The sequence below is a fragment of the Mesorhizobium sp. M0208 genome, from assembly GCF_040322015.1.
Taxonomy (GTDB): Bacteria; Pseudomonadota; Alphaproteobacteria; order Rhizobiales; family Rhizobiaceae; genus Mesorhizobium.
The window spans coordinates 1-55,396 of record NZ_JAMYSP010000025.1 but is presented as its reverse complement, the minus strand read 5'-3'; the positions used below and the strand labels follow the sequence as shown (position 1 = coordinate 55,396).

General features: G+C 62.8%; 57 protein-coding genes and 1 tRNA gene (1 of these 58 cut by a window edge). 28 read left to right on the top strand and 30 right to left on the bottom strand.

Annotation, left to right across the window (positions count from 1 at the left end):
• Both NKJ17_RS22855 and NKJ17_RS22850 read left to right on the top strand, forming a co-directional pair.
• Positions 1–846, top strand: the 3' portion of a protein-coding gene (locus NKJ17_RS22855; RefSeq protein ID WP_352690061.1) for an ATP-binding protein. It extends 900 nt beyond the left edge of the window; only the last 846 of its 1,746 coding nucleotides appear in the window; its start codon lies off the left edge, out of view; the stop codon is at positions 844–846.
• The gene (locus NKJ17_RS22850) at positions 821–1,594 is read left to right on the top strand and encodes a peptidoglycan-binding domain-containing protein (RefSeq protein ID WP_254819938.1); all 774 of its coding nucleotides are present in this window, start codon (positions 821–823) and stop codon (positions 1,592–1,594) included. The genes NKJ17_RS22855 and NKJ17_RS22850 overlap by 26 nt, the downstream gene beginning before the upstream one ends.
• A gap of 23 nt (positions 1,595–1,617) precedes the next feature.
• On the opposite strand, the gene NKJ17_RS22845 is transcribed toward NKJ17_RS22850, so the two are convergent.
• Both NKJ17_RS22845 and NKJ17_RS22840 read right to left on the bottom strand, forming a co-directional pair.
• Positions 1,618–1,908 (bottom strand): type II toxin-antitoxin system RelE/ParE family toxin, encoded by a 291-nt coding sequence (locus NKJ17_RS22845; RefSeq protein ID WP_254819939.1) that lies wholly within the window; start codon positions 1,906–1,908, stop codon positions 1,618–1,620.
• A complete protein-coding gene (locus tag NKJ17_RS22840) occupies positions 1,901–2,161 on the bottom strand; it encodes a type II toxin-antitoxin system ParD family antitoxin (protein WP_254819940.1) in 261 nt (86 codons plus the stop codon). Before NKJ17_RS22840 ends, NKJ17_RS22845 begins: the two co-directional genes overlap by 8 nt.
• A 171-nt stretch (positions 2,162–2,332) precedes the next feature.
• Between NKJ17_RS22840 and NKJ17_RS22835 the strand changes: the two genes are divergently transcribed.
• Entirely contained in the window at positions 2,333–2,680 is a 348-nt protein-coding gene (locus NKJ17_RS22835; protein WP_254819941.1) for a DUF1491 family protein, read from the top strand.
• Positions 2,681–2,690: 10 nt separating this feature from the next.
• On the opposite strand, the gene NKJ17_RS22830 is transcribed toward NKJ17_RS22835, so the two are convergent.
• Positions 2,691–3,701: a hypothetical protein gene (locus NKJ17_RS22830; RefSeq protein ID WP_352690033.1), complete on the bottom strand. Its 1,011-nt coding sequence runs from the start codon at positions 3,699–3,701 to the stop codon at positions 2,691–2,693.
• A 187-nt stretch (positions 3,702–3,888) separates the two neighbouring features.
• Here NKJ17_RS22830 and NKJ17_RS22825 point away from each other — a divergent pair, with 187 nt between their 5' ends.
• Positions 3,889–4,074 (top strand): hypothetical protein, encoded by a 186-nt coding sequence (locus tag NKJ17_RS22825; protein ID WP_254819943.1) that lies wholly within the window; start codon positions 3,889–3,891, stop codon positions 4,072–4,074.
• 14 nt (positions 4,075–4,088) lie between these two features.
• Here NKJ17_RS22825 and NKJ17_RS22820 read toward each other — a convergent pair whose 3' ends face one another.
• The 6 genes from NKJ17_RS22820 to NKJ17_RS22795 all read right to left on the bottom strand — a co-directional run bounded on the left by NKJ17_RS22820 (position 4,089) and on the right by NKJ17_RS22795 (position 9,923).
• A complete protein-coding gene (locus NKJ17_RS22820) occupies positions 4,089–4,637 on the bottom strand; it encodes a DUF1254 domain-containing protein (protein ID WP_254819944.1) in 549 nt (182 codons plus the stop codon).
• Entirely contained in the window at positions 4,630–5,214 is a 585-nt protein-coding gene (locus NKJ17_RS22815; protein ID WP_352690059.1) for a DUF1214 domain-containing protein, read from the bottom strand. Before NKJ17_RS22815 ends, NKJ17_RS22820 begins: the two co-directional genes overlap by 8 nt.
• Positions 5,215–5,312: 98 nt before the next feature.
• On the bottom strand, positions 5,313–7,472 hold the full coding sequence (locus NKJ17_RS22810) for a transglycosylase domain-containing protein (RefSeq protein ID WP_352690030.1): 2,160 nt from the start codon (positions 7,470–7,472) through the stop codon (positions 5,313–5,315).
• Between the two features lie 153 nt (positions 7,473–7,625).
• On the bottom strand, positions 7,626–7,787 hold the full coding sequence (locus NKJ17_RS22805; RefSeq protein WP_352479526.1) for a hypothetical protein: 162 nt from the start codon (positions 7,785–7,787) through the stop codon (positions 7,626–7,628).
• Between the two features lie 78 nt (positions 7,788–7,865).
• Positions 7,866–9,485, bottom strand: coding sequence for a chaperonin GroEL (gene groL, locus NKJ17_RS22800; protein WP_352690028.1), 1,620 nt, complete (start codon positions 9,483–9,485; stop codon positions 7,866–7,868).
• A gap of 99 nt (positions 9,486–9,584) precedes the next feature.
• Positions 9,585–9,923 carry a co-chaperone GroES gene (locus tag NKJ17_RS22795; RefSeq protein ID WP_254819949.1) on the bottom strand — a complete coding sequence of 113 codons (339 nt, stop codon included), beginning with the start codon at positions 9,921–9,923 and terminating at the stop codon, positions 9,585–9,587.
• Positions 9,924–10,167: 244 nt separating this feature from the next.
• Here NKJ17_RS22795 and NKJ17_RS22790 point away from each other — a divergent pair, with 244 nt between their 5' ends.
• From NKJ17_RS22790 to NKJ17_RS22715, 16 genes are all read left to right on the top strand, one after another.
• On the top strand, positions 10,168–10,440 hold the full coding sequence (locus NKJ17_RS22790; RefSeq protein ID WP_352690026.1) for a hypothetical protein: 273 nt from the start codon (positions 10,168–10,170) through the stop codon (positions 10,438–10,440).
• On the top strand, positions 10,437–10,703 hold the full coding sequence (locus NKJ17_RS22785) for a DUF1488 family protein (RefSeq protein ID WP_254819951.1): 267 nt from the start codon (positions 10,437–10,439) through the stop codon (positions 10,701–10,703). The genes NKJ17_RS22790 and NKJ17_RS22785 overlap by 4 nt, the downstream gene beginning before the upstream one ends.
• Before the next feature lie 266 nt (positions 10,704–10,969).
• Positions 10,970–11,380 carry a DUF3168 domain-containing protein gene (locus tag NKJ17_RS22780; protein WP_352690024.1) on the top strand — a complete coding sequence of 137 codons (411 nt, stop codon included), beginning with the start codon at positions 10,970–10,972 and terminating at the stop codon, positions 11,378–11,380.
• Between the two features lie 383 nt (positions 11,381–11,763).
• Positions 11,764–12,063, top strand: a complete 300-nt coding sequence (locus NKJ17_RS22775; RefSeq protein ID WP_352690022.1) for a hypothetical protein — start codon at positions 11,764–11,766, stop codon at positions 12,061–12,063.
• Between the two features lie 64 nt (positions 12,064–12,127).
• Entirely contained in the window at positions 12,128–12,793 is a 666-nt protein-coding gene (locus NKJ17_RS22770; RefSeq protein WP_352588745.1) for a response regulator transcription factor, read from the top strand.
• A gap of 82 nt (positions 12,794–12,875) precedes the next feature.
• The gene (locus NKJ17_RS22765) at positions 12,876–14,231 is read left to right on the top strand and encodes an ATP-binding protein (RefSeq protein ID WP_502899853.1); all 1,356 of its coding nucleotides are present in this window, start codon (positions 12,876–12,878) and stop codon (positions 14,229–14,231) included.
• A 109-nt stretch (positions 14,232–14,340) separates the two neighbouring features.
• Positions 14,341–14,775 (top strand): RT0821/Lpp0805 family surface protein, encoded by a 435-nt coding sequence (locus NKJ17_RS22760; protein ID WP_352690020.1) that lies wholly within the window; start codon positions 14,341–14,343, stop codon positions 14,773–14,775.
• 78 nt (positions 14,776–14,853) lie between these two features.
• Complete coding sequence (gene ccmI, locus NKJ17_RS22755) at positions 14,854–15,990, top strand: c-type cytochrome biogenesis protein CcmI (protein WP_352690018.1); 1,137 nt, start codon at positions 14,854–14,856, stop codon at positions 15,988–15,990.
• 3 nt (positions 15,991–15,993) lie between these two features.
• Positions 15,994–16,437: a cytochrome c maturation protein CcmE gene (gene ccmE / locus NKJ17_RS22750; RefSeq protein WP_023677821.1), complete on the top strand. Its 444-nt coding sequence runs from the start codon at positions 15,994–15,996 to the stop codon at positions 16,435–16,437.
• A gap of 71 nt (positions 16,438–16,508) precedes the next feature.
• Positions 16,509–18,497 (top strand): heme lyase CcmF/NrfE family subunit, encoded by a 1,989-nt coding sequence (locus tag NKJ17_RS22745; protein WP_352690016.1) that lies wholly within the window; start codon positions 16,509–16,511, stop codon positions 18,495–18,497.
• A complete protein-coding gene (locus NKJ17_RS22740) occupies positions 18,494–18,958 on the top strand; it encodes a cytochrome c-type biogenesis protein (protein ID WP_254819960.1) in 465 nt (154 codons plus the stop codon). The genes NKJ17_RS22745 and NKJ17_RS22740 overlap by 4 nt, the downstream gene beginning before the upstream one ends.
• A gap of 116 nt (positions 18,959–19,074) precedes the next feature.
• Positions 19,075–20,619, top strand: a complete 1,545-nt coding sequence (locus NKJ17_RS22735; RefSeq protein WP_352690015.1) for a Do family serine endopeptidase — start codon at positions 19,075–19,077, stop codon at positions 20,617–20,619.
• 399 nt (positions 20,620–21,018) lie between these two features.
• Positions 21,019–21,693 carry a response regulator transcription factor gene (locus tag NKJ17_RS22730; RefSeq protein ID WP_254819962.1) on the top strand — a complete coding sequence of 225 codons (675 nt, stop codon included), beginning with the start codon at positions 21,019–21,021 and terminating at the stop codon, positions 21,691–21,693.
• Positions 21,694–21,699: 6 nt separating this feature from the next.
• Positions 21,700–23,169 carry a sensor histidine kinase gene (locus NKJ17_RS22725; RefSeq protein ID WP_352690014.1) on the top strand — a complete coding sequence of 490 codons (1,470 nt, stop codon included), beginning with the start codon at positions 21,700–21,702 and terminating at the stop codon, positions 23,167–23,169.
• Positions 23,169–26,135 (top strand): bifunctional [glutamine synthetase] adenylyltransferase/[glutamine synthetase]-adenylyl-L-tyrosine phosphorylase, encoded by a 2,967-nt coding sequence (locus NKJ17_RS22720; protein WP_352690013.1) that lies wholly within the window; start codon positions 23,169–23,171, stop codon positions 26,133–26,135. The genes NKJ17_RS22725 and NKJ17_RS22720 overlap by 1 nt, the downstream gene beginning before the upstream one ends.
• A gap of 144 nt (positions 26,136–26,279) precedes the next feature.
• The gene (locus tag NKJ17_RS22715) at positions 26,280–26,759 is read left to right on the top strand and encodes an EF-hand domain-containing protein (RefSeq protein WP_352507496.1); all 480 of its coding nucleotides are present in this window, start codon (positions 26,280–26,282) and stop codon (positions 26,757–26,759) included.
• Between the two features lie 51 nt (positions 26,760–26,810).
• Here NKJ17_RS22715 and NKJ17_RS22710 read toward each other — a convergent pair whose 3' ends face one another.
• Positions 26,811–29,135 (bottom strand): PAS domain-containing sensor histidine kinase, encoded by a 2,325-nt coding sequence (locus tag NKJ17_RS22710; RefSeq protein ID WP_352507497.1) that lies wholly within the window; start codon positions 29,133–29,135, stop codon positions 26,811–26,813.
• A gap of 190 nt (positions 29,136–29,325) precedes the next feature.
• The gene (gene pepN, locus NKJ17_RS22705) at positions 29,326–31,971 is read right to left on the bottom strand and encodes an aminopeptidase N (protein ID WP_352690012.1); all 2,646 of its coding nucleotides are present in this window, start codon (positions 31,969–31,971) and stop codon (positions 29,326–29,328) included.
• 154 nt (positions 31,972–32,125) lie between these two features.
• On the opposite strand from pepN, the gene NKJ17_RS22700 reads away from it, so the two are divergent.
• Complete coding sequence (locus tag NKJ17_RS22700) at positions 32,126–32,344, top strand: hypothetical protein (RefSeq protein WP_352690063.1); 219 nt, start codon at positions 32,126–32,128, stop codon at positions 32,342–32,344.
• Entirely contained in the window at positions 32,341–33,318 is a 978-nt protein-coding gene (locus NKJ17_RS22695) for a DMT family transporter (protein ID WP_502896117.1), read from the top strand. Before NKJ17_RS22700 ends, NKJ17_RS22695 begins: the two co-directional genes overlap by 4 nt.
• On the opposite strand, the gene NKJ17_RS22690 is transcribed toward NKJ17_RS22695, so the two are convergent.
• The 3 genes from NKJ17_RS22690 to NKJ17_RS22680 form a co-directional block, all read right to left on the bottom strand.
• A complete protein-coding gene (locus NKJ17_RS22690; RefSeq protein WP_352507499.1) occupies positions 33,319–34,137 on the bottom strand; it encodes a helix-turn-helix domain-containing protein in 819 nt (272 codons plus the stop codon). It lies immediately after the preceding gene.
• Positions 34,138–34,242: 105 nt separating this feature from the next.
• Entirely contained in the window at positions 34,243–35,124 is an 882-nt protein-coding gene (locus tag NKJ17_RS22685) for a uracil-DNA glycosylase (protein WP_352507500.1), read from the bottom strand.
• Positions 35,125–35,161: 37 nt separating this feature from the next.
• Complete coding sequence (locus NKJ17_RS22680) at positions 35,162–35,806, bottom strand: hypothetical protein (RefSeq protein ID WP_023677808.1); 645 nt, start codon at positions 35,804–35,806, stop codon at positions 35,162–35,164.
• On the opposite strand from NKJ17_RS22680, the gene NKJ17_RS22675 reads away from it, so the two are divergent.
• The 3 genes from NKJ17_RS22675 (at position 35,757) to NKJ17_RS22665 (ending at position 38,433) form a co-directional block, all read left to right on the top strand.
• Positions 35,757–35,939: a hypothetical protein gene (locus NKJ17_RS22675; protein WP_352507528.1), complete on the top strand. Its 183-nt coding sequence runs from the start codon at positions 35,757–35,759 to the stop codon at positions 35,937–35,939. The genes NKJ17_RS22680 and NKJ17_RS22675 overlap by 50 nt on opposite strands.
• Positions 35,940–36,045: 106 nt before the next feature.
• Positions 36,046–37,725, top strand: a complete 1,680-nt coding sequence (locus tag NKJ17_RS22670; RefSeq protein ID WP_352690011.1) for an electron transfer flavoprotein-ubiquinone oxidoreductase — start codon at positions 36,046–36,048, stop codon at positions 37,723–37,725.
• Between the two features lie 111 nt (positions 37,726–37,836).
• Entirely contained in the window at positions 37,837–38,433 is a 597-nt protein-coding gene (locus NKJ17_RS22665; RefSeq protein WP_352480300.1) for a DUF922 domain-containing protein, read from the top strand.
• A 30-nt stretch (positions 38,434–38,463) separates the two neighbouring features.
• Here the strand turns inward: NKJ17_RS22665 and NKJ17_RS22660 are convergent, their stop codons facing one another.
• From NKJ17_RS22660 to NKJ17_RS22640, 5 genes are all read right to left on the bottom strand, one after another.
• The gene (locus tag NKJ17_RS22660; RefSeq protein WP_352507502.1) at positions 38,464–39,486 is read right to left on the bottom strand and encodes an endonuclease/exonuclease/phosphatase family protein; all 1,023 of its coding nucleotides are present in this window, start codon (positions 39,484–39,486) and stop codon (positions 38,464–38,466) included.
• 80 nt (positions 39,487–39,566) lie between these two features.
• A complete protein-coding gene (locus tag NKJ17_RS22655; RefSeq protein ID WP_352480302.1) occupies positions 39,567–41,069 on the bottom strand; it encodes an AMP nucleosidase in 1,503 nt (500 codons plus the stop codon).
• 85 nt (positions 41,070–41,154) lie between these two features.
• Entirely contained in the window at positions 41,155–41,349 is a 195-nt protein-coding gene (locus NKJ17_RS22650; RefSeq protein ID WP_352507504.1) for a hypothetical protein, read from the bottom strand.
• Positions 41,350–41,379: 30 nt separating this feature from the next.
• The gene (locus NKJ17_RS22645; protein ID WP_023718367.1) at positions 41,380–41,532 is read right to left on the bottom strand and encodes a hypothetical protein; all 153 of its coding nucleotides are present in this window, start codon (positions 41,530–41,532) and stop codon (positions 41,380–41,382) included.
• 206 nt (positions 41,533–41,738) lie between these two features.
• Positions 41,739–42,083, bottom strand: a complete 345-nt coding sequence (locus NKJ17_RS22640; RefSeq protein ID WP_352690010.1) for a DUF2147 domain-containing protein — start codon at positions 42,081–42,083, stop codon at positions 41,739–41,741.
• Between the two features lie 458 nt (positions 42,084–42,541).
• Here NKJ17_RS22640 and NKJ17_RS22635 point away from each other — a divergent pair, with 458 nt between their 5' ends.
• Complete coding sequence (locus NKJ17_RS22635; RefSeq protein ID WP_115145099.1) at positions 42,542–42,808, top strand: SEL1-like repeat protein; 267 nt, start codon at positions 42,542–42,544, stop codon at positions 42,806–42,808.
• Positions 42,809–43,183: 375 nt separating this feature from the next.
• Positions 43,184–44,305 (top strand): branched-chain amino acid ABC transporter substrate-binding protein, encoded by a 1,122-nt coding sequence (locus NKJ17_RS22630; RefSeq protein ID WP_254819977.1) that lies wholly within the window; start codon positions 43,184–43,186, stop codon positions 44,303–44,305.
• Positions 44,306–44,387: 82 nt separating this feature from the next.
• Here NKJ17_RS22630 and NKJ17_RS22625 read toward each other — a convergent pair whose 3' ends face one another.
• The 11 genes from NKJ17_RS22625 to NKJ17_RS22575 form a co-directional block, all read right to left on the bottom strand.
• Positions 44,388–46,373, bottom strand: a complete 1,986-nt coding sequence (locus NKJ17_RS22625; protein ID WP_352690009.1) for an acetyl/propionyl/methylcrotonyl-CoA carboxylase subunit alpha — start codon at positions 46,371–46,373, stop codon at positions 44,388–44,390.
• A gap of 49 nt (positions 46,374–46,422) precedes the next feature.
• Positions 46,423–46,797 carry a hypothetical protein gene (locus tag NKJ17_RS22620; protein WP_352690008.1) on the bottom strand — a complete coding sequence of 125 codons (375 nt, stop codon included), beginning with the start codon at positions 46,795–46,797 and terminating at the stop codon, positions 46,423–46,425.
• A gap of 106 nt (positions 46,798–46,903) precedes the next feature.
• On the bottom strand, positions 46,904–47,434 hold the full coding sequence (locus tag NKJ17_RS22615; RefSeq protein WP_352690007.1) for an O-acetyl-ADP-ribose deacetylase: 531 nt from the start codon (positions 47,432–47,434) through the stop codon (positions 46,904–46,906).
• A gap of 1 nt (position 47,435) precedes the next feature.
• A complete protein-coding gene (locus NKJ17_RS22610) occupies positions 47,436–49,043 on the bottom strand; it encodes a carboxyl transferase domain-containing protein (protein ID WP_352690006.1) in 1,608 nt (535 codons plus the stop codon).
• Positions 49,044–49,047: 4 nt separating this feature from the next.
• The gene (locus NKJ17_RS22605; RefSeq protein WP_352480311.1) at positions 49,048–49,431 is read right to left on the bottom strand and encodes a type II toxin-antitoxin system VapC family toxin; all 384 of its coding nucleotides are present in this window, start codon (positions 49,429–49,431) and stop codon (positions 49,048–49,050) included.
• Positions 49,428–49,820 (bottom strand): AbrB/MazE/SpoVT family DNA-binding domain-containing protein, encoded by a 393-nt coding sequence (locus NKJ17_RS22600; RefSeq protein ID WP_352690005.1) that lies wholly within the window; start codon positions 49,818–49,820, stop codon positions 49,428–49,430. The genes NKJ17_RS22605 and NKJ17_RS22600 overlap by 4 nt, the downstream gene beginning before the upstream one ends.
• 81 nt (positions 49,821–49,901) lie before the next feature.
• Complete coding sequence (locus NKJ17_RS22595; protein ID WP_352690004.1) at positions 49,902–51,065, bottom strand: isovaleryl-CoA dehydrogenase; 1,164 nt, start codon at positions 51,063–51,065, stop codon at positions 49,902–49,904.
• A 48-nt stretch (positions 51,066–51,113) separates the two neighbouring features.
• Positions 51,114–51,776 carry a TetR/AcrR family transcriptional regulator gene (locus NKJ17_RS22590; RefSeq protein WP_352690003.1) on the bottom strand — a complete coding sequence of 221 codons (663 nt, stop codon included), beginning with the start codon at positions 51,774–51,776 and terminating at the stop codon, positions 51,114–51,116.
• A gap of 146 nt (positions 51,777–51,922) precedes the next feature.
• Complete coding sequence (locus NKJ17_RS22585; protein WP_352690002.1) at positions 51,923–52,201, bottom strand: acylphosphatase; 279 nt, start codon at positions 52,199–52,201, stop codon at positions 51,923–51,925.
• 90 nt (positions 52,202–52,291) lie between these two features.
• The gene (locus NKJ17_RS22580) at positions 52,292–53,398 is read right to left on the bottom strand and encodes a pyridoxal phosphate-dependent aminotransferase (RefSeq protein ID WP_352690001.1); all 1,107 of its coding nucleotides are present in this window, start codon (positions 53,396–53,398) and stop codon (positions 52,292–52,294) included.
• Positions 53,399–53,552: 154 nt separating this feature from the next.
• Positions 53,553–54,761 carry a porin gene (locus NKJ17_RS22575; protein WP_352507518.1) on the bottom strand — a complete coding sequence of 403 codons (1,209 nt, stop codon included), beginning with the start codon at positions 54,759–54,761 and terminating at the stop codon, positions 53,553–53,555.
• 449 nt (positions 54,762–55,210) lie between these two features.
• On the opposite strand from NKJ17_RS22575, the gene NKJ17_RS22570 reads away from it, so the two are divergent.
• Positions 55,211–55,301, top strand: a tRNA-Ser gene (locus tag NKJ17_RS22570).
• Positions 55,302–55,396 lie beyond the last annotated feature (95 nt).

The following is a 55,396-nucleotide window of genomic DNA, read 5'->3' as shown; positions in this document are numbered from 1 at the left end:
CTGCGCCAGGAGCTTGCCGCTGCCAACGAGGCGGCTGCTTCGGCCGAGGTGGCGAAAGGTCGCTTCCTTGCCGTCGTCAGCCATGAGTTGCGCACCCCGCTCAATGCCATCATTGGCTTTTCCGACATGCTGCTGCACGAGATGTTCGGCAGCTTCAAGGATCCGCGCCAGAAGGAATATGTCGGCTTGGTCAGGGATTCGGGCCAGCACTTGCTTGCCGTCGTCACCTCGATACTCGACGTATCGCGGATCGAATCGGGCGCCTACGCGACCGAACCGGAACCGTTCCGCTTCCGCGAAGCGGTCGAGATGTGCCAGTCGATGATGCGCCTGCAAGCCGAGGCAAAGGCCATCGATCTGCAGGCCCAGATCGCGCCGGATGCAGGCGAAATAAATGCCGACCGTCGCGCCGTGCAGCAGATCCTGATCAATCTCGTCTCTAACGCGATCAAGTTCACGCCCGAAGGCGGCAATGTCGTCATCGGCGCCAAGCGGATCGGCTCGCGGCTGCATTTCTGGGTCCGGGACACCGGTATCGGCATCGCCGAGGAAGATTTCGCCAATCTCGGCAAGCCGTTCATGCAGATCCAGAACGACTATACCCGTCGTTTCGAAGGCACAGGGCTCGGGCTTTCGCTGGTGAAGGGGCTGGTGGCGCTGCACGAGGGCACAATGTCGATCGAAAGCATGCCGGGCGAGGGCACCACGGTGACGATCAGCCTTCCCGTGAGCGGCCCGACGGGCCGCTCGGCGGAGAAGACCGGCGTGGTGCCGATGTCCGCGGTCAAAGCCAAGGCGGACGGTGGCAAAGGGGAGAGCAATGGGTCGCTCCGCAAAACAGCCTAAGGCGGTCAAACGCCGCGGCAATGCCTTCGAGCACGGAGCGATGGCGCTGGGCAGCCTGATCTCGCGCAATCCTGTTGTGGTCGGCGGCTCCACCGCGTTCCTGGTGACGCTGTTCTACGTCTCGGCGAACGCGCTTTGGTACCAGCCCTTTCCGCATGCCGGAGCGTTTTTCGCTACCAGAAGCATCGAACGCTTTCCGCGGGCGGATAGCGATGAGCCCGAAACCACCATCAATATCGTGCGTCCGGCCGCTACGCCGATCAAGAGCGACCCGGTCGTCGAGCAGGTCCAGGGCATCTTGAAGGATCTCGATTTCTATTCCGGCACCATCGACGGTATTCCCGGACCGAATACGCGCAAGGCCATCCAGGCCTATCAGCAGAAAGTCGGATTGAATGCCTCCGGCGAGATCGACGGCGTCCTGCTGGATCAACTGGGCGCCACGCCAAAGACCGCGGCCGTGGTTCCGCATCCCGTGCCGCGGCCGGTCGAAACGGCCGCTGCTCCGGCCGCCATTCCGGTATCCGCACCAGCAAACGCAGCGGCGCAAACGCCGGATCCCCGCATCGTCAAGATCCAGGCCGGACTGAAAGCGTTCGGCAATGAGGACATGCAATTGGATGGCGTCGTAGGCGCGCGCACCAAGGCCGCGATCAAGGAATTCCAGGCGCTGTTCGGCTTGCCGGAGACCGGCGAGCCAGACGAGATCGTCTACGTCAAGATGCGCGAGATCGGCCTGACCAACTGAGGGCCGAAACCTAGTCTCCCGGCCTATTTAAGCCATTGCTCCGGGTCACGCATTCCATGGACTATCGCCACGGCTAACACGCCGTAGGGCATGGGCTCGTAAATCACGATGTAGCGCCCCTCGACCAGAATGCGGGCGGTGGCGCTCAATTCCGGTCGAGCTGCGCCCATTTTGGCGTGCTCGCAAGCCAATTCCAGCCTGTCGAAAATGCGTCCGATCAGCTTGTCAGCCGCCTTCTCGTTATCGACGGCAATGTGATGCCAAATATCTCGCAAATCCTGAGAAGCTCGCGGGGTGAGCCGGTATTCAGCCACGGACTGCGCGTTCGGCCTTCAGAGCGCGTAAGAAAGCCGTACGATTTACGTGTTGACCTTCGCCACTTGCCATCCCTTCGTCATAGGCCCTTTTGAGGCGTTCCAGTTCAAGAGTGCGGAATTCCTCGCGCTGCTCCCATAGACGTAGTGCTTCCCTGACGATTTCACTGTTGGAAGCATAGTCTCCGCTGTTCACGGCGTCTTGTAGACGGGCGGCCTGCTTGGGGGTAAGCGACACAGTAAGAGTGCGCATGGGCTGGGCTTTCATACCGGGCACTATAGCATTTTTCACAGAGGCCAACAAGTTTTGTTAGACTTTGTTGGTAAATCGTCGCATTCCGGGACTTGCTTTGATGGCCAACCGTTGCTCGCGAATAAGTGAGAATCTCGACACCACAAACCCGAAATCGTACAGGGTCCCGCCATGCGGGTAACCACCGATCTGTGGGTGTCGGCCCTGTTGCGCCGGGTTTTTAGCGCCGGCGGCTTTGCCGCCGTGGTCAAGCGCGGCGCCACGGAAGCCGGCGCAGTTTTCGTGTTGGCGCGTGGCCGGCTAGGAGAGATGGCGCTGTTCGGGCCGGCGCCGCAAACGAGCTACGATTCGGCCAGGCCGGACGACCGTTTTTTCAGTCTGCTTGGCGAAGGCGACGATGCCGCCATTTTCGACGCGCAGCTGGAGCGCGAGAAGAAATTCGATCCGGATATCTGGGTGATCGAGATCGAGGCGGGCGTCGTTCCCGTCGAGGAGCTTATCTCGGTCAAGGCGTCGTAACGGCAAGCCTTCAGATGCGAAGCGCCTTTGGGGTGGCGGTTACATCGGCGCTGTTCGGCTTGCGCAGGTCGGCATTTGCCGCGACGCGCCCGGGCTTGCGAACGATTTTCGACACGGTGTCGGCCTTCCAGCCGCGGAGCCTGTCCAACGCAGCGTCGCGGTGCAGCAGGCGGTAGCGGTCGAGGAAGATGCGGATCGCCTGCGGGTGCGGAAACTCGGTCGGATAGATGGCAGCCGTGATCAGGAACGCCTTGTCTTCGCTGAGGTCGAGCGCGCGCAAGGCGAAAAGTAGCGGTGTGTAATTTTGGCTCGCGGTGAGCGTCCGCGCCGTTGAAAAATCGACTTCGAGCGCATCGGCGAGCGCTGTCTGAAAGAATGCCGCATTGCCGGTCAGCGCGGTTTCGCGCAGCTTGACGTAGGTTTGTGGCTCGACGAACGGTCTGATGGCGGTGCCGCGCTCGGAGCGCATCATGGATCGCAACCGGCGGCGTACGGTTTCGGCGGCGTCGGCCGCCTCTTGTCTGTTTGCGTCGCTCGCGACCATTTCCGCGTTTTCGGACGGGGCAATGGCAGTTGCTTCCGGCTGCTGCTGCGACCGCACCAGCGTCGGCCTTTCAAGCACTTTGATGAGATCGGCGATGGTTTGGTTGAGATCCTTGCGGCGGGCAATGGCACGGGCATGCGGCAGGCCGTGACGCCCGATCAGCGCGATCAGGTCGATGTCGCTGAGGGCACGCGAGCGGATGAGTAGCGGAGCGGCGATGTCGACCCGCTCCTGGCAAAGCCGCCGCACCAGCGCGGCGGGTGCATATTCGCATTCGGAAAGGGCCGCTGCGACGTAGCGGCGCGATTCGACCGAGACATTCTCGAAAAGCGGCAGCGTCAGGTCTTCGAGCTGCGCGATCTCCCGGCGCGAAGGGCGGGTGAGCGAACAGAATGCCGATACCGCGGCGCGAAACAGCCTTTCGGCCTTTCCCGATTCAGCTCCTGCTGCGATTTGCCCGAAATCCGAAGCTGACACGAAGGATACGCCTGACACTCGACACGATCTGGAGGGCGCTCTGCCGGGCTGTACCGGTTTCGCGTTTCCCAAGAACAAAGATCAATTTAGCGGCGATCCGTTAGCGCTCCGTTAACCTACTGCCTTCTTAATCGACTATGGAGGCGTTGCGTTGTGCTCCGGGGCAACCGAGAGGAATACGCGAACCATGGGCATGGTACTGTCTTTCGTGCCGCGAACGGCGGCAACCAATCGAGCACAACAAGCCGCGCCGGCGGCAGTGATCATATTTCCCGGGGTGCGCTACGAGCAGCGGCCGCTGACGGCCGAAACGCGGCCGACCGGCCCCGACAAGCCGGGACCGTCGGGAACATTGCCGGTACCGCACCACTGAGCATCGGAACCGGCCTAAAAATCCTGCAGTTCGCAGGAACTCTGTTCGAGAAAGCGCGAGACAATCGGCTTCCAGCTGTCGTCGGGCACGAACGAACGGATGACGAACACGCCTTCCTCTATCGGCGCCTCGACGAAGATGGCCCCTTGCAGTTCCTCGGGAAGATCCTTGCGGACCTCGATCATCTGGGCCGGCGTCAGCACAACGGTGTCGAGCACGCCTGCGGTCGCGCTGTGGTCGTTGAACGAGTAGATGTTGTGGCCGCCGCGGTCATAGACCGATATCGACCAGAATGGCACCTTGCCCGGCGCCTTGACCCGCACCATCCCCTCGGCAAGGTCGAAGCGGCAAGCCGCCGCATAAAACAGCGGATCGACCGATTTCACCACCGGCGCGCCGCCGGCTTCCGCGTCGAGCCTGGTCATCTTGTAGAGATCCGAAGCCATGGCCAATCGCGACCAGGCGTCGCGTTCGGAGAACTCGGGGACGAGCAGCAGCACGACGATGTGCACGATGCCGGCGCCGAGCAGGCCGAGCAGCACGGCATGCAGCAGGCTACGCATTGCAGCCGACCTTCTGGATCTGCGGCAGCGTGACGTCCGACAGACCGGTGCTGCTGGCGATCGGTGTGTCGTAGAACGTGAGCACCAAGTACATCTTGCCGGCGCCGCTGGTCAGTAGCCAGTTGCCAGGTGCAGGGCGGCTGCCGACGGAAATGACCACCGAATTGTCGGCCTGGCGCAGCACTTGATAGGACTGCAGCGCAGCCGGCCTCGGCGTGCCGGTCTCGACCACGCCAAGCGACTGGTCGGCGGCATAAAGCGTCCAGAACCGACCGGTGGGAAAACCGCCCGCAATCTTGTAGGCGCATTGCCGCTTGAGCTGTTCGCCGCCGGAATCGCGTTCGGCTATGAAGGACAGCCCTTCCGCCTGTCCAAGCGCCAGCACGCCTTCGCGAGCCACCCGGGCTTTGGAATAAGGATCCGCCGTCGGCGTGCCGATATCCGGGAAGGCGGTCCATTGCCCGATCCTGATGGCGCCGACGCCATCCTGCAGCTTCAGCGCGTACCAGACGCTGGCGCCACCGCCACCGATGGCGATGGCAAGCGAAAGCAGCGTCAGGAAGGCGTTCTTGAGCATGACGAGCCGGGAGAACCGAAGGCCGGGGACAGAGAGATTGCCGCCCGGGGATATCTCGGCGCAGGGGCTTATGGCAAGCGGCCCCGCGGAATTGGCCGTCACAGCGCCGACAGGGTCTCCGGTGCAGCGGGCGCGTCGAGCACGGGTGCCGCCTGGAAAAGCCTGGTGAGTTCTTTCAGGGTCCGGGTGGTCCGGCTGGACAGCACCGGCGGACGCTCGGCGGCGGCGTCGGCTGCTGCCTGTTCGGCGTTCTTCTTTTCCGCTTCCTCGGCCTTGGCGGCGATTTCGGCGTCGACGAAAGGATGATCGATACCGGGGATCGGTTTCAGGTCGATATTCTGGTGCGCATAGAGCATCAGCCGCTGCCACACCATTGCCGGCAGCGTGCCGCCGGTCATCTTGTTGGTCGCGGTGAAGTCGTCGTTGCCGAGCCAGACGGCGGCTGTGTAGTTGCCGGTAAAGCCGACGAACCAGGCATCGCGGTAGGACTGCGTCGTGCCGGTCTTGCCGGCGACAACGATGTTTGGAAGGGCCGCGCGCCGGGCCGTGCCGATCACCGGCACCGCCGCCAGCATGGTGTTCATGTATTTGAGCGCCTGCTCCGACAGCACCCGGTGCGGCGGCGGCGCGTCCTTGGCGAAGTCGTAGACCACCTCGCCGGTACGGTTGAAGAGTTGGCTTATGCCGTGCCGGGTTCCGGCAAAGCCGTTCTGGGCGAACACGCTGTAGCCCGTCGCCTGGTCCATCACAGTCATGCCCGATGTACCGAGCACCATGGTCTTGTGCGATTCCAGCGGCGACTCGACGCCCATGGCTTCGGCCATCGCCTTGATCGGCTTGATGCCGAGATAATCCTTGGCCAGCCGCACCGGCACGGTGTTGATCGATTTGGCCATCGCCGTGATCAGCGTCACCTTGCCGGCCGACCCGCCATTGTAATTGTGGGGCGACCAGCTGCCCCAGGAGATGGGTCCGCCGGACACCACCGAATCCGGCGTGAAGCCATGCTCCATCGCCGTCGCATAGACATAGGGCTTGAACGAGGAGCCGGTCTGGCGAAGTGCCTTGGTGGCGCGGTTGAACTGGCTGGCGCCGTAGTCGCGGCCGCCGACGATCGCCCGGACGGCGCCGTTGGTCTCGATGACGACGATGGCGCCCTCGGTGACGTTGTATTCCTTGCCGAACTGGCGGAGGTGGAACTCCATCGATTCTTCGGCCGCCTTCTGGATGTTGGCGTCGAAAGTGGTGTGGGCGACAAGCGAGTGCGGGCCGCCTTTGGCGGCGATCTTCTTGACCTCGTCGAAGGCCCAGTCGAGGTAATAATCGGGGCTCTTCTGCTCGCCGCGGTCGACGATTTCGGCCGGGTGTAATCTTGCCTGCAGCACCTGGCCTTCGGTCATGAAGCCGGAATCGACCAGATTGGACAGTACCACATTGGCCCGCGCACGGGCGGCGGGCAGGTTTATGTGCGGCGCGTATTTGGTCGGCGCCTTGAACAGGCCGGCCAGCATCGCCGCCTCGGCAAGGTTCAGGTCCTTGACGCTCTTGCCGAAATAGAAATCGGCTGCTGCCTCGATGCCGAAAGTGCCGCCGCCCATGTAGGCGCGGTCGAGGTAAAGCTGCAGGATTTCCTTCTTCGACAGATTGGCTTCGAGCCACAGCGACAGGAAGGCTTCCTTGATCTTGCGCTCGAAGGTCCGTTCGTTGGTCAGGAACAGGTTCTTGGCCAGCTGCTGGGTGATGCTCGAGCCGCCCTGGACGACGGAATTGGCCCGCACATTCTCGAATATCGCCCGCGACAGGCCGAGCACATCGATGCCGTAATGGTCGAAGAAACGGCGGTCCTCGGTGGCCAGCACCGCCTTGATGACATGGTCGGGCATCTCGTCGACCGGCACCGAATCGCGCTGGATGATGCCCCGCTGGCCGATCTCGTTGCCGTAGCGGTCTAGGAAGGTGACGGCGAAGTCGCCTTGCGTGCGCCAGTCGCCGGCGGTTATCTGGAAGGCCGGCAAGGCCAGCGCCAAAAGGACGACGATGCCGCCGGCACCGAGCGTAAAGCCTTCACTCAACAGTTCGATCAGGCCGCGGCGCCAGCCGCCGACGCGGAAACGCCGCGAGAAGATGGTGGCCGCCTCCCAGAACTGGCGCGCCCTGAAGCCGATTTCGTAGGCAGAGGAATCGATCCACGCATCCACCGCCAGCAGCCTTGCGGCGATCGGACCTCTTCTCTTGCGTGGTTCCAAAGGACTGGCCATTCCAGGATCCGGCTGCGGGGACGCCGCCAACTGAGAAACCGCATGCCGGCAATTTCACGGCGGCGCGCCTTTCAAGACTATTCGTCCATTTTGGTGCTGCCTACAAGGGCGATGAAGGTTCCGCGCTTGCGTGGGTGCTGAGGATCGGCAGCGTCACATGGGACGCTTGTCCGCGATCTTTTTCGGGTCGCGGCCTATCATACCGGCGTTGGCTTTCCTGTGCTTGTCGGCAAGCCTGCGAATGCGATCGAAGCGGCTTTCCTCGGCCACTTCGATTTTCGCCGCTGCATTTGGCTTCGGGACGAATGCGATCATTGATCGATCTCCTTGCCGATGGTGCGCGCCGGGGATACCCGGCGGCTGTCTTTCAGGCTTGTTTCCGGCAGTGGCTGGTCAATAGCCCATGCCGCCGGGCGAAGCAGCGGCTTCCTTCGCCGGAACGTCGGTGATCATGGCTTCCGCCGTGATCAGAAGCGCCGCAATGGAGCCCGCGTCCTGCAGCGCCGTCCGTACCACCTTCGCCGGGTCGACGATGCCGGCCTTGATCATGTCGACATAGACCTCGTTCTGGGCATCGAAGCCCTGATTGTGATCCTTGCCGTCGGCGAGCTTGCCGACGACGATCGAACCTTCGACGCCGGAATTCTCGGCGATCTGCCGGATCGGCGCTTCGAGCGCTCTCGACACGATCGAAATGCCCGCCGTCACATCGGCATTGGCTCCGGTCATCCCGTTCAGCACAGCCTTGGCGCGCAGCAACGCGACACCGCCGCCCGGAACGATGCCTTCTTCAACGGCCGCGCGCGTGGCGTTCAGCGCATCGTCGATGCGGTCCTTCTTTTCCTTGACCTCGGATTCGGTGGCGCCGCCGACGCGGATGACGGCAACGCCGCCCGCCAGCTTGGCGAGACGTTCCTGCAGCTTCTCCTTGTCATAGTCGGACGTGGTTTCCTCGATCTGCGCCTTGATCTGCTGGACGCGCGCCTGGATGGTGGTCTTCTCGCCGGCGCCGTCGATGATCGTGGTGGTGTCCTTCTCGATCAGCACGCGCTTGGCGCGGCCGAGCATGTCTATGGTAATGTTCTCCAGCTTGATGCCGAGATCCTCGGAAATCATCTGTCCGGCGGTGAGCACGGCGATGTCTTCCAGCATCGCCTTGCGGCGGTCACCGAAGCCAGGCGCCTTGACGGCCGCTACCTTGAGGCCGCCGCGCAGCTTGTTGACGACCAGCGTTGCCAGCGCTTCGCCCTCGACGTCCTCGGAGATGATCAACAGCGGCCTCCCGCTTTGCACCACGGCTTCGAGGATGGGCAGCAGGGCCTGCAGATTTCCGAGCTTCTTTTCGTGGATGAGGACGTAAGGGTCTTCCAGCTCGGCGCGCATCTTCTCGGCATTGGTGACGAAATAGGGCGAGAGATAGCCGCGGTCGAACTGCATGCCTTCGACGACGTCTAGCTCGGTTTCGGCGGTCTTGGCCTCCTCGACGGTAATGACGCCGTCATTGCCGACCTTGTCCATCGCCTTGGCGATCATGGCGCCGACACTGGTGTCGCCATTGGCGGCAATGGTGCCGACCTGCGCGATCTCGCCTGAGGACTTGACCTTCTTGGCTCGGGCCTGGATTTCCTTTACGACGGCGCTGATGGCAAGGTCGATGCCGCGCTTGAGGTCCATCGGGTTCATGCCGGCGGCAACGAATTTGGCGCCCTCGCGCAGGATGGAAGCGGCAAGCACCGTGGCGGTGGTGGTGCCGTCGCCGGCGAGGTCGTTGGTTTTCGAGGCCACTTCGCGCACCATCTGTGCGCCCATGTTTTCGAACTTGTCGGAAAGCTCGATTTCCTTTGCCACGGCCACCCCGTCCTTGGTGATGCGCGGCGCGCCGTAGGCCTTGTCGATGATGACGTTGCGGCCTTTGGGGCCGAGCGTCACCTTGACGGCGTTGTTGAGGATTTCGACGCCGCGCAGCATGCGGTCACGCGCGTCGGTGGAGAATCTGATTTCCTTGGCAGACATGATCTTTTCCAGTTCGGTTGTCGTGGCAAGGCGCTTGCAGCGCCTGAATCAAAGCTCGGAGCGTCCTTTGCGCGCGCGGGAGGGCGCGCGGCCTTCCAATCAGGCGGCCTTCTTGGCAGCCACGGTCTTGTCGATGATGCCCGTCTCGCTTTTTTCGATGATGCCCATGACGTCGGCCTCCTTCATGATCAGAAGGTCCTCGCCGTCTATCTTGACCTCGGTGCCGGACCATTTGCCGAACAGAATGAGATCGCCGGCCTCGACGTCGAGCGGGATCAGCGCGCCGCTTTCGTCCCGCGCGCCCGGCCCGACAGCGATCACTTCGCCTTCCTGCGGTTTTTCTTTGGCATTGTCGGGGATGATGATGCCGCCCTTGGATTTGGTGTCGCTTTCGGCGCGCCGAATGACGACGCGATCGTGGAGTGGCCGGAATTTCATGGGGACTCTTTCTGGGGCCGGCTTAGGCGGCCGCCCCCTCTCTATAGGCGCCTTGGCACTCGATTGATAGGAGTGCCAAAAAATATTCATAGGGCATATAAAATATTGAACGTATTATCTTGCCTGGTCATCCCGTGGTGTTCGGGTCCTGCCGAATATTAATGAAATTGAATTTCTGTCTTTGAACACCTATTTTACGATGAAGTTCACAGTCATGACTTTCGCTGCAAGGGAGATTTTACCGATGGCCGAAGGCAATCAGAACATCATGGAAAAAGCTCAGGCTCGCTTCATGGAAAACCAGAAGAAGACGGCGGAACGGAACAAAGCAACTGCCGAATATCTCTCGGAGGCCAAGGCCAGGAGCATCAAAACGGCAAGGCTGAGGGAATTGCGACTGGCCAAGGAAGAGGCGGACCGCGCGGCGGAAGCTCTGAATCCGGTCGCCGCAAAGAAGAAGCGGGCGTCACGGGCAGTCAAGAAGGCCGTATCCGCATCGATGGAGGCGAAACCATGAGCCTGACATTTCCCAATCCCAGCCGCAGCTACGACGAGGCAAGCAAACGCATCCGCTTCGTCGGCCATGACGGCATGTTCCAGATTTCCTTCTCTGTCGCTACCGATGCCATCTCCAAGATGCAGCCGGGAACGGCGGCCTCAGAAGCTACCTACCTGGCAGCCTTCGACACGGCTTCCAACTCGATCCACGATGTCGCCAGGAATGCCTATGCCCGCACCCGCAGGAGCATATATGTGCTGACTGCGGCCGATTTTCGCTAGATCCGTCGCAATCCGTCCACAAGACGCTTTCTCAGGGCTTCCGGTCCGCCTTCGCTCGCCGCTTGACGTCGCGACCGTTCAGCCGGTCAAGGGGTCCGTGACGCAGAGGGCTGCGGCGTCGCGCATTCCAGGAGCAGGGCTTATTCCCGAGGTCATGAAGGTTCATAATCCGTATGAGACGCGCTGATTCGCGCTTTTGCCGGGATGCCGTCATGCAACGCAGCTACGCAGCCGGGAGGTCGACGCGACGGGCGAGGGCAAAGACAATGACCGCGCCGGCCGTCGAATTGCAGAGGGCAATATTCGAGGCAGTGAACGGCGATCCCGACCTGTCGGCGGCACTGGGCGATGCAAGACTGTTCGACCATGCCCCGGAAAATGTTGCGTTCCCCCACATGACCTTCGGCCGCACCAGCGTCTACGACTGGGCAACGGGGACGGAGAACAACGCCGAGCAGTTGCTGACGCTGCATGTCTGGTCGAAGTCCGAGGCCAGCAAGGAAACCACCGACATCATGGACCTGGTCAGCGCCCGCCTGCGAGATGCGGCGCTCTCGCTTGGTGAACATCGTCGCGCCCATCTCAAGCTCGAATTCGCCGAAGCCCGCTACGACGAGGACCTTTCGGCCCATCACGGGCTGCTGCGCTTCCGCGCCGTGATCGAGGAAGACGGCTGAGCGTCGGGCACTTTCCGTAAAATCGGGCAATTTTGTTCTTGCTTTGTGCCGGCAGCTATGCTACTAATTTGGCTATGGTGCTGATTGGCGCCAATGACCCGTCGCAGAGCGGGTTTTTTTATTTCCGGTCGGTTCGGCTGAATCTGCCTTCGGTTGCCGGATCGATTGTCGAAGTCGGGGCAAACCTGAAGCGATTGCCTTTCACCGCCAAACGATGCCCGGTTGTCGGCGAAGGATCGGAGGGCTAGGTTAACTTGGCAATTTCGCGGGATGGGCAGCGAAAGGGCAATCCGGTAATCTCGCGCTTCAGGGGTGTGGCGGGCATGCATTCGAGCGTTCACCGTTCATATCACGTTCAGCACCGGCGCGTTAGAACGCTGGCCATGAAAACCCTTCGCTCCCACTTCCGGACCGCGGCACTGGCGCTCTCAGCCGCCGGCCTGCTTGCGTCGCAAGCGATGGCGATCCCCGCTGTCACGCCCGAGCGGCCCCAGCCGGTCGTCCTCGCCGCGTCCGACTGCTACGCGATCGGCCAGCAGGTGGCGGAGCAGAATGGCGGCACCTTGGCCAAGGCCTCGCAGTCGACACGCGCCGGCAAGCCGGTCTGCGTCATCGTCGTGCTCGTTCCGGGCAAGGACGGGCAGCGTCCCCGTCGCTCGGAGATCGTCGTTCCGCTGAACTGAACCGTGCCGTTTCCCAGTCTGCCGGAATCGGCCTATATCTGAACAGCTTCAACAGGCCTTCCGCATGCGCGTACTCGTCGTCGAAGATGACAAGGATCTCAACCGGCAGATCGGCGACGCGCTGGTCGATGCCGGCTATGTCGTCGACCGCGCTTTCGACGGCGAGGAAGGGCATTTTCTCGGCGACACCGAGCCCTATGATGCCGTGGTGCTCGACATCGGCCTGCCGCAGATGGACGGCATCAGCGTGGTCGAGCGCTGGCGGCGCGGCGGCCGCAAGATGCCGGTGCTGATCCTGACGGCACGCGACCGCTGGAGCGACAAGGTTGCCGGCATCGACGCCGGCGCCGACGACTACGTCACCAAACCCTTCCACATCGAGGAAATTCTGGCCAGGGTGCGCGCTCTGATCCGGCGCGCTGCCGGGCATGCCTCGTCCGAGCTGACCTGCGGGCCGCTGCGTCTCGACACCAAGGCCTCCAAGGCCGACGTCGACGGCGTACCGCTGAAGCTGACCTCGCACGAATTCCGCTTGCTTGCTTACCTCATGCACCATATGGGCGACGTCGTATCCCGGACCGAACTGGTCGAGCATCTCTACGACCAGGATTTCGATCGCGATTCCAACACGATCGAGGTCTTTGTCGGACGGCTTCGCAAGAAGATGGGCATCGACATGATCGAAACCGTTCGCGGCATGGGCTACCGCATGCGTAAGCCGGAGGCGTAACGCGGAACCGCTTCCTACAAGACCCGCCGTCTCGAACACGCCGTCGCTGCGGTCATGGCCGCGTTCGCTGGCGTTTCGCGTCATCGCCTTTTCCACGGTCTGGGCGATCCTCACTCTGGTGGTCATCTTCACCTTGATCACCACGCTCTATCGCCAGGCCAGCGAGCGCGGTTTCGACAGCCTGCTTTCGGCGCATCTGTTCAACCTGATCGGCTCGGTGGGCGTTTCCGAAGGCGGCCAGTTGACCGGCGCTCCCGACCTTGGCGATTTGAGATTCTCGGAGCCGAATTCCGGCTGGTACTGGTCGGTCGAGCCCGCCTCGGAAGGCGTGCACGGCGATCTCCATTCGTCGTCAATGACCAAGGCGATCCCGTCGCCAAGCGTTGCCGAGGTGCCCTTCAATGCCAGCTTCCAGCGCAGCTATTCAGCGGACGGCATCGAAGGCGAGCAGTTGGAGGTGTTCGAGAGCGAGTTCGTCCTCGATGCGAAAAATCGCGCCGCGCGCTTCCGTGTCATGGGCAACCAGACCGAGCTCGAGCAGGAAATCGCTACCTTCCAGCGGCGTCTGTTGACCTATCTGTCGCTGTTCGGCGTCGGCATGATCGCCATCAACGCGATTGCGATCCTGCTCGGCCTGCAGCCGCTGCGCCGGGTCAGGAATGCGCTTGCGATGGTGCGCGAAGGAACCGCGCAACGCCTCGACGGCCGTTTCCCGGCCGAGATCGAGCCGCTCGCCAACGAGACCAATGCGCTGATCGAGAACAACAGGCGTATCGTCGAGCGGTCGCGCACGCAGGTCGGCAACCTGGCGCACTCGCTGAAGACACCGCTTGCCGTGCTGCTCAACGAGGCGCGGGCGCTGGGTGGCGCCAAGGGGCAGCTGATCGCTGAGCAGGCTGCTTCCATGCAGAAGCAAGTGGACCATTATCTGCAACGTGCCCGTGTCGCCGCGCAGCGCGACAGCGTCGTCTACCGAACGCCGGTGACACCGCTGGTCCAGCGCATGGTTCGGGTGCTGCAGAAGCTCAACCCGCAGACGGCGCTGTCGCTCTCACTGCCGGCCACCGACATCGTCTTTGCCGGCGAACGCGAGGACCTGGAGGAGTTGCTCGGCAATCTGCTCGACAATGCGATGAAATGGGCAAGGAGCGCGGTTGCCGTTTCCGTGAAGCCAATCTCCAGCAAGGGTGGCGCCAGCAAGGAAGGCGCGGCCAATCTATTCGAGATAGCCATCGAGGATGACGGCCCCGGCATTCCCGACGACAAGGCGCGCGAGGTATTGCAGCGCGGCCGGCGTCTCGACGAGACAAAACCGGGCAGCGGGCTCGGACTTGCCATTGTCGCCGACCTTGTCAACGAGTATGGAGGCTCTCTGGCGCTGGAACGATCCGTGATGGGTGGATTGAAGGCGATGGTTCGATTGCGGAGCCTTCAGTAATGCTTTTCCAGGTGGCCGGCTGCGGCCAAATTTCCGACAAACATCGACATTATCGCCGCGCCAGCCTGCTGACAGCGCGGCGGTCCAGCTCAAGAAAGCCGGTATTGGCATGAAGATTCGCGTCGCGCTCGTTTCCGCCCTGCTCGCCGTCTCCGGCTGCACAACGCTCAGCAAGGGCCCGGCCGTTACGGTAACGCCGGCCGCCACGCCCCCCAGCGGCGCCAAGGTGGCGACGACGATCATCTCCGCCATGGGCGGCGGCCTCGTCGGCGGCTCTATCGGCGCCGGCCTGAGCGAGACCGAGAAACGCAGCGCGCTCGAGGCGGAATACAAGGCGCTTGAATACACGGCGAGCGGCCAGAAAGTGGCTTGGAAGAGCGACAGTTCGGCCCATCGCGGCGAAGTGGTTGCCGCCCAGCCCTATCGCGTCGGATCGCAGGACTGCCGGCAATACACCCATACGGTGTTTACCGGCACCGCCGGCGCCACCGCGCGCGGAACCGCCTGCCGCAATGCCGACGGCAGCTGGACGCCGCTGACGTAGCTGGTCCGGCCGTTTCCGCCAAAGCGTCGCAGCACGCTTGTGTTGGCAGGGCAGGGGTCTCGTTCTATTGGAAGAGCCATGCTGTTCTGGGTCATAGCCGCAATCCTGACGCTGGGCGCAAGCCTGGCGGTGCTGCTGCCGTTGGCCGGTGGATCGAAGAACGCGTCCGCTGCCGGCGATCACGACCTTGAAGTCTATCGCGACCAGCTGGCCGAGCTTGACCGCGATATGGCGCGTGGCCTGATCCAGCCGATGGAGGCCGAAGAGGCTCGCGCCGAAATCGCCCGCCGCATCCTTCGCCTGAGCAATGCCGGCCAGGCCGGCGAGACGGCGACGCAGCCGTCGCGGTCGACAAGACTGGTGGCGACGGCTGCCGTGCTGGTGGTTCCGCTGCTCAGCTGGGGCCTCTATGGCCAGCTCGGCTCACCCGACCTGCCATCGCAGCCACTCAGCGAACGCCTGGCCAAGAACCCCGCCGACAGCTCGGTCGACGAGCTGATAGCCCGCGCCGAGGCGCACCTGGCGGCCAACCCATCCGATGGCCGTGGCTGGGACGTTCTGGCGCCGGTCTATCTGCGCATGCAGCGATACGCCGATGCGGTGACCGCCTATCGCAACGCCATCCGCCTCGACGGCGACAGCGCCGCCCGTCAGGCGGGTCTTGGCGAGGCGATCGCCAATGCGGCCGGCGGCATTGTCTCAGCCGAAGCGCAGGCGGCGTTCGAGGCGGCGTTGAAGCTCGATCCGGCCAATCCGAAGGCCGCGTTCTATCTCGCGATGGGCATGGCACAGGAGGGCCGCATAGCTGAAGCCACGGCGGCCTGGCAAAAGATGCTGGCCGCCTTGCCGCAGGGCTCGCCGTGGCGCGGCGCCATCGAGCAGGCGCTGGCCGAATCCGCCGCCCGCAACGTCGCTTCCGGAGCGCCCGCGAAAGGACCGAGCGCCGAGGATATCGATGCTGCCTCCTCGATGTCGCCGCAGGACCGACAAGCCATGATCAGCACTATGGTTGCCGGCCTCGACGAAAAGCTTCGGCAAAATCCGCGCGACGAGGAAGGGTGGATGCAGCTCGTTCGTTCCTATGCCGTACTGGGCAAGACAGATCAGGCGCGTGACGCGCTCAATCGCGGTATCGCCGTCTTTGGCGCGGACAGTGACCAGGCCAGGAAATTCACCGCCTTTGCTGCCTCGCTCGGCGTGACGGCGACGGAGTAGACGATGACGCGCAAGCAGAAACGACTGTCGGTGATCGCAGCAGGGCTGGGGTTTCTCGGTGTTGCCACCGGGCTGACCTTCTATGCGCTTGGCCAGAAGGCCTCCTATTTCTACATGCCGGCCGATCTGGCCACCGCTAGCCTTCAGCCCGGCCAGCGCATCAGACTCGGCGGCCTCGTCGAAAAAGGCACGGTCGAGCGTAGCCAAGGCGCCACCGTCGCCTTTTCGGTGACCGACAATCAGAAGGACGTCAAGGTTACCTATACCGGCATTCTTCCCGATCTTTTCCGCGAAGGGCAGGGCGTGATCACCGAAGGCTCGTTTGGCCCTGACGGCATTTTTGTCGCCGACAGCGTGCTCGCCAAGCATGACGAGACCTATATGCCCAAGGAAGTGGCCGACGGCCTCAAGGCCAAGGGCGTGTGGCAGGAGAGCAAGAGTGACTGAGCAGGTTCCGCAAAAGTGTTCCACGGTTTTGCGGCAAGAACCTGCGGCAAGATCTAGCGGGTGCGGCGACAATGGTTGAAACCGGACATTTCGCCCTGGTCCTGGCGTTTGCGCTGGCCCTGGTGCAGACGGTGGTGCCGGTGTTCGGCGCGCGCACCGGCAACCACAAGATGATGGCCGTCGGCGCACCCGCCGCGCTGACCGGCTTTGCCTTGACGGCGCTGTCCTTCGTAGCGCTGGCGACCGCCTATGCAGGGTCCGATTTTTCGGTTGAGAGCGTCTGGGAGAACTCGCATTCGCTGCAGCCGCTGATCTACAAGATCACCGGAACCTGGGGCAATCACGAAGGTTCGATGCTGCTCTGGGTGCTGATCCTGACCTTCTTCGGCGCGCTTGTCGCCGTTTTCGGCGGCAATCTTCCGGCGACGCTCCGGGCCAATGTGCTTGCCGTGCAGGGAGCGATCGGCGCCACGTTCTTGCTGTTCATCCTGACGACGTCGAACCCGTTCGTCAGGCTCAATCCGGCGCCTATCGAAGGACGCGATCTCAACCCGATCCTGCAGGATCTCGGCCTCGCCATCCATCCGCCGCTGCTCTATCTCGGCTATGTCGGTTTCTCGATCTGCTTTTCCTTCTCGGTCGCCGCCCTCATCGAGGGCCGCATTGATGCATCCTGGGCGCGCTGGGTGCGGCCATGGACGCTGGTCGCCTGGATGTTCCTCACCGGCGGCATCGCCATGGGCTCCTACTGGGCCTATTACGAGCTCGGCTGGGGCGGCTTCTGGTTCTGGGATCCGGTCGAGAACGCATCCTTCATGCCGTGGCTGGCGGGCACGGCGCTGCTGCATTCGGCGATCGTCATGGAAAAGCGCTCGGCGCTGAAGATCTGGACGCTGCTTCTGGCGATCCTGACCTTCTCACTGTCGCTGCTCGGCACCTTCCTGGTGCGTTCCGGCGTGCTGACCTCGGTGCACGCATTCGCCACCGATCCGACGCGTGGCGTTTTCATCCTCTGCATCCTGACGCTGTTCATCGGCGGCTCGCTGGCGCTGTTTGCCTTGCGCGCCTCCCGGCTGACGGCCGGCGGCCTGTTTCACCCGATCTCGCGCGAAGGCGCGCTGGTCCTCAACAATCTGTTCCTGACCACCGCCACCGCCACCGTGCTGGTCGGCACGCTCTACCCGCTCGCCGTCGAAGCCCTGTCTGCCGACAAGATTTCGGTTGGCGCGCCGTTCTTCAACCTGACATTCGGCCCGCTGATGGTGCCGCTCTTGGTCGTCGTGCCGTTCGGGCCGCTGCTCGCCTGGAAGCGCGGCGACATTTTCGCGGTCGCCCAGCGCCTGATGGCGGCTTTCGCCGCGGCGCTGCTCGCCGTACTGGTGACGGCCTTGTTCATCGATGGCGCATCGGTATTCGCAGCGCTCGGTGTCGGCCTTGCCTTCTGGCTGATCTGCGGCGCGCTCACCGATCTCGCTGTCAAATCCGGCTTCGGCACCGTCGCGCCCGCCACGATGCTCAGGCGTTTCGCCGGCCTGCCGCGCTCGGTCTTCGGCACAGCGCTTGCGCATCTCGGCCTCGGCCTGACGACGCTCGGCATTGTCGGCACGCTTTGCTTCGGCACCGAAAAAATCCTGTCGATGCATGCCGGCGAGACCGTCGAACTGTCCGGCCACAAGCTGCGCTTCGAGGGACTCTACCCGGCCCAGGGGCCTAACTACAGTGAGGATCGCGGCCGCTTCGCCCTGCTTGGCGCCGACGGCAGCGTCGCAGGCGAGATCACCTCGGCCAAGCGCTCATATCCGGTGCGCCAGATGACCACGACCGAATCCGGCATCAGGACGATCGGCTTCAGCCAGCTCTATCTTTCGCTTGGCGACGAGGGCAGCGATGGCTCGGTGGTCGTTCGTCTGTGGTGGAAGCCGCTGGTGACGCTGATCTGGGGCGGCGGATTGGTGATGATGGCGGGCGCGGCGATGTCGCTGCTTGACCGCCGCCTGCGCGTCGGCGCACCGTCGCGCCGCAAGCCTGCAGGCGCCATGCCATCGGCGAGCCCGCAATGAGAAGGAGCACGCTGGCCTCGCTGGTCCTGCTGCTGGCGCTGTTGTTCGCCGGCGCCGCGCAGGCGGTCAAGCCCGACGAGGTGCTCGCCGACCCGGCACTCGAGGCGAGGGCGCGCGCTTTGTCGGAAGGCCTGCGCTGCATGGTCTGCCAGAACCAGTCGATCGACGAGTCCGATGCCGATCTTGCCCGTGACCTGCGCATCCTTGTGCGCCAGCGTCTGGTCGCCGGCGATACCGATCAGCAGGTGATGGACTATGTCGTTTCGCGCTACGGCGAGTTCGTGCTGCTGAAGCCACGCTTCAATCTGCGCAATGTCTTGCTCTGGGGGACGCCAGTTCTTCTGCTGCTCGTTGGCGGGACGTGCATCCTGCTGGCCGCCCGCTCGCGCCGCTCGACGGCGACCAGTGCCCTGACCGCGGACGAGCAGGCGGCGTTGGACGCGATACTTCGCCGCGATTGATCGATACATTACGAAAGTTTCATGTACCGGAAATGGCGCCGTAATGTGCGGCTCTCTATTTCCTTTGTCGAGGATGCCAACCAAGGGGCGTCCCTTGAAAAGAGGATACGAGAACCATGAATGTTGCCCCCAATTCATCTCTTCGCACTCGCAAACGCCTGCTGGCCGCAGCCGCATCCCTGGCCATTGCCGGCGCGATCGGCTTCGGCGCCGTTGCCACCGGGACAGCCCCGGTGCTGGCCGACGCCGTGCGTGTCGAGGCACCGCAGGTCCCAAGCTTCGCCGATGTGGTCGAGCGCGTTTCGCCGGCGGTTGTCAGCGTGCGCGTCAAGGCCAAGATCCAGCCGACGGCCGATGACGGTTCCGACCAGATGGACGACGAGGACGGCTTAGGCAATCTTCCCGATAACCCGCAGCTGCGGCGTTTCTTCCGCGAATTCCGCGGCTTTGGCGACCAAGGCCCGAACGGAATGCGCCGTTTTGGACATCGTGACCGCAACAACGACCAGCCGCGGCCGGTGGCGCAAGGGTCGGGTTTCTTCATCTCCGATGACGGCTATCTCGTCACCAACAACCATGTCGTCGAGGAGGGTACCGCCTTCACCGTGGTGACCAATGACGGCAAGGAACTCGACGCCAAGCTGATCGGCACCGATCCGCGCACCGATCTTGCCGTGCTCAAGGTCGATGACGGTAACAGGTTCACCTATGTCGACTTCGCTGATGATTCCAAGGTTCGCGTCGGCGACTGGGTGGTGGCTGTCGGCAATCCGTTCGGCCTCGGCGGCACGGTTACCGCCGGCATCGTTTCGGCCCGCGGCCGCGATATCGGCGCCGGTCCTTATGACGACTTCATCCAGATCGACGCCTCGGTGAACCGCGGCAATTCGGGCGGCCCGACCTTCAACCTCAACGGCCAGGTTGTCGGCATCAACACCGCGATCTTCTCGCCGTCGGGCGGCAGCGTCGGCATTGCCTTCGACATTCCCGCTTCGACCGCCAAGCAGGTCGTGCAGGACCTGATGAGGAACGGTACCGTCCAGCGCGGCTGGCTCGGCGTCGAAATCCAGCCGGTCACGCCTGAAATCGCCGAGTCGCTTGGCCTTGGGTCCGGCAAGGGCGCGCTCGTTGCCAGCGCGCAGGACAACGGTCCCGGCAAGAAGGCCGGCATCACCGCCGGTGACGTGATCACCCAGGTGGACGGCAAGGACGTTGCTTCGCCGAAGGAACTCGCCCGACTGATTGGCGCTTACCCGCCCGGCAAATCGGTCGACGTCACGGTGTGGCGCAACGGCAAGAGCGAGGCGGTTAAGGTCGACCTTGGCAAGCTGCCGTCGAGCGACAAGCAGGCCTCGGCCGACCAGCAGCCTGCTCCGGCACCGAAGACCGACACGCTCGCCGATCTCGGCCTGACCGTTACCAAGTCCGAAAATGGCAAGGGACTTGTGGTGACCGACGTCGACCCCGACAGCGATGCCGCCGATCGCGGCATCCAGCCCGGCGACGTCATCACCTCCGTCAATTCGACGGAAGTGAGCGGCACCGCCGACGTCGACAAGGCGATGGCCGACGCGGTGAAGTCCGGCCGCAAGGCGGTGTTGATGCAGATCACCCGCGACGACAGCAACCGCTTCGTCGCACTGCCTGTCGCCAAGGGCTGAGCGCATGACCCCGAACACGTATTCCGTTTTCGGAAAGGCTCATGCGCCGATTCAAGGTGCTAGAGCGTCCTTCGCGCGTCCAAGAGGACGCGCGGCGCTCTAGTGGTCGACTTTTCCGGTGCGGCGGTTTTCAACACCCCCGAGCCGCCGCACGGGAAAGCACGGGGCCTGAATACGTTAGTCAGTCATCGTGTTCCGCCCCAGCGGCAGCGGGCTTCCCATCGCCCGCTGCCGCTCGAACATGTCGCTCAAAGCGTGAAGCGGTTTTAGGCTACGACATGCTAAAACAAAGACTTACCGCGTATCCTTGAATCACTTTGTTCGCGATACGCCATGGAGAAGGCCACGATGCGTATGCCGGCCACTCAATCTTCCAGCGAAATCGCGTATAACGGTTCTATGAAGATTCTCGTCATAGAAGACGATCGCGAGGCAGCCGACTACCTGCAGAAGGCGTTCGCCGAGGCCGGCCATACCGCCCATGTCGCCGGCGACGGCGAAACCGGCTTCGCGCTCGCTGATTCCGGCGACTATGACGTCATGGTCGTTGACCGCATGATGCCGCGCCGCGACGGCCTGTCCGTCATTGCCGGGCTCAGGTCCAGAGGCAACACGACGCCCGTGCTCATCCTGTCGGCGCTCGGCGAAGTCGACGACCGGGTCACCGGTCTGCGCGCCGGCGGCGACGACTATCTGACCAAACCCTACGCCTTTTCCGAACTGCTCGCCCGCGTCGAGGTGCTGAACCGCCGCGCCAGCGCCAGGGAAGCCGAAACCGTTTACCGGGTCGGTGATCTCGAACTCGACCGGCTGTCGCACTCGGTGCGCCGCGCCGGGCGCGAGATAACGCTGCAGCCGCGCGAGTTCCGCCTGCTCGAATATCTGATGCGCCATGCCGGCCAGGTGGTGACGCGCACCATGCTGCTCGAGAACGTCTGGGACTACCATTTCGATCCGCAGACCAACGTCATCGACGTTCATATCTCGCGGCTGCGGGGCAAGATCGAGAAGGGCTTCGACAAGCCGATCCTCCACACGGTTCGCGGCGCCGGCTACATGCTGAAAAGCGGCTAGAACCCCATGGCTCTTTCCGTGCCGGCCATCATGAAGACGACGGCAGCGCGGCTTTCAGCGCTTTATCTTCTGCTTTTTGCGCTGTGTGCGGTGTTGCTGGTCTTGTACATGACCTCGCTCTCGGTGCGCATGCTGACCGCCCAGACGCAGGAGACGATCAACGACGAGGTGCTCGGCCTTGCCCGCGCCTATCAGCGCGGCGGCCTTCCGCTGCTGGTCCGCGTCGTCGAGCAGCGCTCCCGCCAGCCCGGCGCCAATCTCTATCTGATCGCCGATGCCAACGGCCAGATCCTGACCGGCAACGTGCAGAGCCTGGAGCCGGGCGTGATCGAGGCCGAGGGCTGGACCACCGAACCGTTCTCCTACCGCCGCTTCGGTGAGGGCGAACTCGAGCGGCAGCGCAACCCGGTCTCCGACCCGAACGAGCCCGCCCAGAGCGAAGTCCAGGCCGAAGGCGAGAAAGGCCACAACGCCGTTGCTCTGGTGCTGCGCCTGCCCAACCAGATGATCATGCTGGTCGGCCGCGACCTCGGCGAGCCGGAGCGCTTCCGCGCCGTCATTCGCCGCGCCTTGATGCTGGCGCTCGGCATGATGGGTGTCGGCGGGCTGCTGATCTGGTTTTTCGTCGGGCGCGCGGCGCTGAAACGCATCGACAGCGTGTCGGAGGCGAGCCGCCGCATCATGGGCGGCGATCTTTCCGGCCGGCTGCCGGTCACCGGCGCCGGTGACGAGTTCGACCGGCTGTCGGAAAACCTCAATTCCATGCTGGCCCGGATCGCCACGCTGAACGAGGGCCTGAAGCAGGTCTCCGACAACATCGCCCACGACCTGAAGACGCCGCTGACCAGGCTGCGCAATCGTGCCGAGGCGACGCTTTCCGGCAAGCACAACACCAGCGACTACCGGCAGGCGCTGGAAGGAACGATCGCCGAATCCGATCAGCTGATAAAGACCTTCAACGCTATCCTGATGATTTCGCGGCTGGAGGCCGGCTATTCCTCGGAAAGCACCACCAGGGTCAATCTGGCCGCTGCCGTGCACGACGTCGTCGAACTCTACGAGCCGGTAGCGGAGGAGGCGGGCGTGACGCTCGAAACTTCGGTGCAAGGTTCTTTCGTCGTCGACGGCAATCGCGAGCTGATCGGCCAAGCGCTGTCCAACATCGTCGACAATGCGATCAAATATTCGACCGACTCGACCTCCAGGCCTACGGTTCGCGTGACGCTGGAGCGTGTCGGTAGCGAGATCAGACTCGCCGTCTCCGACAACGGCCAGGGCATTCCCGACGATGTCGACCGCGCCAGGGTGACCGAGCGTTTCGTGCGGCTGGAAAAGAGCCGCTCGCAGCCGGGTTCCGGCCTTGGCTTGAGTCTCGCCAAGGCGATCATGACATTCCACAATGGACGGCTTGAGCTGCTGCCCGGCAATCCCGGATTGTCGGTCGTCATGAGTTTTCCCGGGCGGGAGGATCGCTGATGGTTGCGAGGATGGCAGTGCGACGCCTGGAAACGGACTGGCTGTTGAAGCCGGCGGTAGAGCTCGTTCCGCTGGATGCAAGCCGCGCCAGGCAGGAACTGTCGGAGATCGCCGACGCCGCGCGGCAAAAGGAACTGCCGCGACTGGCGAAATTTCTCGCCGGCAAGGGGGTCGTCCAGGATTTCCTCGCCGCTGTGTTCGACCTGTCGCCGTTCCTGCGCGATACCGCGCGCCGCCGGCCGCGGATACTCGATGCGCTTTTCGACGGGAGGGTCGAGGCGCGGCTGTCATCGATCGGCGCCGCGATCGACAAGGCAGCACGCGCAGAGGCCGTCTCCGAAACCAGCCTGATGATGGAGCTGCGCCAATGCAAGGCGGAGGCACATTTCCTGATCGCCTTGGCCGATCTGGCCGGCGAGGCCGAGACCTCGTTGACAGTGCGGCGACTGAGCGACCTTGCCGACGCCTGCACGCGTGCGGCCGTCGATTTCCTGCTCCGCGACGCGCATGAGCAGGGCAAGCTCCGATTGCCGGATCCCAAAAATCCGGCACGACGCTCGGGCTGGATTCTGCTCGGCATGGGCAAGCTCGGCGCGCATGAGCTGAACTTCTCCTCCGACATCGACCTCGTCGTCTTCTTCGACCCCGATGCGCCTGCCGTCGTCGATCCGCTCGATGCCACAGAGCTGTTTTCGCGCCTGACCCGCCGGCTGGTCCGTATCCTCCAGGACCGCACCGAGCACGGTTACGTCTTCCGCACCGATCTCAGGCTTCGTCCCGACCCCGGCTCGACGCCGCTGGCGATCCCGGTCGAGGCAGCGCTGCGCTACTATGAGGCGCGCGGCCAGAACTGGGAGCGCGCCGCCATGATCAAGGCTCGCCCGGTGGCCGGCGATGTTGCCGCCGGCGCCGCGTTCCTGAAGGAACTGCAGCCCTATATCTGGCGCAAATACATGGACTATGCGGCGATTGCCGACGTCCATTCGATCAAGCGCCAGATCCACGCCCACAAGGGCCATGGCGAGGTCGCGGTCAAGGGCCACAACGTCAAGCTCGGCCGCGGCGGCATCCGCGAGATCGAGTTCTTCGTCCAGACCCAGCAGCTTATCGCCGGCGGCCGCTTTCCCGAACTGCGCGGCCGCGAGACCGTGCCGATGCTCGGCGAACTCGCCGCACGCGGCTGGATCACCGCCGACGCGCGCGATGCACTCACCAGGCAATACTGGTTCCTGCGCCGCGTCGAACATGCCATCCAGATGGTTGCCGACCAGCAGACGCATATTCTGCCGGAGGACGAAGAGGGGCTGGAACGCGTCGCCCGCATGCTGGGCTTTGCCGATGCGGCAGGCTTTGCCGAAACGTTCCGCGCGGCGCTGCATCAGGTCGAGCGCCACTATGCAGCGCTGTTCGAGACCGCGCCGGAGCTTTCGGCCGGCATCGGCAATCTGGTCTTTACCGGCGACGTCGACGATCCCGATACCTTGCAGACCCTGCGGCGGCTCGGCTTCCAGCGGCCGAGCGACATCTGCCGGGTTATCCGCGGCTGGCACTTCGGCCGCTACCGCGTCACCCGGTCGGCGGAGGCGCGCGAGCGGCTGACCGAACTGACGCCGGCGCTGCTGCAAGCCTTCGGCCAGACGCGGCGAGCGGACGAGGCGGTGATCCGCTTCGACGAATTCCTTGCCGGCCTGCCTGCCGGCATCCAGCTGTTTTCGCTGCTGCAGTCGAATCCGGCGTTGCTGAAGCTGATGGCGACGATCATGGGCGCAGCACCGCGGCTAGCCGCCATCATCACGCGCCGGCCGCATGTCTTCGATGGCCTGCTCGATCCGGCGCTGCTGAGCGAACTGCCCAACCGCGCCTATCTGTCGGCGCGCCTCGCTGCCTTCCTCGAAGGCGACAGGGCTTACGAGGACGTGCTCGACCGGCTGCGCATCTTTGCTTCGGAGCAAAAATTCCTGATCGGCGTCAGGCTGCTTGCCGGGTCGATCGATCCGCCGCGCGCCGGCCGCGCTTTTTCCGATCTCGCCGACCTGACCATCGAGGCGGCGTTGCAGGCGGTGACAGCGGAATTCGCGTTGCGTCATGGCTATATTGCCGGCGGCAGGGTCGCACTGCTCGGCATGGGTAAGCTCGGCAGCCGCGAACTGACGGCGGGTTCCGACGTCGACCTCATCCTGCTCTACGATCACGACGCCGATGCCGAGGAGTCCGACGGCCACAAGCCGCTTGCCCCGTCGCATTACTACAGCCGGCTGACGCAGCGGCTGATCGCCGCCGTTTCCGCGCCGACCGCCGAGGGCGTGCTCTACGAGCTCGACCTTCGCCTGCGACCGTCCGGCAACAAGGGGCCGGTGGCCACGCACGTCGATGCCTTCAAGAAGTACCAGCGCCACGACGCCTGGACATGGGAGCATATGGCGCTGGCGCGGGCCCGCACGATCGGTGGCGATGCCGAGCTCTGCCGCGAGGTTGAGGAGGAAGTTGCCACAGTGCTCGCTCTGCCGCGCGATCCAGCCAAGGTGATGGCCGAGGCATCCGAGATGCGCGCCATGGTCGACAAGGAGAAGCCGCCGCGCGATCCCTGGGACATCAAGCTGATCCCGGGCGGCCTCATAGATCTCGAATTCATTGCCCAGGTTGCGCTGATCACGGGAAAGATCGAAGCCGGCCGCAGGGCCACCGGCACGGCTGAGGTCCTGTCGCGCCTGGCGCCGGATTTCGCCGACGCCCCGGTCAGGCAGGAACTGGTGGATGCCTATTCGCTCTATCTGGCGCTGACTCAGATGATACGGCTTTGCCTCACCGGCGCGTTCGAACGCGACGACGTTCCGCCAGGGCTTTCCGATCTGCTTCTTGCGGTCACCGACCTGCCTGATTTCGGTGTGCTTGAAGCGCATCTCAAGGAGACGTCGCAGAAGGTCAGAAAGGATTTCGACCTTCTGCTTCGTGCGAAACAATCGTGACGGCAACCAGCCGTACGGGCGAGAGCATCGGACCCAAAACTGTGACCTTTTTTGGGAGGTTCCGAGGTTCAATCAAAGAGATAGAGCGGGGGATGAAGGTCCGCCGCTCTAGCATCGGGGGTGACGATGCAACAGGAGAAGACTATGAGAAAGACAACCAGACTTGCACTCGTTTTCGCAGCCCTGGCCGGCGCCGTCGGCACCGCAGCCTATGCAGACGAGCACTCCGGCGCCGGGCCGCGCGGCGGCATGATGATGCGCCTGGGCAAAGTCATGAAGGACAATGACGGCACCATCACCTTCGACCAGTTCTCCGACGCCATGAACGCTCGACTGAAGAAGATGGTCGCTGACAATGGCGGCAAGCTGACCGTGGCACAGCTCGCCGACGCGCTGGAGAAGGCACGCTTCGAGCAGATGGCCAGGCGCATCATCGCCCGCTACGACACCAAGGGCGACGGCACGCTGACCGCCGACGATATCACCAGCCGCCAGAAGAAGGTGTTCGCCATGCTCGACCGTGACAATGACGGCAAGATCGAGAAGAACGAACTGCCGAAGGGTCCCGGCCGTCACCGCCAATGGGACGGCGAGGGCAATGATGGCGCTGACGGCATGCAGTGAGAATTGACAACCGCTCCGGCGGCGCGAGCCGCCGGAGACTTATCTGGTCATTCACGCAGCCGCCCTGATCGCCTGCGCGACTTTCTTCATCGGGATGCGTACCGAGACGATCGTGCCGATGCTTTCGGTCGAACGGATCTTCAAGGCGCCACCCTGAAGCTCGGCCAGCGAGCGCGAGATGGCGAGGCCGAGGCCGGAGCCGGTATGGCTCTTGGAGAACTGGTTTTGCACCTGTTCGAATGGCCGTCCGAGCTTGCTCAGCGCCGCTTTCGGGATGCCACAGCCATTGTCCTCGATCGTCAGGATCAGCGCGCTGGAAATGCTGCGGGCTCTGACCGAAATGTGGCCGCCTTGCCCGGTGAACTTCACCGCATTGGACAGAAGGTTGATGAGGATCTGCTTGATCGCCCTGCGGTCGGCGAACAGCGTCAGCGAATCGGCGATGCGGGTTTCGACGGTGATCGACTTTTCCGCCGCCTGCAGCGAGACGACGCGAACTGTCTCCCTGATGAGCGGGCAGAGATCGATTTCTTCCTGATCCAGGGCGAACTGGCCGGCCTCGATCTTCGACATGTCGAGGATGTCGTTGATCACGCCGAGAAGATATTTGCCGCTGCCATTGATGTCGGTGGCATACTCTTCGTAGCGCGACGACCCCAGCGGCCCGAACAGCCGCCGTTCCATCAGTTCCGAGAAGCCGATGATCGCGTTGAGCGGCGTCCGCAACTCGTGCGACATGTTGGCCAGGAATTCGGATTTGGCCCGGTTTGCCGCTTCAGCCCGCTCGGTTTCCTTCATGTATTTGCGATTGAGCTCGACGAGCTCACGAGCCCGTTCTTCTTCCGCGCGGCGGGCAAGGCTGAGGTCGTGGATTGTCGCCATCAGCCGGCGCTCGCTGTCGACCAGCTTCTCCTGGTGCAGCTTGATCTGGGTGATGTCGGAGCCGACGGAGACGGTGCCGCCGTCCCTTGTCCGCAACTCGTTCACTTGCAGCCAGCGGCCGTCGGCAAGCTGGCGCTCGAAGGTCACGCCCCCCTGCGGTCCATTGGTATTGGCAAGCCGCCGCTCCGAGGCAAAGGCCAGCATGCGTTCCTCCAGAACGGCGCGCGGAGCGCCCGGCATCACGTCGCGATCCGACAGGCCGTTGTCCTGCTGGTATTTGGAATTGCACATGATCAGGCGCTCGGACGAATCCCACAGCACGAAGGATTCGTTGATGTTTTCGATGGCCGTCCTCAGGCGCAGGTCCGCCGCTTCGGAGCGCAGCGCCAGGTGCCGCTGCTCGGTGACGTCGACGGCGATGCCGATCAGCTGGATCTCCGGCGCTTCCGGGTCGATAACCTGCGCTCTTGCGCGCATCCAAACCCATTGCCCGTCGGCATGGCGCATCCGGAACACCTGGTCGATATAGTCGATCTCGCGTGCGACGATCCTGTTGGCGAGTTCGAACAAATCGCCGTCCTCGGGATGAATGATTTCGTCGACTTCGCCGAACGACAGCATCGTGTCGCAAGGCTCGTAGCCCAGCATGTCGTACATCGAGCGCGACCAGTACATCTTGCCGCGCACCATGTCCCAATCCCACAGGCCGCAGCGGCCGCGTACCAACGCCATGTCGATGCGTTGGTGGGCTTCGAGATAGATGCGGTCGGCGGCCTGGGCACGCGCCGCCTGGCCGAAATAGGCATAAAGGATGACGATCAGCACGCCGGCCGTCAGCACGAACAGCGTGACATTGAGTGAGACCGTCTTGCGCCAGGCGTCAAAAACTGCCTCCTGCGGCACGAACGCTGCCGCGGCACCCTTTCGGCCATTCGCCAGGCTCACTGCTGCGTACCAGTCCTGTCCGCCGATGCTGACCTCCATCACTCCGGCGCGATCGCCGAACATGAACAGCGGCTGCCCGCCCTGCACGACGCCATCGAGCGATCGGCCCTCCCAGTGCATCGACTGCGGCGATACGGCAATGATCTTGAAGGCGCTGTCGGTGATCGCCAGTACGTGGCTTCGGCCCATCGCGCCCTGACGACCGGTGCTCTCCAGCAGGTCCTGGATCGCACCTGGCGTGGAAACCATGGTCGCGTCGGCGATCGAACTGGCCAGTTGGCCGGCGGCCAGCGCAAGGATCGCCTTGGCGCCGCGCTCGATCTCGTCGCGCTCGTTCATCAGTGACAGAAAGCGCAGTACTGCGATGATCAACAGAAACATGATAATGAGGGCCGGTATCGATCGCCGCAACAGCGGTTCGGCTGCCAGCAGCCGTCGGTAGGCAGGTTCGGCGATGAGCCGCGTATTGCCCGCGAGACCGTCGTTTCGCGCCTCGCGACGCTCAAACGCCGTCCCACCGGGCGCGCCCCACGCGTCCGCCTTCGCCATAAATGGCACTCCCCGATCTTCTGTCCCGCTTGACGATCCGGCAACGCCGCACTTCCGAATCGTCACTAAAGAATCAAAGGGGATTCGCCTTGTCCAGAGGTGCGGCGAAAAAAGATTAAAAATCGACTAAAATAATGGGTTTTCGGATGGTCTTCCCTTCTCCCACGACAAGGGGAGAAGGGGAGGTCGCTTACGCCAGGGTGCGCTCGACGATGTCTCGCAAATCGGCCGACAGCTTCTCGGTATTGGCGATTGAAAGCAACGCCTCCCTTGCCTTGGCCTGCCGCACGGGTTCGAGCGAGCGCCACGATCTGAGCGCCGTCGCCAGCCTGGCGGCCACCTGCGGGTTGCGTTTTTCGACCTGCAGCACCGTTTCGACGAAAAGCCGGTAGCCCTCGCCGTCGGCGCGATGAAAGCCGGTCTGGTTGGCGCTGGAAAACGTACCGATGAGCGAGCGTACCCGGTTCGGGTTGACCATCGAGAACGCTGGGTGGCTGGTCAAGGCGCGCACCGCGTCGACGGTTTGCGGACCGGGCACGCTGGCCTGGATCTGGAACCATTTGTCCATGACCAGCGGATCGGTTGCATATTTCGCCTCGAAATCGGCCAGTGCCTTGGTTGCCTCAGGTGAGCCGTGGTGACGGTGCGCAAGCACGGTCAACGCCGCGGCACGATCCGTCATGTTGGTCGCCGATTGGAAGTGCCGGGCAGCGAGTTCCGCACCTGCCGGCAGCAAGGAGAGATAGTCCAGCAGGACATTGCGCAGCGCCCGCCGCCCGGCACTGGCCGCGTCCGGGCTGAACGGACCATTGTCGGCGAGCCGATCATAGAAGTTGGGGAATATCTCGCGGTTGGCCTCGGCGATCGCAACTGCCAGCGCCCCGCGCGCCGCGAAAATGGCATCGGGGTCGATGTTCTTGCCGATGTCGCGGGCGATATCGGCCTCGCCGGGCAGCGCCAGCGTCAGTGCCCGATAGGCGGGTTCGAGCGCGTCGTCGCCGGCTATTTTGCCGGCAAGCCCGGTCAGCCGGGAGCTGAACTCGGGTTGCCTGTGGTCCAGGATCTGGCGGAAAGCTGCAATCAGCGCATCGGTCAAAAGCGTGTTGAATGCCTGCCAGCGCGAGAAGGCGTCGCTGTCGTGGCCAGCCAGAAAAAACTGGTCGTCGGGCCGCTGCTCGACCGAAAGCGTCACTGGCGCCGAAAAGCCGCGGTTGAGCGACATGGCCGGCCGCTCGGCAATCCCGGAAAACCTGACGACATGGCGGCGTTTGCGGATATGGATGACGCCGTCCTCGACATTCGCCCCCTCCACGCCGCTATAGGCTGTCGCCTCTCCGGCGGCGCCGACCAGGCCGAAGGCAAGCGGAATGTGCATCAGCCGTTTGCGGCTTTCCGACGGCGTTGGCGGCACCGACTGCTCGATTTCGAGCGTGAATTCCTGCGCCGCAGGATTATACGCTGAACTGACGGTCAGGTTCGGCGTACCGGCCTGATGATACCAGAGCGAAAACTGCGACAGGTCGCGACCGGAAACGTCTTCGAACACCTTGATGAAGTCTTCGATCGTCGCCGCCTGGCCGTCGTGACGTTCGAAGTAGAGGTCCATGCCGGCGCGGAACGTCTCTGCGCCGAGGATAGTGTGGATCATGCGCACGACTTCCGAGCCCTTTTCATAGACCGTCGCCGTATAGAAATTGTTGATCTCGCGATAGCGGCGCGGCCGCACCGGATGCGCCAGCGGCCCCTGGTCCTCGGGAAACTGATGGGCGCGCAGTGTACGCACCTCGGCGATGCGCTTGACGGCGCGCGAGCGCTGATCTGCCGAGAATTCGTGGTCGCGGAAAACGGTCAGGCCTTCCTTCAGGCAAAGCTGGAACCAGTCACGGCAAGTGATTCTGTTACCTGTCCAATTGTGGAAATACTCATGCGCAATGATGGCTTCGATATTGGCGAAATCGGCGTCGGTCGCGGTTTCCTGGTCGGCCAGCACATATTTGTCGTTGAAGATGTTGAGGCCCTTGTTCTCCATCGCGCCCATATTGAAGTCGGACACGGCGACGATGTTGAAGACATCGAGGTCGTATTCGCGGCCGAATGCCTCCTCGTCCCATTTCATCGACCGTTTCAAAGCGTCCATGGCGTAGCCGGCGAGCCTCTCTTTACCCGGTTCGACATAGATTCCGAGCTCGACCTTGCGGCCAGACAGGGTGACGAAACTGTCCGAGATCTTGCCGAGGTCGCCGGCCACCAGCGCAAACAAATAGGACGGCTTGGGGAAGGGGTCGTGCCAGACCGCATAGTGCCAGCCGCCGGCAAGCTCGCCGCTGCCGGCCGGGTTGCCGTTGGACAAAAGCAGCGGCGCCTCCTTGCGCTCAGCTTCGATACGCACCGTATAGACCGACAGGATGTCGGGACGGTCGAGGAAATAAGTGATGCGGCGAAAGCCTTCGGCCTCGCATTGCGTGCAATAGACGTCGCTGGAGCGATAGAGGCCCATCAGCGCTTCGTTCTGCGCCGGCGCCAACACGGTTTCAATTCTCAGCTGGAAGCGCCTTGTGGCAGGGGGGCTGATGATTGTCAGTTGATCGGGCGTGACGAGAAAATCCGCAGGCCTCGGTTCCTGGCCGTCGATGGCGATACTGCGGAGCGTCAGCCCGTCGCCATCCAGCACCAGTGGCACCGACACGGCAATCTCGTCGCGACGTTCGACCGTCAGCACGGCGGTGACATGCGTTGCTTCAGGCGAAAGGCGGAAAGTCAGGCTGGTTTCCGGAATCAGATAATCACTAGGGCGATAGTCTTCGAGTTTGAAGACCTGGCCGGTATCCGTGCGCATTCCTTGATTTTTCCTGTCGATCCGGGAGCGGCGGGCGGGTCCGCTGGTCCAAATAATTTGAAGTCTGCGCTCTTTACACGAAACACTCCCTCGACAAAACTGCAGCGACGTCTATTTCCGGCGATCATTTCCCGAGCATCATCGCGAGGCTTCCATGACCATCGTCACGCCGAAATTCGGGATGAGCGCCTCTGTGTTGCGTCGCGACGATCGGGCCTTCATCAAAGGCGCCGGGGCGGATACGATCGTATCGACGCCTGCCGCGCTCAATGCGGTGACCGACGCGTTCTACCGCGCCTACGGCATCAGGCATATCGACATGCCGGCAACGCCGGCGCGCATCTGGGCGATCGAGGAAGCAAAAAGGGCGTGACAGCCAGACCGGATTTGCCAGTGCTTGCAGCCGGCGATCTTGCCGGCGAGCACAGCACACTGACCGGGATCTTGCTCAAGATCGTATCGGTGGCGGTCTTCGTCGGCATGTCGTCCTGCATCAAGGCGGCGGGCACCGTGCCGGCGGGCCAGATCGTCTTCTTCCGCTCCTTCTTTGCCATTTTTCCGATCATCGCCTTCCTCGCCTTCCAGGGAAAACTCGGAACCGCCTTTTCGACAAAGCGCCCGCTCAACCATATTGCGCGTGGCGTCGTCGGTGTCTGTGCCATGGGGCTCGGCTTCTTCGCGCTGACGCGGCTGCCGCTGCCGGAGGCGATCACGCTGAACTACGCGCAGCCGCTGCTGGTCGTGGTGTTCAGTTCGATCTTCCTCGGCGAAGCCATCCGCATCTATCGCTGGAGTGCGGTTGCCGTCGGCCTGGTCGGGGTGCTGATCATCTCGTGGCCGGAACTGACGCTGCTCAGTTCGGGCGCTGCCCTCGGCGATCAGGAGGTGCTCGGCGTCATTGCCGCCCTCATAGCCGCGGCGATCTCCGCCATCGCCATGCTCCTGGTTCGCAACCTCGTCCAGAGCGAGCGGACGGCGACCATCGTGCTGTGGTTTTCGGTTACCGCGAGCCTCATGGCGCTGCTTTCGCTGCCATTCGGCTGGCAGGCGCTGACGCCAGCGCAGGCGGGGCTTCTGATTGCCGCGGGTTTTTGCGGCGGGCTTGGCCAGATCCTGATGACCTCGGCCTATCGCCATGCCGAGGCTTCCGTCGTGGCACCCTTCGAATACACTTCGATGATCCTCGGCGTCGTCGTCGGCTATCTGGTCTTTGGCGACGTCGCCACGATCAATATGCTGGTCGGCGGCATGATCGTGGTTGCGGCGGGGATTTTCATCATCTGGCGCGAGCGCCAGCTTGGTCTCGAACGCACCCGCACCCGCAAGGCCGTCGCGCCGGAAGGGTGATCACGGCTTCGCAGCGTCAGTCCGCTCTGTCGCCAGCCGCACCAGCACCGCCCGCGTCTGTTCGTCGGCGGGGAAAAAAGATTCGATCGCCAGCTCCGACAGCGTCACGTCGAGCGGCGTGCCGAACACGGTGATGGTGCTGATGAACGACAGCACCGCGTCGCCATGGGCAAGCTTGAGCGGATGGGCAATCGCGTTCGGTTCGACCGGCGCCGGCCGGCTGCCTCTAAGGCCGGACGGATAGGCCCGAAGCTCGCGCTCGAGCTCGACAAGAGCCGGATCGGCGGTAGCGTCGTTCTGCCGCTTCAGCCGCTCCAGAAGATGTGTCCGCCATTCCGCTAGGTTGACGATACATGGCGCGATGCCGCCGGGATGCAGGCTGAGGCGCAAAACGTTGACCGGTGGCTTCAGCAGGGAGGCATCGGCGACATTGGCGAGGAACGGGCCGATGGCGGCGTTCGCCGACACCAGGTTCCAATGCCGGTCGACGGCAAGCGCCGGGAACGGCTCGTGCGCCTTGAGCACGGTCTCGACCGCCGCCATCGCCGGTGCCATCGAGGCATCGTCAAGTGGTCGTTCGCCGAAGCTCGGGGCAAAGCCGGCAGCCAGCAGCAGCTGGTTGCGCTGCCTGAGCGGGATCGAAAGCTGCTCCGCCAGATGCAGCACCATGTCACGCGAGGGTGCGGCGCGGCCGCTTTCAACGAAACTCAGATGCCGCTGCGAGATCTCGGCCTCCATAGCGAGGTCGAGCTGGCTCATGCGCCGGCGTGTACGCCATTCGCGAATGAGACTGCCGGCGGAAATCTGGGCTGCTGTCATAACGAGATGACTAGGCCGGCAGTGGGCGCATTTCAATTACCTGCGAAGTCATGATGCCGCCCTTCCTTTCTCGCAAGGGGAGAACTGAAGACGCGCTCTGCACCATTACCCGAGCGCCCGCAACTTCGCCTTCACTTCGAGGAAATCCCGCCACGCCAGCTTCTTGTGCGCCGGCGTTCTCAGCAAATAGGCCGGATGCAGGGTCGGCATGGCAGGAATGGCGACGCCGGACGGGGTCGTGTGGACGCGCCAGTTGCCGCGCAGCCGCAATATGCCTTCGGAGGTGTTGAGCAGGGTCTTTGCCGACGGGCCGCCGAGATTGACCAGCACCTTCGGATTGACCAACTCGATCTGCCGCTCGATGAACGGCCGGCAGATCTCGGTCTCGTGCGGGGTCGGCGTGCGGTTGCCCGGCGGCCGCCAGGGAATGACATTGGCGATGTAGACGGACGTCCGGTCAAGACCGATCGCGGCCAGCATGCGGTCGAGCAGCCGGCCGGAGCGGCCAACGAACGGCAAGCCCTCTATGTCTTCATCGCGACCCGGCGCTTCGCCGACCAGCATCACCTCGGCAGTTGGATTGCCGTCGGCGAACACAAGGTTCTTGGCGGTGAATTTGAGATTGCAGCCGTCGAATGCCGCCATGTGCTGGCGAAGCTCGTCGAGGCTTGCCGCCGATCTCGCCAGTTGCCGCGCCAATGCCGCTTGCGCCTCGTCGGGCACCGTTGACATGGCCGGGGACGCTCGCACTGCCGGTGCTGTACTCGGTCTCTCGCCCATTTCGGCGCGCGATACGCTCGTCGAGCGTTGTGGCGTCGCATTTTCACTGAGCGGCACAGCGGCCGCCGCGGGCACCCGCTCCGGTGGCCTGGCTTCTGCAAACCTGTTTACCGGCTGTTCTTCAAGTGCCTCGTCGACGCCGGCGCTGGCGTAGAAGGCCAGCAGCTCGGCGAGATCGGCTCGGCTATTGTGGGGGGCGGCAGTCATGGTTTCACATTCGGCCGCGAAGCTTGAATTTGCAAGTTCAGCTCGACGGTATGCGCGGATCCTGCACCAGATAGAACGTCCAGCGCGGCGTGTAGTCGGTGATCAGGAAATAGAAGCTGGCGGTCTTCAGCGGGTCGATCTTGCCGTTCTTGAACAGCAGGCGGTCATACGGTTCGAAATTGCGGTCGAAATCGGCGTAGCTGCTCGACCAGATATTTTCGGGCGTTTTGTTGCGCTGGTCGAACGACAGGCCGTCGCCGAACACGCTCGGCTGGTCGAGGATCTCCTGGAGTTCGAACTGGAACTCGACCCAGGCTTGGCCGCTATTGTTGAGCACGTCGATGCGCATATACATCAGACCATTGGCGAAGTCTCCCGCCTTGCCGAACGGCTGGATCGGCCTTGTTGTGCGAATGGCCAGCGTTACCGGCGTCGCTGAATTCAGCTCTTCGGTGATGACCAGCGGATCCTCCTTCGTGCCGATGCCGGAAGCCCCGGTGATGCGGAAACCGCCGCGCTCGTCGGAAAAGGAATAGGCGCCGGTCGCCCAGACCAGTTGCTGCTCGGCACGGGCATCGAGGGCCGTCAGTGGCAGAAGCGCCAAGAGCGCCGCACGGCAAAACCGGCCGGGCGTGAAAAAAAAGCGCGTCGATGAAAAGCCAGCCGGCCCGAATATGCGCATGGCGGGAAGTATGGCCGATAAGCAAGCCGTCGAACAATTAAAAACATCAGTGCGACATATCTGTGCAAACCGAATAGGATTGAAGATTGATGCTCGTCACCGCGAATTTGTGCGGCAGGACGCGACTTTTTGACGAAATCGGTATTGTCACGTCCGCGCCGGTTTCCCGTCGCTATTTGATGCGCTATGCAGCGCGTGAGCCAGCAAGATGCCGGGAATAGCGAGCCAGTGAGGGATCGATGAGCGATATCGAACGCGAAAGCATGGAATTCGACGTGGTCATCGTCGGCGCCGGCCCGGCCGGCCTCGCCGCCGCGATCCGTCTCAAGCAGGTCAATCCCGAGCTTTCCGTCGTCGTGCTGGAAAAGGGCGGCGAAGTCGGCGCGCACATCCTGTCCGGCGCCGTCGTCGATCCGATCGGCATCGACCGGCTGCTGCCCGGCTGGCGCGAAGAGGAGGGTCATCCCTTCAGGACACCGGTCACCGACGACCATTTCCTGGTTCTCGGCCCCGCCGGTTCGTTCCGTCTGCCCAATATCCTGATGCCGCCGCTGATGAACAATCACGGCAACTATATCGTCTCGCTCGGCAATGTCTGCCGCTGGCTGGCGACCAAGGCCGAGGCGCTGGGCGTCGAGATCTATCCGGGCTTTGCCGCGGTCGGCCTGCTCTACAACGAGGCCGGTGCGGTCACCGGCGTCGTCACCGGCGACATGGGCGTCGAGAAGGACGGCACGCACGGTCCGGGCTTTGCGCCGGGCATGGCGCTGATGGGCAAATATGTCTTGATCGGCGAGGGCGCGCGCGGCTCGCTGGCCAAGCAACTGATCGCCAAACACCACCTTTCCGACGGTCGTGAGCCCGGAAAATACGGCATCGGCCTCAAGGAACTCTGGCAGATCAAACCGGAAAACCACCGGCCGGGCCTTGTCCAGCATTCCTTCGGCTGGCCGCTCGATATGAAGACCGGCGGCGGCTCCTTCCTCTACCATCTCGAGGACAACCAGGTGGCAGTCGGCTTCGTCGTTCACCTGAACTACAAGAACCCCTATCTGTCGCCCTTTGACGAGTTTCAGCGCTTCAAGACCCATCCGGCGATCCGCGGCACCTTCGAGGGTGCCAAGCGGCTGGGCTATGGTGCCCGCGCCATCACCGAAGGCGGCTGGCAGTCGGTGCCGAAACTGTCCTTCCCCGGCGGTGCGCTGATCGGCTGCGCGGCCGGCTTCGTCAACGTGCCGCGCATCAAGGGCTCGCACAATGCCGTGCTCTCCGGAATGCTGGCGGCCGAGCATGTCTGTGATGCGATAGCCGCCGGCCGCGCCAATGACGAGCTGGCCTCCTATGAGGCCACCTGGCGCGCCACCGATATCGGCAAGGACTTGAAGAAAGTGCGCAACGTCAAGCCGCTATGGTCGCGCTTCGGCACCATTGTCGGTGTTGGCCTTGGCGGGCTCGACCTGTGGCTGAACACGCTGTTCGGCTTCTCGCCCTTCGGCACGATGAAGCACGGCAAGGCCGACTACGCCACGCTGGAACCGGCCGCCGCGCACCAGAAGATCGCCTACCCGAAGCCGGACGGGGTGCTGACCTTCGACCGGCTGTCGTCGGTGTTCCTGTCCAACACCAACCACGAGGAGAACGAGCCGGTCCATCTGCTCGTCGCCGACATGGACCTGCAAAAGCGCTCCGAGCATGACGTCTATGCCGGGCCCTCGACGCGTTACTGCCCGGCCAGCGTCTACGAATGGGTCGACAAGGACGGCAATGCCGCCGCCGATCCTGCGGCAAAGGATGTGCGCTTCGTCATCAACGCGCAGAACTGCGTGCACTGCAAGACTTGCGATATCAAGGACCCGAACCAGAATATAAATTGGGTGCCGCCACAGGGCGGCGAGGGCCCGGTCTACCAGAACATGTAAGTCACAAGGTTTGTTCCGGACTAAACAAGATGAGGAGCAGCGCAACCGTAGGATTGTTGAATAAACCGCCTGCCTGTGTTTCCTTTCTGCCGCGACAGGGAGGAAGGAAAAATGCGCCTGGCAGTTCTGACGAGCGTTGTGGCGATCGGGGCATTGTGCGCCCCTGCAGCCTTGGCCGGCACTAAGGTGCTGGTCAAGACACGAACTTACAACATTGCCGGAACCACCGGCGCGGCCCTGATCGAGGCCATGGATCGCAGTGGGCCGAAGCACGGCTTCATGACCCACGCCATCGCGCAAACCGGCTACAGCGTCGGTGATTGGACCTTCGACGCCCATCAGGAAAACGGCGTCTGCCGCCTGCGCCAGGCCAACGGGACGCTCAATCTCTTCTATACCTATCCCAAACTGGTCTCAGCCCCATCGCCTGCGCTGCAGAAGCGCTGGAAGCGGTTCTTCGCTGGCGTCCGCGCCCATGAAGAGACCCATGGCCGCATCGCCAGACAGATGATGCGGGCCACCGAAAAGTCGGTTCGAGGGCTGACAGTCGCTGATGACCCGCACTGTTTCGAGGCACGTCGCGAGGCAAAGCGCCGGATCAATGCCATCTATGCCGAATACGAGGCAAAGCAGATCGCCTTCGATGCGCACGAGCATCGCGACGGCGGCCCTGTCGAGCACCTCATCCGCGCTTTTGTGGGCCAGTAATAAGCCAGGTCGAGACTGGACTGCGGATTTTCAGCTTCGCGTCCCGCCAGGCAGCGCTGCAAGCGCGGTCGCCGTCTGGTGCTCGTCGAGCGACCGTAGCGAAAACTCCACCAGCACCGGCAGATGGTCTGAGCCGGTGTCCTCAAGGGTCGACGCCGAACGGATAAGGATGGCGCCCTTGCTGAAAACCTGGTCGATCGGCAGTCCGGCGAAGCGCAGGAAATCCGGCAGCTTTCTGTAGAGCCAGGTCGGCCCGACCGACGGCATTACAGTCAGCTTGCCAAGCGATGCGACGCGCCGGACAGCGGCGCTCCATGGCGCTGCGTTGCAGTCGCCCGCCAGTATCGACGTCTCGCCAAGCGAGGCGATTTCGTCAGACAACCCCCCAATCTGCCGTGATTGGTTGTGCGGCCATGGCCAGGTGAGGTGGATGGCGCCGACATCGACGTCGGTTCCGCCAAAATCGACCGTGGCGATCGCCATCGCGCCGCGGCTGTCGCAGTGCGGCGCCGTGCCTGTGGCAAACGGTCGTCTGGACAGCAACGCAACGCCGAACACGCCATTGGGATACGGGCAGAGGATCCGGTAGGGATAAGCGCCGGACAGCAGCCCAAGCTTTGCTTTCCACATCTCGGACACCTCGTCGAGGGTGATCACATCGGGCTGGGTCCGGCCGATCAGCGACAGCACTTTCTCAGGCGTTGGATTGTTGAACCTGAGGTTCATCTGCAGCAGGCGGTAGACCGGCTCGTCACCAGGTTTGGCTTCGTAGGCGGCCTGCACCTGCCATAGCCGCGAAAGCGGCAAGGCATTCGACGTGGTGGCAAAGGAGGCTACCGCAAACAGCAAGGCGGCCGCGGCCTGCAGGCGAAACGAGGTGGCGAGCAGGGGCAGCGCGCAAAGCGCCATCAGCACCGAAAAATGGACGCGGAAATGAGCAAAGGAATCGAGGGCCGGATGCAGCGATCCGAAAAACCCGGCCACCAGCGCGGCCGAGAGCGCAAGCATTGCGACGAATGCCAGCGCAACCGTCATATCCCGAATACGTGCCATCGCTTTGTCTATCGGCAGAAGTGCGGCTCAATCAAGATGACGAAATGTCCTGACCCGGACCGAAACATGCGATTCGGCATTTACTGGAAGGCCGTTTCCGAAAAGCTCCTGAGCTTACGCGAATGCAGTCGCTCCATCGGCATTTCAGCCAGCTTCTCCATCGCCCTGATGCCGATGGTCAGGTGCTGCGCCACTTGCCGCTTGTAGAACTCGGTCGCCATGCCGGGCAGCTTCAATTCGCCATGCAGCGGCTTGTCGGATACGCAAAGCAGCGTGCCATAGGGAACCCGGAAGCGGAAGCCGTTGGCGGCGATCGTGGCCGATTCCATATCGAGCGCGATCGCCCGCGACTGCGACAGCCGCTGCACCGGCCCGCGCTGGTCGCGCAGCTCCCAGTTGCGGTTGTCGATGGTGGCGACGGTGCCGGTGCGCATGATGCGCTTGAGGTCGTAGCCGGAAAGCCCGGTGACCTCGGCGACCGCTTCCTGCAGCGCCACTTGGATTTCAGCCAGCGGCGGGATCGGCACCCAGACCGGAAGATCGTCGTCGAGGACATGGTCTTCCCGAACGTAGGCGTGTGCCAGCACATAATCGCCCAGCGCCTGCGTGTTGCGCAGGCCGGCGCAATGGCCGAGCATCACCCAGGCATGCGGCCGGAGCACCGCAATATGGTCGGTGATGGTCTTGGCGTTGGAAGGTCCAACGCCGATATTGACCATGGTGATGCCGCCATGATTCGGCTTCTTCAGATGATAGGCCGGCATCTGCGGCAGGCGAGGGGGCGCAGCACCCTCACCAGGCGCGCTGTCGCCCACTTTGGTCACGATATTGCCCGGCTCGACGAACTCTACATATCCGTCACCGCCATTGGCCATCAATTCGCGTGCACGGGCGACGAATTCGTCGATGTAGAACTGGTAGTTGGTGAACAGCACGAAGTTCTGGAAATGCTGGGGACTGGTCGCCGTATAGTGCGACATCCGATGCAGCGAATAGTCGATCCGTTGTGCCGTGAACGGCGCCAGCGGCCGCGCCTCGCCCAATCCCACTTCAAAGGTACCGTTGGCGATCTGGTCGTCGGTGCCGTCGAGATCCGGCACGTCGAACAGGTCACGGATCGGCCGTTTGATGCGTTCCGCGGCGGCACCGTCGACATGCGTGCCTTCGAGAAAGGCGAAATGCAGGGGGATGGGAGTGGTCGATTCTGAAACCGTGACCGGAACGCCGTGGTTGCGCATGATGAGCCGAAGCTGTTCGGTGAGGTAGCTTTCGAAAAGAGCAGGTTGGGTGATGGTGGTTGAGAAATGCCCCGGCGTCGGCATGTGACCATAGGCCTGCCTCGAGTCGATTTGGGTGAACGAACTCGTGGTGACGCCGATTTCCGGATAGAAGGCCCGGTAGCGTTTGTTGTTGTCGCCGCCCGCGGCGAGCGCGGCAAATGAATCGCGCAGGAACTTGGTGTTGCGGTCGTAAAGCACCTGCAGGGCCGCGACCGCCTTCTTGGCATCGTTGAAGCTCTGTCGGCCGAACGGCTCCGGCGTGACAACCGATTCAATGGCTTGAGGATAGATTCGCTTTTCCATGACCCAATATAGAGAGTTGGGCGCGCAGTTGGGAGGGGGTAAGGCGGTCTCAAAACGCCCTGTCGGCGGTTTTCTTTCCGGCGGCCTAGCCTCGCCGCAAGCTGACCAGCAGCACAAAGCCGACGCCGGCCTTTCTCAGCGCAGGCGCCTCGATGGTCGAACCGGCATCGGCGCGCATCGTCGGCACGGCCAGGACCGGGGCCGCCAGAAGCGTCAGGATGAGTGCCGTCCGCGGCAGAAGCCGAAGGATCTTGACGACATTGGCGGTGAGGCGGGTCATGGCGTGGGTTTCAATATCTCGCTGTCGGGTTCAGTGGCGAAGCTGGTTCGGGCAACCGAGCCGGCAGGAAATGGCCACGTCCCAGGCGCGGGCCGGCCGGCCGGCTTCGGCGACAAGGACGGCGAACAACATGCCGAACAGGCTCATCAGCAGGCAGACGATGGTGAAGCGGCGGGCAAGCATCGCGCGGTGTCTCCTTCAACACGCATGACAATGCCTTGCCCAGGCTGAACCGGCTCTGATGGCGGCGTTCATCTGGGGTTCAAAATGGTTGATGATCTCTGGGCGGGCCGCCTTGAAAGCAGTGACCTATGGCGAGCCGCGGCTGCGAGACCGATATATGAAAACGGGGCCGACTGGCCCCGCGCACCCCGGCAGGAATGGCACGATCAGAGCTTGTGCCAGGTCTGGCTGTTGCAGATCAGCCCGCCCAACACGCAGCCGCTCATCTTGAGCGAACTGCCGGAAAGCGAAGCCTTGCCCGAATAGGTCTTGTCGGTTTCGGGGTCGGTTATGGTGCCGGCATATTTGTTGTCGCCGGCCACCTTCAGTGAACCTATGTTCTTGCCGGCAAATTTGCCGGATTTGAGCGTAATCGAAAATGCCCCGCCGCCACCCGAAATGGCGGCAGTCGCTCCGGCTTGCGTTTTCCAATTGCCTTCGATCGGATCGGCCCATGCCGCGCCGGTCATCATTATTGCGGCCGCGAGGGCCAGGCTCACGTGTCGAAACATGTCTTTCCTCCCTCAGGCAAGTCCAATCGGGCTCCGTCCCGGCCGTCTGCCCCTTACGCAAACGTAAGCTAGTCCAGCTCCCGGAAAAACAAAAGCGGTGCCGCGACGGAACGGTTGCGGGTTTTTGCCCGCTCCCGAACGGCCGCGCCGGCGAAAAATGAAACGGGCCGCACACGTCTTTGTCTTCTGTGGTTAGCCGAGTCTTGATCCGCGCCTCGCAAGTTTCTTCAAATTTTGTGCAAACTGGCGCAGTTGCTGGCTTTGTATCCTTAACGAATTTTCGCGTTTACCTCTTGTTTTAGCTTTGTTTTCCTCAAATTAAGCACGCCATTTAACGACGGATTCAAGCCTCCGCGGCATTCTCGAAAGCATCGAAAGAGCGGCCGCCCCCGAAGGTAATCAAGGACACCGAGGGACAGACGGAGACAGCTCTCGGGAGCCAGAACAGGGGATTTGAAATGGCACGTTTTGAAATGCTTGAAGCCGGCTTCGGCGCCATGGGGGCAACTGCCCAGGCCGATATTCTTTTCGAGTTGGGCATGATGTATGCGACCGGCCGCGATTGCGAGACCGATGTCGTCGCCGCCCACAAATGGTTCAACATCGCCGCGATCAAGGGTTCGGCCCGCGCCGCGGAACTGCGTTCTGAATTGTCGGCCGCCATGTCGAAAGTCGAGATCGCCAGGGCGCTGCGCGAAGCCCGCGAATGGATGACGATGCACTGAATTCGCCGACACTGAGTTCACTGACAGGGACGCTTCGGGTCAAGGCCGCGCAGACGGCTGGCCCCGAAAAAAAGAGGCCGCGCAAGATGGCCGACCAAGTCAAAACCAAGAACACAGCAGGCTGATCAGGCCGAGCCGTGCAACAGACAGGGAAGGCCAGCAGGTTCCGGCGCGGATGCGCCGGCAAGCTCAATGGCAAAAGCCGCGACCGGCCGGAACAGGGCTGGCGCGGCTTTGTCTTTGGGACCGCATGTTACAGGCCCAATCGAGCGCCGACGATGCGTCTAGACAGCTCCGGCGAAGGATGAAATTCTCCCGCCACTCTGGAAGAGGCGCGGCCGGGCGGCTGCGCGAGAGTGGAGGAGTTATGTTACCATGAAGAAATTCAGTATTTTGAGCGCAGCCATATTTGGCCTGATGATGACCGCGCCGCTCGCCTTCGCCGACGACATCACCTTTTCGGTGGTCGGACCGATGACCGGGCAGCTTGCCACCATCGGCGATCAGTTCAAGCAAGGCGCGCAAGCCGCCGCCGACGCGATCAACGCGGCTGGCGGCGTCGACGGTCGCCAGATCAAGCTCGACATCGAGGATGATCAGTGCGATCCGAAGCAGGCGGTTTCGGTCGCCAACCGCATCATCGCCAATGGTGTCAAGTTCATCGATGGTCACGCCTGCTCGGGCTCCAGCATCCCGGCCTCCGCTGTCTACGCAGAAGCCGGTGCGCTGATGATGAGTCCGGCTTCCTCAAACCCGGTGTTGACCGACGCAGCGGCGAAGGCCGGCTGGCCGACGATCATGCGCCTCTATACGCGCGACGATGCGCAGGGCGCTTTTATTGGTCCCTGGATCGCCAAGAAATATGCCGGCAAGAAAGTCGTCATCCTGCACGACAAGAGCGCCTATGGGCAGGGCGTGGCCGATGCCGTGAAGGCAACGATGAACCAGAACGGTCTCAATGAAATCCTCTACGAGGGCATCAACGCCGGCGAGAAGGACTATTCCGCGCTCGTTACCAAGCTCAAGGAGCTGAAGGCTGATGTGGTCTATTTCGGCGGCTATCACCCCGAAGCCGGCCTCATCCTGCGCCAGTCGGCGGAGCAGAACCTCAAGTTCCAGTTGATCATGCCGGACTCGATCGCTTCGCCGGAATTCTGGCAGGTTGCCGGTCCGGCCGGCGAAGGCACCATGTTCGTCTTCCCATCGGATCCGCAGTCGAAGCCCGAAGCCAAGGAAGCTATCGCCAAGATCAAGGCCGGCGGCTTTGTGCCGGAGGGCTTCACGCTGTTTTCCTATGCCGTGATCCAGGCATTCGCCGAGGGCATCAAGCGCGCCGGCAGCGACGACCCGGCCAAGGTCGCCGAGGCGTTGAAGAACGGCCAGCCGATCAGCACGGTTGTCGGGCCGGTCACCTTCGACGAGAAGGGCGACCTCAAGAACGCCAGCTACGACATCAACCAGTGGCATGACGGCAAATACGCGCCGATCCAGCCCTGATAGAACTATGTTGTAATTGAAAATGGCCGGGTCGAACCTGGCCATTTTCATCTTTGCGGTGCCTTTTGTGACGCGCTCGGGGTCACTTCGTGGATAAGGAAACTGCGGTCAGCTGTGGTTCCTCGGCAAAGCGAACCAGCACGGTTCCGTCTGTGACCTGCGCGCCTTCGGCGGCGATCTCGGCGATAAGCCCGTCATGGGGCGCGGCAATGGTGTGCTCCATCTTCATCGCCTCCAGTATCAGCAGCGGCTGGCCCTTGATCACGGCCTCGCCTTTTGCCGCACGCACCAATTTGACCAGGCCCGGCATCGGCGCGCGCAGGCTGCCGGAAGCGGCGGCTTCGTCGGCTCGCGCCAGCGGGTCCGGCACGGCAAAATCGTAGCCGATAGCGCCCTCGAAGACGGTGACGTGGCCCGGCCAGCGGGCGAGGCGAGGGGCGGTACGGAGATCATGCGAATTGACGCTGTCATAGGGCGCTTCCAGCGCCACCTCGAACCGTCTGTCCGGCCGCACCGACACGCGCGCGGCGATCTCCTGCTCGCCAAACTTCAGCAGCATGCGCCGCACTACAGCGTGGAAATGCGCATAGCCGGCCAGCGACAACCAGGGATCGTCCGAGGACGGCAAGTCGCGCGCACCGGAAGCAGCAAGTGCCGCGGCGGCAATTGTCTCACCGCTCGGCGGCGCAACCGCCGTCAACGCCTGCTGATGCCTGGAGATCAGGCCGGTATCGATATCGCCCGCCGCAAAAGCTGCATCAGCGGCCAGCGCGGCAAGAAAGCCAGTGTTGACGGTCGAGCCGGCGATTTCGGTCTGCGACAGCGCCTCGCCAAGTGCCGTGAGCGCCGCCCGTCTGTCCTTGCCATGGACGATCAGCTTGGCGATCATCGGGTCGTAAAACGGCGAAATCGCATCGCCGGCGCGCACGCCAGTTTCGATGCGCATGGTCGCACCTTCCGGTGCTGGCTGCGGAAATTTCAAATGGTGCAAGGTGCCGGTCGCCGGTAAAAACCCTCTTGCCGCGTCCTCGGCATAGATGCGCGCCTCGAAGGCGTGGCCGGAGAGCGCGATCTCGCTCTGCGTCTTCGGCAGTTTTTCGCCGGAGGCTACCCGCAACTGCCACTCGACCAAGTCGATGCCGGTGACCATTTCGGTGACGGGGTGCTCGACCTGAAGGCGGGTGTTCATTTCCATGAACCAGAAACGGTCGGCCTTCAGACCTTGCGAGGCATCGACGATGAACTCGATGGTACCGGCGCCGGAATAGTGGATTGCCTTTGCGGCTTTCACCGCCGCCTCGGTCATCGCCTTGCGCAGTGCCGGCGTCATGCCGGGGGCAGGCGCCTCCTCGATCACCTTCTGATGGCGGCGCTGCGCCGAGCAGTCACGTTCGTGAAGATGTACGGCGTTGCCGAAATTGTCACCAAACACCTGCACTTCGATGTGGCGCGGCTTGTCGACATATTTTTCCACCAAGACGCGGTCGTCACCGAACGCGGCTTTCGCCTCGCGCCGCGCGCCCGACAGTGCTTCCGAAAAATCATCGGGATGCTCGACACGCCGCATGCCCTTGCCGCCGCCGCCGGCGCGCGCCTTGATCAATACGGGGTAGCCGATCTCGCGCGCCTTGGAGGCGAGCAACACGATCTCCTGCGCTTCGCCATGGTAGCCCGGAACGACAGGCACGCCGGACTTTTCCATCAGCCGCTTGGCCGCGTCCTTCAGTCCCATGGCACGGATCGAGGCCGCCGACGGCCCAATGAAGATCAGCCCAGCGGCGGCGACCTGGTCGACGAATTCGGGGTTTTCCGAAAGAAAGCCGTAGCCCGGATGGATCGCCTCGGCACCTGTGGCCAAGGCCGCTGCAATGATCTTGTCGCCGCGCAGATAGCTTTCGTTGGCGGGAGAGGCGCCGATATGCACCGCTTCGTCGGCCATTTCGACATGCAAGGCGTGAGCGTCGGCATCGGAATAGACGGCGACGCTGCGCACACCCATCCTGCGTGCCGTGCGGACCACCCGGCAGACGATCTCGCCACGGTTGGCGATCAGGATCTTGGCGAACATCGGGCCTCCCGGATTTGGCGCGGGCAATCCCGGATCGGCGTTTGCCCGTCTACTTCGAAGCCGCGATCTGACAGTTGCCGCTGGCCGCCACCTTGTAGTACGCCCGTGCGCTCTGGCAGGATTTCATCGCCATGGCCTCTGCCGCCTTTTGCGACGAGGCATTGCAGTGAGCGCCACACAGGACGTAACCGTCCCTGACCCGCACGAAAGATGTCGTGGCGTATGCCGAATGGCCGCTTGCAGCGACATAGGCCTTGTAGGCCTTGGTGCACTCGTCCTTGGCGCTGCCAGGCAGAAGTGGTGAAAAGCGCTTGTCGCCTTCGCTTCCGGCCAGCGATCCCGCCGCGCCCGTGCCTGGTGCAGCTAATATAAGTAACCCCGAAAGTATTGCGGCAGTAGTTTTCTGGAAAAGTTGCTGTTTCATCTTCGCCCAAGCCCCATTGACGTTGAAAAACAGCAATAGCCGCAATTTTTCTGTATGGCCAGTTGGATGATTGAAAATGGGTCTGCAGATTTCTCATGGCTGTGGATCACGCTTTGCCGAGTGCAGCAACGGCCCGCTGATACAATTCGGCCGTCGGCTCGTCGAAGCAGCAGAAAATGACGGTTTCCGGAACGGTGTTCTGGCCGATGAAGGCGCTCACGGTCCCGACTGCAATTTGCGTCGCCTGATCCTTCGGGTAGCGGTAGGCCCCGGTCGAGATCGCTGGAAACGCCACCGTCCGGCAGTCCTTTGCGGCGGCGATTTCGAGCGACCGGCGATAGCAGGAGGCGAGCAGTTCGGCTTCTCCTTTGCTGCCACCTTGCCAGACCGGCCCGACCGTATGAATGACGTAGCGCGCGGGTAGCCTGTAGCCCTTGGTGATTTTTGCGTCTCCGACCTTGCAGCCATGCAAGGTCCGGCATTCTGCCACAAGCTCGGGGCCGGCCGCGCGGTGGATAGCGCCGTCGACGCCGCCGCCTCCGAGAAGAGAGGTGTTGGCGGCGTTGACGATGGCGTCGACCGCCAGCTTCGTGATGTCGCCGGTTTGAATACGAATCCTCTGGCCGATTTCGCTCATCTCACATCCTGAACACGCCGAACCTTGTCTCTTCGATCTCGGCGTTGAGCGCGGCCGAAAGGCTGAGCGCCAGCACCTCGCGGGTCTTGGCCGGGTCGATGATGCCGTCGTCCCAGAGCCTTGCCGACGAATAGAGCGGGTGGCCTTCATGCTCGTATTTCATAAGGATCGGCTTCTTGAATTTCGCCTCCTCCTCGGCGCTCCATTCCCCGCCCTTGCGCTCGATGCCTTCGCGCTTGACCATGGCCAGCACCGTTGCCGCCTGCTCGCCGCCCATCACCGAGATGCGGGCATTCGGCCACATCCACAGGAAGCGTGGCGAATAGGCGCGTCCGCACATACCGTAATTGCCGGCGCCGAACGAGCCGCCGATGATCACGGTCATCTTCGGCACCTTGGCCGTTGCGACCGCCATGACCAGCTTGGCGCCGTCCTTGGCGATGCCGCCGGCCTCGTATCTCCGCCCGACCATGAAGCCGGTGATGTTCTGCAGGAAAATCAGCGGGATCCTGCGCTGGCAGCACAGCTCGATGAAATGCGCGCCCTTTAGCGCGCTTTCCGAAAACAGCACGCCATTGTTGGCGATGATGCCGACCGGCATGCCGCTGAGATGGGCAAAACCGGTGACCAGCGTGGTGCCATAATTCTGCTTGAACTCATCGAATTCGGAGCCGTCGACGGTGCGGGCGATTACCTCGCGTACGTCATAGGGCTGGCGCAGATCCGTCGGCACGATTCCGTAGAGTTCATGTGGATCGTGAAGCGGCGGAATCGATTTCTGTAAGGCAAGGCTTACAGTCTTGTTCCGATTCAGGTTTTTGACGATACGCCGGCATATGGCCAGCGCATGCTCGTCGTCGAGCGCATAGTGGTCGGCAACGCCGGAAAGCCTTGTGTGCACGTCGGCGCCACCGAGGTCCTCGGCGGTGACGTCCTCGCCGGTGGCCGCCTTCACCAGCGGCGGGCCGCCGAGAAAGATGGTTGCCTGGTTGCGCACCATGATTGTCTCGTCCGACATCGCAGGCACATAGGCGCCGCCGGCAGTGCACGACCCCATGACGCAGGCGATCTGCGGAATGCCGGCGGCCGACATGTTGGCCTGGTTATAGAAGATGCGGCCGAAATGATCGCGGTCGGGAAACACCTCGTCCTGATTGGGCAGATTGGCGCCGCCGCTGTCGACCAGATAGACGCAAGGCAGATTGTTCTGCAGCGCGATTTCCTGTGCACGCAGATGCTTCTTCACTGTCAGCGGATAATAGGTGCCGCCCTTCACCGTGGCGTCGTTGACGACGACCATCACTTCGGTGCCTTCGACGCGCCCGATGCCGGCGATGAGACCGGCCGACGGGATGTCCTCGCCATACATCGACCATGCCGCGAACTGGCCGATTTCGAGGAAGGGCGAGCCGGTATCAAGCAATTGGGCGAGGCGTTGCCGCGGCAGGAGCTTGCCGCGGGAGACGTGCCGCTCGCGCGCATCTTCCGAGCCGCCGCGTTCGACCGTGGCCGCTTTCTCAGCAATATCGGCGACCAGCGCCCGCATGCGCTCGGCATTGGCGCGGAAAATATCGGAGGCGGGCGAGATCTGCGAGTTGAGGGGGGCCATGGCGCTACCGGATCAGCTCGATCTTGCAGCCGACATCGAGGTCGCTCCAATCGCGATCAGCGGTGACGGCAATGGCGTTCTCGCGAATAGCCAGCGCGAGGCAGGCCCGATCGCCCAACGACAGGCCGCGATGCCGCGTCAGTTGGCGAAGCTGCCCGGCGGCGATGCCCATCGCTTCGTCGAAAACGGCGATCGGCATGCCGAGACTGGCGAGGTCGTCCGCGGCCTGTTCCATGCTGCGTCCCTTGTCGATCAGCTTGGCAATGATTTCGGCCGCATTGACCGAACTGCATTGTGCATCCGGCGCGAACCCCAAAGCACTATCGGTGCCTTGCTCGTTGAGCAGGATTGCGAGTGCCGCCGAACTGTCCATGACGTAGGGCTTCATTTCGCCCGCTTTCCTGTCGTCCCTTCGGCGTGAAGCCGGTCGAGACGCTTGTCGCTTCGACGCTGCTCTTCCCGCCGCTCTTTCAGAAATTCGTCGACGACGCTTTCACCGGGCTGTTTCAGCGCCGACAATTCGGCCTGGACGCGCCGCAGATTCTGCAGCCACGATCTTACCCGCAGCTCGCCGTTTTCGACATGCAGGATCATCTCCTCGCCAGGCTTCACGCCCATCTCCTCGCGCATCGCAGCAGGGATGACGAAGCGCCCGCCCTCGCCAAGTTTAACACGCTCGCGTTTCGCCGGAACCCTAAGTGGCGTTTTGCGAGCGCTGGCATCGAACTGTGCTTGCGGATCTTCGTCAAATCCGGACTTTCCCGTTCTGTCCGCCATGGTTCGTCTCGCTAGGTTGTGGCACATAGTCCGAAATATGCCACATCGCATGGCTTCTGGCAAAAGTTCAAAAGGATGCCATTAGGCGCTCTCCGCCATGATTTCCCGCCCGATCAGCCAACGACGGATTTCGCTGGTGCCGGCGCCGATCTCGTAGAGCTTGGCGTCGCGCAGCAGCCGGCCGGTCGGGTAGTCGTTGATGTAGCCATTGCCGCCCAAAAGCTGGATGGCCTCGAGCGCCATCAGCGTCGCCTTTTCGGCGGCGAAGAGAATACAGGCGGCAGCATCCTTGCGGGCCGTCTCACCGCGATCGCAAGCGGCGGCCACGGCATAGACGTAGGCGCGCGCCGCGTTCATCGTCGCATACATGTCGGCGAGCTTGCCTTGCACCAGCTGGAATTCGCCGATCGGCTGGCCGAACTGCTTGCGCTCGTGCACGTAAGGTATCGCCACGTCGAGGCACGCCGCCATCAGCCCGATCGGCCCGCCGGCCAGCACGGCACGTTCGTAGTCGAGGCCCGACATCAACACCTCGACGCCGCGCCCTTCCTCATGCAGCACATTGTCGAACGGGACTTCGACATTCTCGAACACCAGCTCGCCGGTGTTCGAGCCGCGCATGCCAAGCTTGTCGAGCTTTTGCGCAACCGAAAAACCGGCAAAGGCCTTTTCGACGATGAAAGCGGTGATGCCGCGCGAATGGAGTTCCGGATCGGTCTTGGCATACACGACCAGCGTCTCGGCATCCGGTCCGTTGGTGATCCACATCTTGGTGCCGTTGAGCACATAGCGGTCGTTGCGCCTTTCCGCGCGCAGGCGCAGCGACACGACGTCGGACCCGGCGCCGGATTCCGACATTGCCAGCGCGCCGACCTTTTCGCCACTGCACAGCGAAGGCAGATATTTTTCCTTCTGCGCCTGCGTCGCCCAGCGATTGATCTGGTTGACGCAGAGGTTGGAATGGGCGCCGTAGGAGAGGCCGACCGAGGCGGAGGCGCGCGAAATCTCCTCCATCGCCACGACGTGGGCGAGGTAGCCCATGCCGCTGCCGCCGAAATCGGGATCGGCGGTGATGCCGAGCAGGCCAAGCCCGCCGAGCTCCACCCACAGATGCGCCGGGAATTCGTTCGACCGGTCGATCTCGGCGGCTATCGGCGCGATTTTCTCTTGGGCGAAGCGCCGCACCAGGTCGCGCAGCGCCTCGACATCTTCGTCAAGCCCGAAGTTGAGCGTATGCGTGTACATGCCGTTCCTCCCGGCGCACGACCCCGAAAATCGGGATCATGCGCGAAATCAAAGTGCTAGAGCGTCCTTTGCGCGCTCGAATGAACGCACGGCGCCGGAGCTCGTTGTCGCGCCATCGTTCTTTGCTCCAACAAGGCGCATTGTCATTGCTAGATATGTAGCGGTGACTTCGGCGATCGACAGCCGTTCGCCCGGCCGGAACCAGACGATGACGCCGGTCATCATCTGGATCAGCGCCATGGCGGTGAGCCCTGTGTCTTCGATGCTGAATAAGCCCGCTTCGACGCCGTCGCGCAGGATGGTGCGCAGCTCCTTCTCGTAGGCCGTGCGCATGCGCAGGATCTGCGTGAGTTTTTCGTGCGACAGGCTGCGCAGCTCCATGTTCGAGACATGGGTGGAATGGCGGCGTTCGATATGGAAAGCGATGTGGTTTTCGACATAGGCGGCAAGCCGCGTTGCCGGATCGGCGCCGACAGGGCGTGTTGCGCGCCACGCCTCGATCAAGCCTTCCATATGCTCGCGCATCAGCGTGAACAGAAGGTCCTGCTTGGTCGGGAAGTAGCGGTAAAGCGCCGCTGCCTGGACGCCGACTTCGGCCGCCAGCTGGCGCATCGACATCGCTTCGTAGCCGAGACGCGCAATCAGGCTGACCGCCGCCTCGCGGACCGCAGCTTCGGTCTTTTCTCCGTGAGAACCGGTCGTACGCGCCATGACAAACCGCCTTTTACGACGTAATAAAACAAACGTTCAATTAATTCAAGGACCGAAGCATTCGGGCAGGGCAATGGCTTCAGGTTTGCTCTCTCTGCACCCTGGAGATTTTGTCCGATGGAAGCAATGAGCAGGATCATGCCTTGCTAGGCAATAATCCTGAAACCCGCGGACGTGTTGCGTGCCTCGATGTCCTCGACATCGACCTTCGAAACTGCTGCCCCTGCCGGCCCTTGCCAAAGTCGCTCAATCATCGTCGAGACCGCCGCCCCGGTTCCTGCAATCAAGGCTGTCACCGAGCCGTCAACTTCGTTGCGCACCCACCCGGCGAGGCCAAGCGCCGACGCCTCGCGCCGCGCCCAGACCCGGTAGCTGACGCCTTGCACCTTGCCATATATGCGTACTTGTACAGTGCGGTCGGTCATCGCGCTCTCCATCCTCTGAGTCGAGTCTGGCGCATCGCCGTGCAAATTCAACCACGCTGCCGCCAGTCAGCCACATAGGGCGAAGGCTCTTCAGTTCCCCCGTGCTGCCGCCAGTGCGCCGGGCAATTCCTCGGCAAAAATGTCGAGCTCGTGGTCGAGGCCGACGCTGACCCGGATGCAGCGATCGAGCACCGGCACCATCGGCTTGCGGATGAAGACGTCGCGCGACAACAGCGCCCGCAGCACCTTCAGCGCGAAGGCGCCGTCGCGGCCGCAATCGATGGTGACGAAATTGGTCGCCGAAGCCAGCGGCTTCAGCCCGTTCGCCTCGGCTGTTCCGGCAATGCGTCGGCGGCCGGAGGCGACCCGCGCCACCACGCTTTCCAGCCAGGCTTGATCGGCAAGCGCCTCGACGCCGGCGATCTGCGCCATGCGGCTGACGCCGTAGTGGTTGCGGATCTTCTCGAAGTCGCGAATCACCTGGGCCTCGGCCACCGCGTAGCCGCAGCGTATGCCGGCCAGCCCATAGGCCTTGGAGAAGGTGCGCATGCGGATGACGTTCGGCCGCGCCACATCGATTGGCGGCAGCGCTGAGGCTGGCCCTAATTCGCCATAGGCCTCGTCGAGCACCAGCATTGTGGTTTCCGGCAAGGCCTCGATGAAGCGGCCGAGTTCGGCGGCTTCCCACCAGCTGCCCATCGGATTGTCCGGGTTGGACAGGTAGACCAGTGGCGCCTTCTCCCTGGCGACCGCAGCCAGCAGGCCGTCGAGGTTTTCCCGATCGTTCTCGTAGGGCACTGCGACCAATCGGCCGCCGACGCCGGCAACATGAAAGTTGAAGGTCGGATAGGCGCCGAGCGAGGTCACCACCGCGTCGCCGGGCGCCACATACATGCGCGCAACCAGGCTGAGCAGCCCGTCTATGCCTTCGCCGACGACGACGTTTTCGGCGCCGACGCCGAGATGCCTGGCTACGGCTACCTTCAAATCGTGATTATCGGGGTCGCAATACATCCACATGTCGCCGGCAATCCCGGCCATGCGGGTAACGACGCGCGGCGAAGGGCCAAAGCTGCTCTCATTGGCCCCGATGCGGGCGCGAAAGGCGCGGCCGCGGTCGCGCTCCTGCGCCTCCGGGCCGACAAACGGCACCGTGGAGGGAAGCGCTGCGATGAGCGGTGTAAGGGGAGGGCGCATGGCAAAGGCTCGTTAAAAAAGGGGCCTTCTTGCTAGCCTGCCGGCTTGGCCTGCGCAAGTTCCGCGGCAGCCTTGAAATGTGGCAGCCGGCGAATGGCTCAAAGAAAAACCCGGCGGTTGCCCGCCGGGTTCAATATTGGTCAGGTCGAACTTATTAGAACGAGCGCTGGAAGCGGAGGAGGCCGCCAATGCTGTCCTTCTTGTCCGCACTGGTCCAGTTGACGTTGGTGAAGCTGGCCGGATCGTTAAACCGCCCGTAGTGGTCCCAATCGACTTCGGCGGTGATCGTCAGGCCAGGAACGATGTCGTAGGCGATGTTCGCCGCGACGGCATAGTTCTTGTCGTCGTCAGCGGAAGCCTGCACGTTGAACGAGGTCTTCTCGTTGAACTTGTAGGTGCCGCCACCCCAAACCGCCCAGTTGCCGCCCCACTGCTTGTAGAAACCACGGCCATTGGCTGGGACAAAGTTGCCCGGGTCATTGAGGTTATCGTCAGTGCCGTAGCCCGCCATGATGAACAGCGACAGCGCGTCGGTTGCATTCACGTCCAAACGAACCTTGCCGGCCACTTCTTCGTAGTTGCTGTCGTAGGCGATGACGCCGGTGATCGCGCCCCAGCCCTGCGTCCACTTCAGGCCGCCGACGACATGCGGAACGTAGCTGTCGATGGTCCCAACGCGGCCCGCGCCCTGCTCGAGCGAAGCCACGGCCGAGAAGCCGTTGCCGAAATCGAAGTAGTACTGGACGACGTTGGTGTCGAAATCACCGTAAGGAACCAGCGTATCCTGGATGACGCTGCCGGCGTAGCCGATGAACGTGTTGAAGGCCGATTCGTCCTTACCGACGCGCAGGCCACCGAGCTGGATCCAGGCGAAGTTCAGCGAAACGCCCTTGTTTTCGGCGTCATTTCTGACGATGGTCGTGACCGGCAGCAGCGGACCCTCGGGGCCGTCCGGATCGGTGGTTGTGGTGCTAACGTGACGGTTGCGGTTGCCGAAATTGAACCGGGTCTCGGTGTAGGTCTTCAAGGTGCCGAGTTCGGTTTCCTGAGCGGTCCAGGTCTTCAGGTTGAAGCGGGCGTTCTTGTAGTAGGTGTCCTGGATATCGCCATCTTCGTGATCGAAATTCTCAGCACCGTCGAACGAACCGACGTCGCCGATGCCGATGTCGTAGCGGACATAGCCGCCGATGCGCAGGCAGGTTTCGGTGCCGGGGATGTAGAAGTAGCCAGCGCCGTAGACGTCGCAGATCTTGACGTATTCAGCGGGTTCCGGCTCGGCGACGACGACGGCGTCGGCGGCGCGCGCACCGGATACTGCGATCAGCGCCGCAGCGGAGCCGAGAAGCAGGCTCTTGATGTTCATTTTCTGACCTCCAGTCAAAAGTTAAAAAACGGGTCTGGGTATTCTTTGCTGAAGGACAGCGTTCCCTGCCCCATCCCCACTACCGAAAAAGATGCGCACCGCGCCGCTCCTTCAAACCCGACATTACCCATGAGGCGGCGTCGTTCAACCACGATCGTACCGGCAAAAGGTTTGTGGTGGCGCTATCGCCGAGCGTTGTTGCACAAATGACACGATTTGGCCTCACTCCGAAAGCTCCCATTAACTATCGGGCCCCGGCAACCCCGCATTCCAGCCAATTCCGGCAATGGCCCGCTCAAACTGTGACCATGCGCCGACTCAACAGCCAGGGAATTGCCGCGGAATCGCCGCAAGCCACAGGTGGCAATTTGGCGGAAGCCCGATTTTTCGACGATAGTGACACCAGCTTGTTGATTGTGGCGGCGCTTTTCTTTATCCACCGGCGCAACGGAGAGGTGGCCGAGTGGTCGAAGGCGCTCCCCTGCTAAGGGAGTAGAGGTCAAAAGCTTCTCGTGGGTTCGAATCCCATCCTCTCCGCCACCGCTCAAAGGGTACGACCCGGAGACATGGGTAACAGAATGTACCTAAGACATGGGTGACAACCTCGTGCCGAACGGGTTGTCGATGGTCTGCAA

Bases quoted from the DNA above. Each gene is read 5' to 3' on its own strand.
- NKJ17_RS22850 (WP_254819938.1), top strand. From the start codon at position 821: ATGGGTCGCTCCGCAAAACAGCCTAAGGCGGTCAAACGCCGCGGCAAT.
- NKJ17_RS22840 (WP_254819940.1), bottom strand. From the start codon at position 2,161: ATGCGCACTCTTACTGTGTCGCTTACCCCCAAGCAGGCCGCCCGTCTA.
- NKJ17_RS22835 (WP_254819941.1), top strand. From the start codon at position 2,333: ATGCGGGTAACCACCGATCTGTGGGTGTCGGCCCTGTTGCGCCGGGTT.
- NKJ17_RS22825 (WP_254819943.1), top strand. From the start codon at position 3,889: ATGGGCATGGTACTGTCTTTCGTGCCGCGAACGGCGGCAACCAATCGA.
- NKJ17_RS22820 (WP_254819944.1), bottom strand. From the start codon at position 4,637: ATGCGTAGCCTGCTGCATGCCGTGCTGCTCGGCCTGCTCGGCGCCGGC.
- NKJ17_RS22815 (WP_352690059.1), bottom strand. From the start codon at position 5,214: ATGCTCAAGAACGCCTTCCTGACGCTGCTTTCGCTTGCCATCGCCATC.
- NKJ17_RS22810 (WP_352690030.1), bottom strand. From the start codon at position 7,472: ATGGCCAGTCCTTTGGAACCACGCAAGAGAAGAGGTCCGATCGCCGCA.
- NKJ17_RS22805 (WP_352479526.1), bottom strand. From the start codon at position 7,787: ATGATCGCATTCGTCCCGAAGCCAAATGCAGCGGCGAAAATCGAAGTG.
- groL (WP_352690028.1), bottom strand. From the start codon at position 9,485: ATGTCTGCCAAGGAAATCAGATTCTCCACCGACGCGCGTGACCGCATG.
- NKJ17_RS22795 (WP_254819949.1), bottom strand. From the start codon at position 9,923: ATGAAATTCCGGCCACTCCACGATCGCGTCGTCATTCGGCGCGCCGAA.
- NKJ17_RS22790 (WP_352690026.1), top strand. From the start codon at position 10,168: ATGGCCGAAGGCAATCAGAACATCATGGAAAAAGCTCAGGCTCGCTTC.
- NKJ17_RS22785 (WP_254819951.1), top strand. From the start codon at position 10,437: ATGAGCCTGACATTTCCCAATCCCAGCCGCAGCTACGACGAGGCAAGC.
- NKJ17_RS22780 (WP_352690024.1), top strand. From the start codon at position 10,970: ATGACCGCGCCGGCCGTCGAATTGCAGAGGGCAATATTCGAGGCAGTG.
- NKJ17_RS22775 (WP_352690022.1), top strand. From the start codon at position 11,764: ATGAAAACCCTTCGCTCCCACTTCCGGACCGCGGCACTGGCGCTCTCA.
- NKJ17_RS22770 (WP_352588745.1), top strand. From the start codon at position 12,128: ATGCGCGTACTCGTCGTCGAAGATGACAAGGATCTCAACCGGCAGATC.
- NKJ17_RS22760 (WP_352690020.1), top strand. From the start codon at position 14,341: ATGAAGATTCGCGTCGCGCTCGTTTCCGCCCTGCTCGCCGTCTCCGGC.
- ccmI (WP_352690018.1), top strand. From the start codon at position 14,854: ATGCTGTTCTGGGTCATAGCCGCAATCCTGACGCTGGGCGCAAGCCTG.
- ccmE (WP_023677821.1), top strand. From the start codon at position 15,994: ATGACGCGCAAGCAGAAACGACTGTCGGTGATCGCAGCAGGGCTGGGG.
- NKJ17_RS22745 (WP_352690016.1), top strand. From the start codon at position 16,509: ATGGTTGAAACCGGACATTTCGCCCTGGTCCTGGCGTTTGCGCTGGCC.
- NKJ17_RS22740 (WP_254819960.1), top strand. From the start codon at position 18,494: ATGAGAAGGAGCACGCTGGCCTCGCTGGTCCTGCTGCTGGCGCTGTTG.
- NKJ17_RS22735 (WP_352690015.1), top strand. From the start codon at position 19,075: ATGAATGTTGCCCCCAATTCATCTCTTCGCACTCGCAAACGCCTGCTG.
- NKJ17_RS22730 (WP_254819962.1), top strand. From the start codon at position 21,019: ATGAAGATTCTCGTCATAGAAGACGATCGCGAGGCAGCCGACTACCTG.
- NKJ17_RS22725 (WP_352690014.1), top strand. From the start codon at position 21,700: ATGGCTCTTTCCGTGCCGGCCATCATGAAGACGACGGCAGCGCGGCTT.
- NKJ17_RS22720 (WP_352690013.1), top strand. From the start codon at position 23,169: ATGGTTGCGAGGATGGCAGTGCGACGCCTGGAAACGGACTGGCTGTTG.
- NKJ17_RS22715 (WP_352507496.1), top strand. From the start codon at position 26,280: ATGAGAAAGACAACCAGACTTGCACTCGTTTTCGCAGCCCTGGCCGGC.
- NKJ17_RS22710 (WP_352507497.1), bottom strand. From the start codon at position 29,135: ATGGCGAAGGCGGACGCGTGGGGCGCGCCCGGTGGGACGGCGTTTGAG.
- pepN (WP_352690012.1), bottom strand. From the start codon at position 31,971: ATGCGCACGGATACCGGCCAGGTCTTCAAACTCGAAGACTATCGCCCT.
- NKJ17_RS22700 (WP_352690063.1), top strand. From the start codon at position 32,126: ATGACCATCGTCACGCCGAAATTCGGGATGAGCGCCTCTGTGTTGCGT.
- NKJ17_RS22690 (WP_352507499.1), bottom strand. From the start codon at position 34,137: ATGACAGCAGCCCAGATTTCCGCCGGCAGTCTCATTCGCGAATGGCGT.
- NKJ17_RS22685 (WP_352507500.1), bottom strand. From the start codon at position 35,124: ATGACTGCCGCCCCCCACAATAGCCGAGCCGATCTCGCCGAGCTGCTG.
- NKJ17_RS22680 (WP_023677808.1), bottom strand. From the start codon at position 35,806: ATGCGCATATTCGGGCCGGCTGGCTTTTCATCGACGCGCTTTTTTTTC.
- NKJ17_RS22670 (WP_352690011.1), top strand. From the start codon at position 36,046: ATGAGCGATATCGAACGCGAAAGCATGGAATTCGACGTGGTCATCGTC.
- NKJ17_RS22665 (WP_352480300.1), top strand. From the start codon at position 37,837: ATGCGCCTGGCAGTTCTGACGAGCGTTGTGGCGATCGGGGCATTGTGC.
- NKJ17_RS22660 (WP_352507502.1), bottom strand. From the start codon at position 39,486: ATGGCACGTATTCGGGATATGACGGTTGCGCTGGCATTCGTCGCAATG.
- NKJ17_RS22655 (WP_352480302.1), bottom strand. From the start codon at position 41,069: ATGGAAAAGCGAATCTATCCTCAAGCCATTGAATCGGTTGTCACGCCG.
- NKJ17_RS22650 (WP_352507504.1), bottom strand. From the start codon at position 41,349: ATGACCCGCCTCACCGCCAATGTCGTCAAGATCCTTCGGCTTCTGCCG.
- NKJ17_RS22645 (WP_023718367.1), bottom strand. From the start codon at position 41,532: ATGCTTGCCCGCCGCTTCACCATCGTCTGCCTGCTGATGAGCCTGTTC.
- NKJ17_RS22640 (WP_352690010.1), bottom strand. From the start codon at position 42,083: ATGTTTCGACACGTGAGCCTGGCCCTCGCGGCCGCAATAATGATGACC.
- NKJ17_RS22635 (WP_115145099.1), top strand. From the start codon at position 42,542: ATGGCACGTTTTGAAATGCTTGAAGCCGGCTTCGGCGCCATGGGGGCA.
- NKJ17_RS22630 (WP_254819977.1), top strand. From the start codon at position 43,184: ATGAAGAAATTCAGTATTTTGAGCGCAGCCATATTTGGCCTGATGATG.
- NKJ17_RS22625 (WP_352690009.1), bottom strand. From the start codon at position 46,373: ATGTTCGCCAAGATCCTGATCGCCAACCGTGGCGAGATCGTCTGCCGG.
- NKJ17_RS22620 (WP_352690008.1), bottom strand. From the start codon at position 46,797: ATGAAACAGCAACTTTTCCAGAAAACTACTGCCGCAATACTTTCGGGG.
- NKJ17_RS22615 (WP_352690007.1), bottom strand. From the start codon at position 47,434: ATGAGCGAAATCGGCCAGAGGATTCGTATTCAAACCGGCGACATCACG.
- NKJ17_RS22610 (WP_352690006.1), bottom strand. From the start codon at position 49,043: ATGGCCCCCCTCAACTCGCAGATCTCGCCCGCCTCCGATATTTTCCGC.
- NKJ17_RS22605 (WP_352480311.1), bottom strand. From the start codon at position 49,431: ATGAAGCCCTACGTCATGGACAGTTCGGCGGCACTCGCAATCCTGCTC.
- NKJ17_RS22600 (WP_352690005.1), bottom strand. From the start codon at position 49,820: ATGGCGGACAGAACGGGAAAGTCCGGATTTGACGAAGATCCGCAAGCA.
- NKJ17_RS22595 (WP_352690004.1), bottom strand. From the start codon at position 51,065: ATGTACACGCATACGCTCAACTTCGGGCTTGACGAAGATGTCGAGGCG.
- NKJ17_RS22590 (WP_352690003.1), bottom strand. From the start codon at position 51,776: ATGGCGCGTACGACCGGTTCTCACGGAGAAAAGACCGAAGCTGCGGTC.
- NKJ17_RS22585 (WP_352690002.1), bottom strand. From the start codon at position 52,201: ATGACCGACCGCACTGTACAAGTACGCATATATGGCAAGGTGCAAGGC.
- NKJ17_RS22580 (WP_352690001.1), bottom strand. From the start codon at position 53,398: ATGCGCCCTCCCCTTACACCGCTCATCGCAGCGCTTCCCTCCACGGTG.
- NKJ17_RS22575 (WP_352507518.1), bottom strand. From the start codon at position 54,761: ATGAACATCAAGAGCCTGCTTCTCGGCTCCGCTGCGGCGCTGATCGCA.